This is a genomic window from Halodesulfurarchaeum formicicum (assembly GCF_001886955.1).
Lineage (GTDB): Archaea > Halobacteriota > Halobacteria > Halobacteriales > Halobacteriaceae > Halodesulfurarchaeum > Halodesulfurarchaeum formicicum.
The window spans coordinates 497,494-550,631 of the sequence record NZ_CP016804.1 but is presented as its reverse complement, the minus strand read 5'-3'; the positions used below and the strand labels follow the sequence as shown (position 1 = coordinate 550,631).

65 protein-coding genes, 1 tRNA gene and 1 pseudogene (2 of these 67 only partly in view) are annotated in these 53,138 nt (G+C 64.5%); 41 read left to right on the top strand and 26 right to left on the bottom strand.

Features of this window, described 5'->3' with window-relative positions; genetic code table 11:
* Both HSR6_RS02855 and HSR6_RS02850 read right to left on the bottom strand, forming a co-directional pair.
* On the bottom strand, window positions 1-884 hold the 5' portion of the coding sequence (locus HSR6_RS02855) for an NAD(P)H-hydrate dehydratase (protein WP_199399070.1). It extends 550 nt beyond the left edge of the window; 884 of the gene's 1,434 nt are visible here — the first part of the coding sequence; it begins with the start codon at window positions 882-884; its stop codon lies beyond the left edge, outside the window.
* Window positions 885-929: 45 nt separating this feature from the next.
* The gene (locus HSR6_RS02850) at window positions 930-1,793 is read right to left on the bottom strand and encodes a DNA-3-methyladenine glycosylase family protein (protein WP_071932744.1); all 864 of its coding nucleotides are present in this window, start codon (window positions 1,791-1,793) and stop codon (window positions 930-932) included.
* An 86-nt stretch (window positions 1,794-1,879) separates the two neighbouring features.
* Between HSR6_RS02850 and HSR6_RS02845 the strand changes: the two genes are divergently transcribed.
* Window positions 1,880-2,320 (top strand): DUF555 domain-containing protein, encoded by a 441-nt coding sequence (locus HSR6_RS02845; protein WP_070364527.1) that lies wholly within the window; start codon window positions 1,880-1,882, stop codon window positions 2,318-2,320.
* Window positions 2,321-2,395: 75 nt separating this feature from the next.
* Here the strand turns inward: HSR6_RS02845 and HSR6_RS02840 are convergent, their stop codons facing one another.
* Window positions 2,396-2,638: a UPF0058 family protein gene (locus HSR6_RS02840; protein ID WP_070364526.1), complete on the bottom strand. Its 243-nt coding sequence runs from the start codon at window positions 2,636-2,638 to the stop codon at window positions 2,396-2,398.
* Between the two features lie 128 nt (window positions 2,639-2,766).
* Between HSR6_RS02840 and HSR6_RS02835 the strand changes: the two genes are divergently transcribed.
* On the top strand, window positions 2,767-3,165 hold the full coding sequence (locus HSR6_RS02835) for a translation initiation factor IF-2 subunit beta (protein WP_070364525.1): 399 nt from the start codon (window positions 2,767-2,769) through the stop codon (window positions 3,163-3,165).
* Between the two features lie 6 nt (window positions 3,166-3,171).
* Here HSR6_RS02835 and HSR6_RS02830 read toward each other — a convergent pair whose 3' ends face one another.
* From HSR6_RS02830 to HSR6_RS02820, 3 genes are read right to left on the bottom strand one after another with little or no spacing between them, the layout of a single operon-like run.
* Entirely contained in the window at window positions 3,172-3,354 is a 183-nt protein-coding gene (locus HSR6_RS02830; protein ID WP_070364524.1) for a DUF7836 family putative zinc-binding protein, read from the bottom strand.
* A gap of 40 nt (window positions 3,355-3,394) precedes the next feature.
* Window positions 3,395-3,661: an elongation factor 1-beta gene (locus HSR6_RS02825; protein ID WP_070364523.1), complete on the bottom strand. Its 267-nt coding sequence runs from the start codon at window positions 3,659-3,661 to the stop codon at window positions 3,395-3,397.
* A 1-nt stretch (window position 3,662) separates the two neighbouring features.
* Window positions 3,663-3,836, bottom strand: coding sequence for an HVO_2753 family zinc finger protein (locus HSR6_RS02820; RefSeq protein WP_070364522.1), 174 nt, complete (start codon window positions 3,834-3,836; stop codon window positions 3,663-3,665).
* Window positions 3,837-3,935: 99 nt separating this feature from the next.
* Here HSR6_RS02820 and HSR6_RS02815 point away from each other — a divergent pair, with 99 nt between their 5' ends.
* From HSR6_RS02815 to HSR6_RS02795, 5 genes are read left to right on the top strand one after another with little or no spacing between them, the layout of a single operon-like run.
* Window positions 3,936-4,766 carry an NOP5/NOP56 family protein gene (locus HSR6_RS02815; RefSeq protein ID WP_071932743.1) on the top strand — a complete coding sequence of 277 codons (831 nt, stop codon included), beginning with the start codon at window positions 3,936-3,938 and terminating at the stop codon, window positions 4,764-4,766.
* Complete coding sequence (locus HSR6_RS02810; RefSeq protein WP_070364520.1) at window positions 4,763-5,407, top strand: fibrillarin-like rRNA/tRNA 2'-O-methyltransferase; 645 nt, start codon at window positions 4,763-4,765, stop codon at window positions 5,405-5,407. Before HSR6_RS02815 ends, HSR6_RS02810 begins: the two co-directional genes overlap by 4 nt.
* A gap of 45 nt (window positions 5,408-5,452) precedes the next feature.
* Window positions 5,453-6,535, top strand: a complete 1,083-nt coding sequence (locus HSR6_RS02805) for a glutamate--cysteine ligase (protein WP_071932742.1) — start codon at window positions 5,453-5,455, stop codon at window positions 6,533-6,535.
* Window positions 6,536-6,569: 34 nt separating this feature from the next.
* Window positions 6,570-7,151 carry a winged helix-turn-helix transcriptional regulator gene (locus tag HSR6_RS02800; protein ID WP_071932741.1) on the top strand — a complete coding sequence of 194 codons (582 nt, stop codon included), beginning with the start codon at window positions 6,570-6,572 and terminating at the stop codon, window positions 7,149-7,151.
* Window positions 7,152-7,195: 44 nt separating this feature from the next.
* Window positions 7,196-7,687 (top strand): phosphopantetheine adenylyltransferase, encoded by a 492-nt coding sequence (locus HSR6_RS02795; RefSeq protein WP_070364518.1) that lies wholly within the window; start codon window positions 7,196-7,198, stop codon window positions 7,685-7,687.
* On the opposite strand, the gene HSR6_RS02790 is transcribed toward HSR6_RS02795, so the two are convergent.
* The gene (locus HSR6_RS02790) at window positions 7,688-7,996 is read right to left on the bottom strand and encodes a transcription initiation factor IIB family protein (protein ID WP_071932740.1); all 309 of its coding nucleotides are present in this window, start codon (window positions 7,994-7,996) and stop codon (window positions 7,688-7,690) included.
* 88 nt (window positions 7,997-8,084) lie between these two features.
* Between HSR6_RS02790 and HSR6_RS02785 the strand changes: the two genes are divergently transcribed.
* From HSR6_RS02785 to HSR6_RS02735, 12 genes are all read left to right on the top strand, one after another.
* Window positions 8,085-8,167, top strand: a tRNA-Leu gene (locus HSR6_RS02785).
* A gap of 695 nt (window positions 8,168-8,862) precedes the next feature.
* A complete protein-coding gene (locus HSR6_RS10850; protein WP_148661794.1) occupies window positions 8,863-9,573 on the top strand; it encodes a hypothetical protein in 711 nt (236 codons plus the stop codon).
* Window positions 9,574-9,776: 203 nt separating this feature from the next.
* Window positions 9,777-12,344 carry a cation-translocating P-type ATPase gene (locus HSR6_RS02775; protein WP_071932738.1) on the top strand — a complete coding sequence of 856 codons (2,568 nt, stop codon included), beginning with the start codon at window positions 9,777-9,779 and terminating at the stop codon, window positions 12,342-12,344.
* The gene (locus HSR6_RS02770) at window positions 12,344-13,189 is read left to right on the top strand and encodes a sodium:calcium antiporter (RefSeq protein ID WP_071932737.1); all 846 of its coding nucleotides are present in this window, start codon (window positions 12,344-12,346) and stop codon (window positions 13,187-13,189) included. Before HSR6_RS02775 ends, HSR6_RS02770 begins: the two co-directional genes overlap by 1 nt.
* A 143-nt stretch (window positions 13,190-13,332) precedes the next feature.
* A complete protein-coding gene (locus HSR6_RS02765; RefSeq protein ID WP_071933617.1) occupies window positions 13,333-14,607 on the top strand; it encodes an RNA-guided endonuclease InsQ/TnpB family protein in 1,275 nt (424 codons plus the stop codon).
* 232 nt (window positions 14,608-14,839) lie between these two features.
* A complete protein-coding gene (locus HSR6_RS02760; RefSeq protein WP_071932736.1) occupies window positions 14,840-16,651 on the top strand; it encodes a methyl-accepting chemotaxis protein in 1,812 nt (603 codons plus the stop codon).
* Window positions 16,652-16,700: 49 nt separating this feature from the next.
* Window positions 16,701-17,213 (top strand): helix-turn-helix domain-containing protein, encoded by a 513-nt coding sequence (locus HSR6_RS02755; RefSeq protein WP_071932735.1) that lies wholly within the window; start codon window positions 16,701-16,703, stop codon window positions 17,211-17,213.
* 46 nt (window positions 17,214-17,259) lie between these two features.
* A complete protein-coding gene (locus HSR6_RS02750) occupies window positions 17,260-18,456 on the top strand; it encodes an alanyl-tRNA editing protein (protein ID WP_071932734.1) in 1,197 nt (398 codons plus the stop codon).
* Between the two features lie 68 nt (window positions 18,457-18,524).
* Entirely contained in the window at window positions 18,525-18,674 is a 150-nt protein-coding gene (locus tag HSR6_RS10965; RefSeq protein ID WP_157754355.1) for a hypothetical protein, read from the top strand.
* 37 nt (window positions 18,675-18,711) lie between these two features.
* Window positions 18,712-19,485 carry a 3-methyl-2-oxobutanoate hydroxymethyltransferase gene (panB, locus tag HSR6_RS02745; protein ID WP_071932733.1) on the top strand — a complete coding sequence of 258 codons (774 nt, stop codon included), beginning with the start codon at window positions 18,712-18,714 and terminating at the stop codon, window positions 19,483-19,485.
* 143 nt (window positions 19,486-19,628) lie between these two features.
* Window positions 19,629-19,883, top strand: coding sequence for a DUF7127 family protein (locus HSR6_RS02740; protein WP_071932732.1), 255 nt, complete (start codon window positions 19,629-19,631; stop codon window positions 19,881-19,883).
* Window positions 19,880-22,168 (top strand): CDC48 family AAA ATPase, encoded by a 2,289-nt coding sequence (locus tag HSR6_RS02735; RefSeq protein ID WP_071932731.1) that lies wholly within the window; start codon window positions 19,880-19,882, stop codon window positions 22,166-22,168. The genes HSR6_RS02740 and HSR6_RS02735 overlap by 4 nt, the downstream gene beginning before the upstream one ends.
* A gap of 1 nt (window position 22,169) precedes the next feature.
* Here the strand turns inward: HSR6_RS02735 and HSR6_RS02730 are convergent, their stop codons facing one another.
* Genes HSR6_RS02730 through HSR6_RS02720 form a run of 3 tightly spaced genes read right to left on the bottom strand, consistent with a single transcriptional unit; the run spans window position 22,170 to window position 24,653 of the window.
* Window positions 22,170-22,952: a hypothetical protein gene (locus HSR6_RS02730; RefSeq protein WP_071932730.1), complete on the bottom strand. Its 783-nt coding sequence runs from the start codon at window positions 22,950-22,952 to the stop codon at window positions 22,170-22,172.
* Between the two features lies 1 nt (window position 22,953).
* Window positions 22,954-24,129: a DNA primase small subunit PriS gene (gene priS, locus HSR6_RS02725; protein ID WP_071932729.1), complete on the bottom strand. Its 1,176-nt coding sequence runs from the start codon at window positions 24,127-24,129 to the stop codon at window positions 22,954-22,956.
* 47 nt (window positions 24,130-24,176) lie between these two features.
* Entirely contained in the window at window positions 24,177-24,653 is a 477-nt protein-coding gene (locus HSR6_RS02720) for a GNAT family N-acetyltransferase (protein ID WP_071932728.1), read from the bottom strand.
* A gap of 62 nt (window positions 24,654-24,715) precedes the next feature.
* Between HSR6_RS02720 and HSR6_RS02715 the strand changes: the two genes are divergently transcribed.
* The 8 genes and pseudogenes from HSR6_RS02715 to HSR6_RS02685 all read left to right on the top strand — a co-directional run bounded on the left by HSR6_RS02715 (window position 24,716) and on the right by HSR6_RS02685 (window position 31,558).
* Complete coding sequence (locus tag HSR6_RS02715; protein ID WP_071933616.1) at window positions 24,716-25,165, top strand: archease; 450 nt, start codon at window positions 24,716-24,718, stop codon at window positions 25,163-25,165.
* Between the two features lie 50 nt (window positions 25,166-25,215).
* Window positions 25,216-25,524, top strand: a pseudogene (locus HSR6_RS11345) (RtcB family protein); the annotation flags it as partial.
* Entirely contained in the window at window positions 25,504-28,101 is a 2,598-nt protein-coding gene (locus tag HSR6_RS02710; protein WP_335589190.1) for an RtcB family protein, read from the top strand. The pseudogene HSR6_RS11345 and the gene HSR6_RS02710, both read left to right, overlap by 21 nt.
* 42 nt (window positions 28,102-28,143) lie before the next feature.
* Window positions 28,144-28,995, top strand: a complete 852-nt coding sequence (locus HSR6_RS02705; protein ID WP_071932726.1) for a translation initiation factor eIF-2B — start codon at window positions 28,144-28,146, stop codon at window positions 28,993-28,995.
* A 52-nt stretch (window positions 28,996-29,047) separates the two neighbouring features.
* On the top strand, window positions 29,048-29,953 hold the full coding sequence (locus HSR6_RS02700; RefSeq protein WP_070364503.1) for a metal-dependent hydrolase: 906 nt from the start codon (window positions 29,048-29,050) through the stop codon (window positions 29,951-29,953).
* 39 nt (window positions 29,954-29,992) lie between these two features.
* Window positions 29,993-30,637 (top strand): hypothetical protein, encoded by a 645-nt coding sequence (locus tag HSR6_RS02695; RefSeq protein WP_071932725.1) that lies wholly within the window; start codon window positions 29,993-29,995, stop codon window positions 30,635-30,637.
* Entirely contained in the window at window positions 30,634-31,287 is a 654-nt protein-coding gene (locus HSR6_RS02690; protein WP_071932724.1) for a hypothetical protein, read from the top strand. Before HSR6_RS02695 ends, HSR6_RS02690 begins: the two co-directional genes overlap by 4 nt.
* Before the next feature lie 61 nt (window positions 31,288-31,348).
* Window positions 31,349-31,558: a dodecin gene (locus HSR6_RS02685; RefSeq protein ID WP_070364500.1), complete on the top strand. Its 210-nt coding sequence runs from the start codon at window positions 31,349-31,351 to the stop codon at window positions 31,556-31,558.
* Here HSR6_RS02685 and hisD read toward each other — a convergent pair whose 3' ends face one another.
* Together hisD and HSR6_RS02675 are read right to left on the bottom strand one after the other, a co-directional pair.
* The gene (hisD, locus tag HSR6_RS02680) at window positions 31,559-32,830 is read right to left on the bottom strand and encodes a histidinol dehydrogenase (RefSeq protein WP_199399078.1); all 1,272 of its coding nucleotides are present in this window, start codon (window positions 32,828-32,830) and stop codon (window positions 31,559-31,561) included.
* 61 nt (window positions 32,831-32,891) lie between these two features.
* Window positions 32,892-33,461 (bottom strand): DUF7110 family protein, encoded by a 570-nt coding sequence (locus tag HSR6_RS02675; protein WP_070364498.1) that lies wholly within the window; start codon window positions 33,459-33,461, stop codon window positions 32,892-32,894.
* Window positions 33,462-33,645: 184 nt separating this feature from the next.
* Between HSR6_RS02675 and HSR6_RS02670 the strand changes: the two genes are divergently transcribed.
* Window positions 33,646-35,079, top strand: a complete 1,434-nt coding sequence (locus HSR6_RS02670) for an HPP family protein (protein WP_070364497.1) — start codon at window positions 33,646-33,648, stop codon at window positions 35,077-35,079.
* Between the two features lie 38 nt (window positions 35,080-35,117).
* Window positions 35,118-35,309: a hypothetical protein gene (locus HSR6_RS02665; RefSeq protein WP_070364496.1), complete on the top strand. Its 192-nt coding sequence runs from the start codon at window positions 35,118-35,120 to the stop codon at window positions 35,307-35,309.
* A gap of 1 nt (window position 35,310) precedes the next feature.
* Here the strand turns inward: HSR6_RS02665 and HSR6_RS02660 are convergent, their stop codons facing one another.
* From HSR6_RS02660 to HSR6_RS10845, 3 genes are all read right to left on the bottom strand, one after another.
* Window positions 35,311-35,832, bottom strand: a complete 522-nt coding sequence (locus tag HSR6_RS02660; protein WP_071932722.1) for a Mov34/MPN/PAD-1 family protein — start codon at window positions 35,830-35,832, stop codon at window positions 35,311-35,313.
* Window positions 35,833-35,914: 82 nt separating this feature from the next.
* Entirely contained in the window at window positions 35,915-37,192 is a 1,278-nt protein-coding gene (locus tag HSR6_RS02655) for an RNA-guided endonuclease TnpB family protein (RefSeq protein ID WP_071932721.1), read from the bottom strand.
* Window positions 37,189-37,326 carry a plasmid partition protein ParG gene (locus tag HSR6_RS10845; RefSeq protein WP_148661793.1) on the bottom strand — a complete coding sequence of 46 codons (138 nt, stop codon included), beginning with the start codon at window positions 37,324-37,326 and terminating at the stop codon, window positions 37,189-37,191. Before HSR6_RS10845 ends, HSR6_RS02655 begins: the two co-directional genes overlap by 4 nt.
* Before the next feature lie 56 nt (window positions 37,327-37,382).
* Between HSR6_RS10845 and tnpA the strand changes: the two genes are divergently transcribed.
* The 3 genes from tnpA to HSR6_RS02640 all read left to right on the top strand — a co-directional run bounded on the left by tnpA (window position 37,383) and on the right by HSR6_RS02640 (window position 38,962).
* Entirely contained in the window at window positions 37,383-37,781 is a 399-nt protein-coding gene (gene tnpA / locus HSR6_RS02650; protein WP_071932720.1) for an IS200/IS605 family transposase, read from the top strand.
* A gap of 171 nt (window positions 37,782-37,952) precedes the next feature.
* Window positions 37,953-38,630, top strand: coding sequence for an AzlC family ABC transporter permease (locus HSR6_RS02645; protein WP_071933615.1), 678 nt, complete (start codon window positions 37,953-37,955; stop codon window positions 38,628-38,630).
* Window positions 38,627-38,962 (top strand): AzlD domain-containing protein, encoded by a 336-nt coding sequence (locus HSR6_RS02640; protein WP_071932719.1) that lies wholly within the window; start codon window positions 38,627-38,629, stop codon window positions 38,960-38,962. The genes HSR6_RS02645 and HSR6_RS02640 overlap by 4 nt, the downstream gene beginning before the upstream one ends.
* A 1-nt stretch (window position 38,963) precedes the next feature.
* Here the strand turns inward: HSR6_RS02640 and HSR6_RS02635 are convergent, their stop codons facing one another.
* The 3 genes from HSR6_RS02635 to HSR6_RS02625 form a co-directional block, all read right to left on the bottom strand.
* Window positions 38,964-39,173, bottom strand: a complete 210-nt coding sequence (locus HSR6_RS02635) for a TOBE domain-containing protein (RefSeq protein WP_070364493.1) — start codon at window positions 39,171-39,173, stop codon at window positions 38,964-38,966.
* Between the two features lie 87 nt (window positions 39,174-39,260).
* A complete protein-coding gene (locus HSR6_RS02630) occupies window positions 39,261-39,770 on the bottom strand; it encodes a hypothetical protein (RefSeq protein WP_071932718.1) in 510 nt (169 codons plus the stop codon).
* A gap of 127 nt (window positions 39,771-39,897) precedes the next feature.
* A complete protein-coding gene (locus HSR6_RS02625; protein ID WP_071932717.1) occupies window positions 39,898-40,515 on the bottom strand; it encodes a helix-turn-helix transcriptional regulator in 618 nt (205 codons plus the stop codon).
* A 295-nt stretch (window positions 40,516-40,810) separates the two neighbouring features.
* Between HSR6_RS02625 and HSR6_RS02620 the strand changes: the two genes are divergently transcribed.
* From HSR6_RS02620 to HSR6_RS02605, 4 genes are read left to right on the top strand one after another with little or no spacing between them, the layout of a single operon-like run.
* The gene (locus tag HSR6_RS02620; RefSeq protein WP_071932716.1) at window positions 40,811-41,194 is read left to right on the top strand and encodes an SHOCT domain-containing protein; all 384 of its coding nucleotides are present in this window, start codon (window positions 40,811-40,813) and stop codon (window positions 41,192-41,194) included.
* On the top strand, window positions 41,191-41,637 hold the full coding sequence (locus HSR6_RS02615; protein ID WP_071932715.1) for an SHOCT domain-containing protein: 447 nt from the start codon (window positions 41,191-41,193) through the stop codon (window positions 41,635-41,637). The genes HSR6_RS02620 and HSR6_RS02615 overlap by 4 nt, the downstream gene beginning before the upstream one ends.
* A gap of 52 nt (window positions 41,638-41,689) precedes the next feature.
* On the top strand, window positions 41,690-42,289 hold the full coding sequence (locus HSR6_RS02610) for a DUF5789 family protein (protein WP_071932714.1): 600 nt from the start codon (window positions 41,690-41,692) through the stop codon (window positions 42,287-42,289).
* Between the two features lie 42 nt (window positions 42,290-42,331).
* A complete protein-coding gene (locus HSR6_RS02605) occupies window positions 42,332-43,564 on the top strand; it encodes a glycosyltransferase (RefSeq protein WP_070364487.1) in 1,233 nt (410 codons plus the stop codon).
* Between the two features lie 15 nt (window positions 43,565-43,579).
* On the opposite strand, the gene HSR6_RS02600 is transcribed toward HSR6_RS02605, so the two are convergent.
* Window positions 43,580-44,242 carry a helix-turn-helix domain-containing protein gene (locus tag HSR6_RS02600; RefSeq protein ID WP_070364486.1) on the bottom strand — a complete coding sequence of 221 codons (663 nt, stop codon included), beginning with the start codon at window positions 44,240-44,242 and terminating at the stop codon, window positions 43,580-43,582.
* A gap of 155 nt (window positions 44,243-44,397) precedes the next feature.
* Here HSR6_RS02600 and HSR6_RS02595 point away from each other — a divergent pair, with 155 nt between their 5' ends.
* Window positions 44,398-44,586, top strand: a complete 189-nt coding sequence (locus HSR6_RS02595) for a hypothetical protein (protein ID WP_070364485.1) — start codon at window positions 44,398-44,400, stop codon at window positions 44,584-44,586.
* Between the two features lie 289 nt (window positions 44,587-44,875).
* On the opposite strand, the gene HSR6_RS02590 is transcribed toward HSR6_RS02595, so the two are convergent.
* Window positions 44,876-45,121 (bottom strand): UPF0175 family protein, encoded by a 246-nt coding sequence (locus HSR6_RS02590; protein WP_070364484.1) that lies wholly within the window; start codon window positions 45,119-45,121, stop codon window positions 44,876-44,878.
* A 323-nt stretch (window positions 45,122-45,444) separates the two neighbouring features.
* On the opposite strand from HSR6_RS02590, the gene HSR6_RS02585 reads away from it, so the two are divergent.
* Window positions 45,445-46,404, top strand: coding sequence for a D-2-hydroxyacid dehydrogenase (locus tag HSR6_RS02585; protein WP_071932713.1), 960 nt, complete (start codon window positions 45,445-45,447; stop codon window positions 46,402-46,404).
* On the opposite strand, the gene asd is transcribed toward HSR6_RS02585, so the two are convergent.
* Genes asd through cofD form a run of 4 tightly spaced genes read right to left on the bottom strand, consistent with a single transcriptional unit; the run spans window position 46,405 to window position 49,429 of the window.
* On the bottom strand, window positions 46,405-47,436 hold the full coding sequence (asd, locus tag HSR6_RS02580; protein ID WP_071932712.1) for an aspartate-semialdehyde dehydrogenase: 1,032 nt from the start codon (window positions 47,434-47,436) through the stop codon (window positions 46,405-46,407). It abuts the gene before it with no gap.
* Window positions 47,437-47,491: 55 nt separating this feature from the next.
* Window positions 47,492-47,671 carry a 30S ribosomal protein S17e gene (locus tag HSR6_RS02575; protein WP_070364481.1) on the bottom strand — a complete coding sequence of 60 codons (180 nt, stop codon included), beginning with the start codon at window positions 47,669-47,671 and terminating at the stop codon, window positions 47,492-47,494.
* Window positions 47,672-47,711: 40 nt separating this feature from the next.
* Entirely contained in the window at window positions 47,712-48,440 is a 729-nt protein-coding gene (locus tag HSR6_RS02570) for a tRNA-dihydrouridine synthase (protein WP_071932711.1), read from the bottom strand.
* On the bottom strand, window positions 48,440-49,429 hold the full coding sequence (cofD, locus tag HSR6_RS02565; protein ID WP_071932710.1) for a 2-phospho-L-lactate transferase: 990 nt from the start codon (window positions 49,427-49,429) through the stop codon (window positions 48,440-48,442). The genes HSR6_RS02570 and cofD overlap by 1 nt, the downstream gene beginning before the upstream one ends.
* Before the next feature lie 79 nt (window positions 49,430-49,508).
* On the opposite strand from cofD, the gene HSR6_RS02560 reads away from it, so the two are divergent.
* From HSR6_RS02560 to HSR6_RS02550, 3 genes are read left to right on the top strand one after another with little or no spacing between them, the layout of a single operon-like run.
* Entirely contained in the window at window positions 49,509-50,756 is a 1,248-nt protein-coding gene (locus HSR6_RS02560; protein ID WP_071932709.1) for an HD domain-containing protein, read from the top strand.
* The gene (locus HSR6_RS02555) at window positions 50,753-51,778 is read left to right on the top strand and encodes an amidohydrolase family protein (RefSeq protein ID WP_071932708.1); all 1,026 of its coding nucleotides are present in this window, start codon (window positions 50,753-50,755) and stop codon (window positions 51,776-51,778) included. Before HSR6_RS02560 ends, HSR6_RS02555 begins: the two co-directional genes overlap by 4 nt.
* A 26-nt stretch (window positions 51,779-51,804) precedes the next feature.
* Window positions 51,805-52,260, top strand: coding sequence for a universal stress protein (locus HSR6_RS02550; protein WP_070364476.1), 456 nt, complete (start codon window positions 51,805-51,807; stop codon window positions 52,258-52,260).
* Here HSR6_RS02550 and HSR6_RS02545 read toward each other — a convergent pair.
* Window positions 52,257-52,964, bottom strand: coding sequence for an SDR family oxidoreductase (locus HSR6_RS02545; RefSeq protein ID WP_071932707.1), 708 nt, complete (start codon window positions 52,962-52,964; stop codon window positions 52,257-52,259). The two genes, HSR6_RS02550 and HSR6_RS02545, sit on opposite strands and share 4 nt — an antisense overlap.
* Before the next feature lie 30 nt (window positions 52,965-52,994).
* Window positions 52,995-53,138: the 3' end of an NADPH:quinone reductase gene (locus HSR6_RS02540; protein WP_071932706.1), read on the bottom strand. 813 nt of this gene lie beyond the right edge of the window; the window shows 144 of its 957 coding nt (coding positions 814-957); its start codon lies beyond the right edge, outside the window; the stop codon is at window positions 52,995-52,997.

Sequence of the window (53,138 nt, the reverse complement as noted above, 5' to 3'; positions counted from 1 at the left end):
GCCTCCAGGATCGTCGAGACGTGCGTGGGCTCGATCCGAGCGCCTGGAAGCCCGCGAACGATCAGATCCTCGCTGAAGCCCTGGACCTGATCGGCAACCGGTTCAGGCGTGAGAACCGTCGCGAGGTCAGCCCCGGCCCGGAGCGCGGCCTGAGCGGCAAGTGCCGGTGCGCCCGTGTACGGGCCCCCGCCGACCACCAGCACTCGGCCGAAGTCGCCCTTGTGAGCGTCCGTGGGGCGGGTCAGTCGCTGCAGGTCTCCCGGCCCAGTGAATCGCTCGGCGGCGGGTGGAATCCCGATGTTCGCAACAGTCACGTTCTCGTGGTCTGCCAGCCCGGGTTTCGTGTCGTGGAACGTGATGATCTGGTCCGCGACGACCGAAACGCCTGGTCGCTCACCCGTATCCACGTCCATCCCGGAGGGGACGTCGACCGAGATGACCGTCGCCTCGGTGTCGTTGATGGCCTGGATCGCCGTGCGCTCCGGCTCTCGGGGGGTGCCGGAGACCCCGGTCCCGAGCACGCCATCGATGATCACCTCGGGCTCACCGATCGAGAGGGCACTCGCGTCTCGAATGACGTTCGTCGCCACCTCGGCGGACTGGAGGGCGTCGTACTTCTCCCGAGTGACCGCACTCCGGATGCGGTCCGGATGGCCCAGGAGGTGAACCGTCGGGTTCAGATCGGCGAGAAAGCGGGCCGCCGTGAGTGCGTCCCCGCCGTTGTTACCCCGACCGGCGAGAACCGCGATCTCGGGGGTGTCCAGATCCAAGTCCCGGACCGCTCGCGCCACCGCGTTGCCGGCCGACTCCATGAGGTTCGTCTCGCGAACGCCCAGGGCCACGGCGTTGCGGTCGACGATCGCCATCTCGGTGCTGTCGATCATGTCCCGTGGTACACGGTCGACCCCACTAAAGGAAGTGGTCGGCGGCTACGGGTCCCCGCTCGTCCGGAGGTGGGTGAACAGATAGGTCTGGGCGTACCCCGGATTCGGGCCCAGTCGATCACGGATCGCTCGCGAGGTCGACTCGTAGGAGTTCCCTGCCGCGTCCGGGAAGTGTTCCTCGATCGCGGTGTTGATCCAGGTGTCCAGGGGAACCGGCTCGTCGAAGTCCATCGCGAACAGCAGGACACAGTCCGCGACTTTCGGGCCCACGCCCACCAACTGGGTGAGCGCTGCTCTCGCTTCCTCGTACGGACTGGCAGCGATCTCATCGAGGGCGACTTCGTCGTCCCGGAGCATCTCGGCGGTCGCTTCGATGTAGGGGGCTCGATAGCCCAGTCCCAGATCACGTAACTCGGCTTCGCCCGCCCGCGCCAGCGCTGACGGCGTCGGGAACGCGTGAACGGTCGTGTCCCGCCAGGCGATCGGTTCGCCGAAGCCCTCTCTGAGGGCAGTGACGTTCTCGTGGATCCGGTCGACCCGCATCTGGGCCGAGAGGATGAAAGAGAAAATCGTGGGCACTACCGGCGCGTCGACCACTCGGAGCCCGGGATATCGGGTCGTGGCCGCTTCGAGCACCGGGTGATCGGGAAAGGCGGACTGGATCGCCGGGAGGTCGTCGTCCAGACCGAGGCGACGGCGGAGGATCCCGGCGGCATCGGTCGTCGATCGCCAGGTGAGACCGCCCGTTTCTTCTCGTACTTCGATCACCTCCGTCCCGGCCACGGTCCGAAACCAGGTACCGTCGGCGGACTCGACCCGTCGCCAGAGGAAGGTCTGCCCACTCTCCAGAATGATCTGCAGGTCGACCGGCCCACGGACGGCCGCCGCATCGATGTGCCCGGATTCCATCGACAGACCTGGGCGTTTGCCCCCGGAAAGGCTGTCGGTTCGGGGCCAATCTATTTTTACCACGGGCGTGCTATGCCAACATACCCATGGATTGTAGGGTCGTTGTCGAGGCCGCGGTTCCGGTGTACGACGTAGAAACGCCCGACGAGGCCGTCCGGATCGCGATCTCGAAGACGGGCGAGATGCTGAATCCCGACCTCAACTACGTGGAGATCGACATGGGGGAGCGGACCTGCCCCCACTGCGGGGAGGAGCTGGAGCCGGCCTTCGTCGCCGCCGACGAGAGCCTGGTCGCCCTCGAACTCGAAATGACGGTCTTCAACGTCGAGCGAACCGAACACGCCTCGCGGATCGCCCGGAAAGAGATCGGGCAGCGCCTGGAGAACATCCCCCTGGAAGTCCTGGAGGTCGAGGTCATCGAGGACGACGAGGACGAGGCGGCGGAGGAAGCGGAGTCGGCCGAGGAAACCGAATCGGACGCAGAAGAGGACGTACTACCGGAGTTCGACGAACTCATCGAGGGCTGAACCCGGCGATTTTCCTCCTCGTAGACCCGTCGCTGACTGGCGCTTGCTTCGCGGGTCGCGGGTCGGTGAGAACAGTTAGTCGGCCTTGGCCGTCACGGTCTCTTCTGCACTCTCGGCCTCGTCCATAGTGCCGGTGATGCCCTTCGCGAGTGCAAAAACAGCCGATTTGTGATCAGTTTTCGATTTGTGGATCGAAGTCGGTCGGACGCCCTTGGATTCGTATTCGGAAAGTTCCAGTTCTCGTGTGGATACTCGCTCGTAGTAATTCCCGACCTCGGCGAGGAGTCCATGCAGGTGGATGAGCTCCTGTTTTTTCATGTGCACCCTATCGTAACGAGTACAGGGTTATAGTATTACTCTGAGGAGAGTTACCAAGCCTTGTACCCCTGGATTCCCGGGACAGGCGGCCTGAAAGGCTTTTAGGGGGCCCGCCCGCTTGCAACGATATGGACTACGACGAGCAACTCGAACGAGCCCTCGAGGCAAAACCCGACATCGCGGCAAAGGAGAGTCGCTTCGAGGTTCCGGATCCGAAGCTCCGAACGGAGGGAAACGTCACGGTCTTCGAGAACTTCCAGGCCCTGCTGGACCGGCTCGATCGGGAGGACGAACACGTCCTCAAGTTCCTGCAAGACGAACTCGGCACGGCCGCACAGATCGATGAACGGGGCCGCGCACGGCTGACCGGGGAGTTCAACGAATCACGCGTACAGGCCGTGATCGACGAGTATGTCGATCAGTACGTCATCTGCCCGGAGTGTGGGCTTCCCGACACGCATCTGACCCACGAGCAGGGAGCGGAACTGCTGGAGTGTGACGCCTGTGGCGCCCGCTCCTCGGTCTAAAATCGGCTACGCGAGTTTCTTGAGGTTCTGTAGATCGCGTTCTGTCCGCATGAACTCGGCCGTCCGGCGGGTCGCATGACAGTTCGGACAGCTAAAGTTCGCTTCCGGAGCCGGGAGTTCACTCGGCGTCGCTTCCCAGGCCTTCTGGCACTCCGGACAGACCAACTGGACGTAGGCCTCGTGTGGCATGCACCCACACAGTGGAGGGCCGGGGAGAAAAGCTTGCTGCCTAGATCCGGCCGACTTCCTCGACGGCGACCGACTCGACGCCTTCGACGGTCCGGAAGGCCTCCTCGACGGCCTCGGTCCCGCCAGCGTCGTCGGGGACGATGACCGTGGGGTAGAGCGCGACGAGGCCGAAGGCGACCTCCTCCTGGTCCACGTCGTTGATCTTCGCGCCTTCCGGCAGCGAACTCTCCAGTCGCTCCGTGAGTACGTCCAGGTCCAGTTCCGGACTCTGGGGCATCACCTTGATGACGGCGGCGACTTTCCCCATGTTATGGCCCCCGGAAACCGCACTCGGGACACTCATAGAGGTTGCTCTGCTTGCGACAGGTGGCACACCGATAGATCTGGTGACCACACTCCGGACACTTGAAGGCCGCCGCGTTGGTCCCGGAGATGTTGATCCCACAGGAGACACATCGGCGGGCCCGGTCGGTCTCACTCATGATCGATACGTGTCTCTACCTGTCCCGTGCGGTTTAACCGTTGTCTTTCGACCGCCGCCCGACCGTCCCACTTAACCCGGCTGCCCGGGAAGCAGGCCCATGGAAGAGGCGTGGTTCGCGGAACTGGACGAGGACCCCGCGAGCGCCACCCGGGCCATTCGATCGGGACGCGCACAGAAACCCAGAGACTGGCCGGCGCTGGCAGTCGAATCGGGGTTCGCCCCCGACAAGTCGGGGTACTACGAATCGCTCCACGAGGCCACCGTCGCGGCCGCCCGCGAGGCAGTGAGTGAGCGGGAGCAGGCCGACGACCAGCAACTCGTCCACGCGGTCCGAGCGATGGACGACCTCACCGAAGTCAAAAACGAGCTCGCCGAACGGGCCGCGGAGTGGGCCGGCAGTCAGTTCAGCGAGTCGCGGGAAGGGCTTGACTACGTGCTCGAAGTCGCCGCGAGGGAGCCAGATGGGCCGGTCGAGGCGGAAGTCGTGGCGTTTGCCGAGTCAGTTCGGGATCTCGAACAGCGACGACAGGCCCTTCGGTCGTTCGTCGAGACACTGGCCCCCGCAGTGGCCCCGAACCTCTCGAATCTCGCCGAGCCGTTCCTCGCGGCCCGATTGATCGCCCTGGCCGGCGGCCTCGAAACACTCGCGAAGAAGCCAAGCGGCACCGTCCAGGTACTCGGGGCCGAGGACGCCCTGTTCGCCCACCTGGAGGGGCACGCCCCGTCACCCAAACACGGGATCATCTTCACGCACGAGTACGTGCGCGGGACCCGCCCCGAAAAGCGCGGCTCGGCGGCCCGCGCTCTGGCCGGAAAGCTGTCCATCGCCGCCCGCATCGATCACTATCGCGGTGAACTGCATCCGGAGCTCAAAGCGGACCTCGAGGAGCGAATCGCGACGATCCGCGCGGGAGGGGCTGAGCAATGAGTTTGCCAGACGGCGTCCAGCGCCGCGAATTCAACGGTGAGATGGCACTCGCGACCCGTGGCGAGCCGGTCTACGGCGAGCCGACGGCGGACGGGTGGCGACGCTGGGATCCCCACCGCTCGAAGCTCGGGGCGATGCTCGAGTTGGGGCTCGACACCGGGTTCGAGGCAGGGGATGGAGTCCTCTATCTCGGCGCGGCGAGTGGCACGACCGTGAGCCACGTCGCTGACGTGGCCGGGCCGACCTACGCCGTCGAGTTCGCACCCCGACCGGTCAGGGACCTCCTCACGGTCTGTGAGAGCCGGCCGAATCTCTTCCCGCTGCTTGCGGACGCGCGGCAGCCAGCGTCCTACGGCCACGTGGTGGAGGCGAACCTGGACGTGATCGTCCAGGACGTCGCGACGACCGGCCAGGCCACAGTCGCACTCGAGAACGCGCGCTTTCTCGCGCCGGACGGCCGCCTGCTGCTCTCGATCAAGGCCCGCAGCGAAGACGTCACCCGCGAGCCGAGTGCCGTATTCGAGGAGGCACTGGAGACGCTCGAATCGAGTTACGAAGTGCTTGGAACCCGCAAACTCGACCCGTTCCACGAGGACCATCTCGCGGTCGTCGCGACGCCACGAGCACCCCCGGCTGAATAACCGACTTCAGGAACTATTTACGTCGACCACCCTTCGATTCCCGCGATGGCGAACGGGTCCGGAACCGTCTTCGACGAGATGGGAACCCTCGGCGTCGAGGAGGAATACTTCGTCGTCGACAGCGACGGCGTTCCAGTCGCGGGGTCGGACGAGTTGGTCTACGAGAACGACGCGCCGCCACCGATCACGGGCGACGTCGATCACGAACTCTTCAAGTTCGTGCTGGAGACCCGCACCCGGAAACTCGATGGTCCCGAGGCCGCGCCAGGGGCGGTCCGGACCGTCCGTGAAACCCTCCAGGAGTACGCGGCCGAACATGGCTTCCAGATCGCGGCGGCGGGGGTCCATCCCGCGGCCGACTGGCAACTCCACGAGCACGCCGAAAAGCCGCGGTATCGGGCCCAACTCGATCGCATCCAGTATCCACAGCATCGCAACACGACCGCGGGGCTGCACGTTCACGTCGGCGTGGACGACCCCGAGAAGGCGGTCTGGATCACGAACGAGATCCGGCGCTATCTCCCGATTTTTCTGGCCCTCTCCGCGAACTCGCCGTTCTGGAACGGCTTTGACACCGGACTCTGCTCGGCCCGAGCCAAAATCTTCGAGAACCTGCCGAACACCGGGATGCCGACGGCCTTCGAGGACTTTGCGGCCTTCGAACGCTTCGAATCCCGGATGCTCGAGACGGACTCGATCCGGGACTCGGGGGAACTCTGGTACGATGTCCGGCCCCACACCGGCATCGGGACAGTCGAGATCCGGATCCCGGACGCCCAGGATCGCGTTGGCCACGTGGATGCCTTCGTAGAATACGCCCACGCACTCGTCCTGGATCTCGCAGCGCGATACGAGGACGGTGAGTCCTCACAGGCGTTGCGCTGGGAACTCCTCGACGAGAACAAGTGGCGAGCCCTGCGATACGGCCAGGAGACGGATCTCATCCAGCCGGACGGGTCGACGCTGTCCCTGGCGGAGATCGTCGACCGGGAGGCCGACCGCCTGGGAATCGACGGGATCAAACGCGTGTTCGAGGCCGAAAGTGGGGCGACCCGCCAGCGTCGGATCCTGGAGGAGTCAGGCCCCGAAGCGCTTCGCGAGGCGCTCCTCATCGAGCCGAGGGTTTAAACGGCCTCGTCACTTGTGTCCTCGTAGAGAGGACATGACAGACGAAGACACAGAAGACACCACGGAAGCGGAGGCCACGGACGTAGCGGGCGAGCCGGTCGAGGTGACGACCGGAGCGGACGCCGAGGAGACTGCAGACGAGGAAGCGACCGAAGCGGACGCGACCGGCCGGGGCGCACGGGAGCGCCTGGAGGAAAGCGCCGACCGGGCGGTCGACGAACTCGACACCAAGGTCATCGACATCCTCTCCTGGGTCCTCGACACCGAGACCCGGGGCCGGATCTACGTCTACCTGCGACAGCACCCCTGGAGCACCAGCGAGGAGGTCGCGGAGGGCACTGGCCTGTACCCGAGTACGGTGCGGGAAGCGCTGGCCGAACTCGCCGAGGAGGACATCGTGGAGCGACAGAAACGCGAGAGCGAGAGGGCCGGGAACAACCCCTACGAGTACAAGTCCATCGCGCCCAGCGACCTCGTGGGCTCGGTCGTCGGCCGCGTGCAGGAGGAGTTGAACACCATCTTCAACATGGATCAGGTGCTCGATTCGGCGGAAACTGAAACCACCGAGCCGGTGCAGATCGAGGTCCACGACGAGTCCGAGGAAGACGAGGACTGAGCCGAAACCCAACCTCTAAACGCGCGGGCACCCTCCGACGGAGTATGGACGTGGCGCTGGGGGGAACGTTCGATCCCATCCACGACGGGCACCGTCGCCTTTTTCGTCGCGGATTCGAACTCGGTGACCTGACTGTCGGCTTGACCAGCGACGACCTGGCCCCCGAGACGCGTCACGAACCCCGATACGTGCGACCTTTCGAGGAGCGGCAGGCGAAACTGCGTGGGGAACTGGCCGAGATGGCCGCCACCTACGATCGGGAGTTTGCAGTTCGAAAGCTCACCGAGCCCACGGGCATCGCCGTCGAGCCGCCGTTCGAGGCGCTGGTCGTCACGCCGGAGACCCAGGCCGGTGGCGAGCGCATCAATCGCATTCGACGGGAGCGCGGGCTCGACCCCCTGGAGATCGTCGTGGTCGAGCGGCTGCTGGCGGACGACGGGGAGATCATTTCGAGCACGCGAATCGTTCGCGGGGAGATCGACGAGCACGGCCACGTCACGGAGGGGCCGGAGAACGAGCGCTCGGCCGTCCGCTGATCACCAGGACGGCGGCTCGAAGCCCGCGTCCCGGAGCAACTCCCGCCACTGTTGCTGAATCGTGAGCCGAGCGACATCTCCGGCGTCAGCGACGGCGGTCTGGGACCGTTGATCGCCAGCGATGAGCGAGCCGGCATAGAGGCTCGCGGCGCGGAGCCCGGGTTTGGAGCGGTCCGGGGCCGGGAGTTGGGAGAGGTAGAGTTCACGGGCCGCCGATCGGGCCTGGGAGTCGAGTTCGAGTCGGTCTGCGACCTGCTCCAGGGCCGCGAGATTGGCTTCTTCGGCCCGTTCGGTCCCGGCCCGGTACATAGAGAAACGCAGTCGGGGCAGGGAGTTAACGGTGTTGCCAGGTGACTCGTGAGTCTTATTGTGAGCGGGGTCGAAAGTCGGTTGCAGAGCGCGGGTAGCCAAGTGGTCAACGGCGCAGCGCTTAGGACGCTGTGGGGTAGCCCTCCGCAGGTTCGAATCCTGTCCCGCGCAGTGCGAGGTCGAACGAAGTGAGACCTCGGGTGGCGAACGGGGAGGAACGACCCGTGAGCAGTGAGCGAGCGTAGCGAGCGAACGAGCAGGACAGGTTCGAGCCCTGGAAACCGAGCGAAGCGAGGTTTCCTTTGGTTCGAATCCTGTCCCGCGCATTTTCAGCGACTCTCACTTCGCAGCGACCAGCTTGCTGTGTCGCTGCGATGAGATCACGGTCGGAAATGCGGTCGCCGGATTCGAGCCCTGGAAGACGAGCGAGGTACGAGCGAGTCTTCCTTTGGTTCGAATCCTTTCCCGCGCAGTGAGCGAAGGGCAGCGGAGCCGCCCGCAGTGAACGAGCAGGCACGGATTCGAAGCAGGGAGGAGCTTTGCTCCGACCGTGGTTCGAATCCTGTCCCAGGCCCACTTTTTCCGAGAGGCTGCTACGCAGCCTCTCGCAAAAACGTGGGGAAAAAGACCGCTAGCGGGTGTGTAGATTCGTGTTTTGGTCTGGATTCAAGCCCTGGAAACCGAACGTTCCGAAGTCGAACGCAGTGAGACGACGAGGAGACAGGACTAACTGCTGCCGTGACAAGATTAGAGGCAAATGAATCGCTTCGCGGAAGGGGACCATGTTGATATTCCAGTCGATGCGGAATGCGAATTATACGGACTGACTGACCAAGAAATCGAGATGGTCGAAGAAGCTGTTGGCGATGACTGATTCACAACTCAAGGAATTCGACCCGGTGGCAGAGCGTGTTCGCCAGCAACTTCGCACGTTCCCGCTCAAGTTCAGAGAGTTAGGAGAAGGTGGCAAACTGAGTCAAATTCTTACAGCGGGTGAAACACAAACGCTTCAAGGTCCCTATGTCGGTCAGCAGCCGGAAGTTTTCACGGAGCAATATCTGATCGAACCGGTGCTAGCTGGGCTGGGTTACAGAAATCCAGCGTCAGTTGAATATGATGGGACCGGGCCACACTTCGTACGAAGACCAACGACGTTCCGCAGCGTGGAGAGCAAACGCCCCGATTATCTTCTGAAGCAGGTCGACCCCGCACTGGTCTGTATTCTCGAATCCAAAGCAGCAAATAGAGAACAGAAGGCCACACGGGCGGCAACGAACGATATCCGCGAATATATCGAAGTGAACGCGTTCTGTAAGTATCTGCGACAGATGGAACACGAGTACATGGTCGCGATTGGGACAGATGGACTTCGCTGGACGTTATGGCGCTCTAACTTGCATACAGACACAGAAGAAGAGGTCTGTCGAGTCGATCTGACAGCCGAACTGCGGGCAATCGCGAAACGGCTTGACGTAATCGAAGGCCAAACGGACCGGACGGCCGACGATATTCGAAAAGGAATTGAAGAGTTCGTTAACCACTTTGCAGCCGATCGCCTTCCAAGTGTGGTCAAGTAGCGGCCCACATTACGAATTATGGACATAGAGAAGGGGTGCCGATTTCGGATTTTTCTGGTTCAAAAATGACGGAAACTGCATACCCGCAAGAGATTGTAGTGAAGATTTCAAATGCCCGTTAATCCCATCTACTCACCCACACCCAAAAACCGACGGTGCTGTTATCGTGACGGGAGTCCAACAGGCCAGGCGAACGCGAGCCTATGGCCTGGCACGACCGGCCCGTCGCGGCGGTGTTCGAGACCCTGGACAGCGACGCCAGCGGCCTGACTGACACGGAAGCCAGGGAGCGACTCGAAGCCGTCGGGCCGAACGAGATCGAGAGCGAGGGGGGCCGAACCCCGCTTGCGGTCTTCGTCTCGCAGTTCACGAGCGGGCTGATTCTCGTCCTGATCGGGGCCGCGATCCTCTCGGCGGCGATCGGCCACCTCGTCGATACCGTCCTCATCGCCGTGATCCTGCTGGCAAACGGCCTCTTCGGGTTCGTCCAGGAGTACCGCGCCGAACGAAGCCTCCAGGCGTTGGCCGAGATGGCGACCCCCGAGGCAACGGTGATCCGGAACGGCAAGCGAGTGGATATCAGCCAACGGGCGGTCGTCCCGGGGGACGTGATCGTCCTGGAGGGCGGGGACGCGATCCCGGCCGACGCTCGCGTGCTTGAGACCGCGAGCCTGGAAGTCGACGAGGCCCCGCTGACCGGCGAGAGTGTCCCCGTCGAGAAACAGGCCGGGAAACTGGCGGCAACAACCCCGGTCGCGGAGCGGGCGAACATGGTCTTCCGCGGGACGGTGGTTACTCGCGGACGGGGTCGAGCCCTCGTGGTCGAAACCGGGATGGAGACCGAGGTGGGGGCCATCGCGGACGAACTGGCCACCGCCCGGGAGCGCCAGACGCCGCTCCAGCGGGACCTCGACCGACTGGGGAAGCGGATCGGCCTGGGCGTACTCGCACTCTCCGCGCTCGTCGTCCCACTTTTGGTCTGGCGGGGAACGGCGCTCGTGGACGCCGCCCTGGCTGCGGTCTCCCTGGCCGTCGCCGCCATCCCGGAGGGACTGCCAGCCGTGGTCACGTTGACCCTCGCACTCGGCGTCCGGCGGATGGCCGATGCGAACGCACTGGTGCGAACCCTGCCGGCTGTGGAGTCCCTCGGTTCGGTCGACGTGGTCTGTACGGACAAGACAGGGACCCTCACTGAGGGGCGGATGCACGTCGATCGGTTCTGGGTCCACGACGAGAGCCACGAGCAGTTCGATGGAAGCGAGCAGGTGGAGACGCTGCTCACCATCGGCGCGCTCTGTAACGACGCCGATGAGGACCGGGGCGAACCCACGGAAAACGCCCTCTACGAGGCGGCCATCGAAGCGGGGATCGACGTGGCAACACTGCGCGAGCGGCGGCCGCGAACGGACGAGATCCCGTTCTCGGCGGATCGCAAGCGCATGACGACGATCCACGAGGATCGGGTCCGGATGAAGGGAGCCCCCACCGTCGTTCTGGAGCGCTCGAACCGGATCTTGACCGCCGACGGCGAGAAACCCCTGGACCAGGAGACACGGGACCGAATCGAAGCACAAGTCGCGGCCTTCGCCGACGACGCACTGCGGGTCCTGGGGTTCGCGTACAAAGAAGCCGGAGCCGGTGACCCCGAGTCGGACCTGGTGTTCGTCGGACTACAGGGGCTGATCGATCCGCCCCGCCCGGAGGTCGAAGCCGCCATCGCAGAGACTCGGCGTGCCGGCATCGCAGTCAAGATGATCACGGGGGACAACCGCCGCACGGCGAGGGCGATCGGGCGGGCGGTCGGGATCGAGTCTCCCGTCCTCACCGGCCCGGAGATCGACGCCATGGACGAGCAGGCTCTCGCCGGGCAAGTTGGGAACGTGGACATCTTCGCACGCACGACCCCAACCCACAAGGTCCGGATCCTGCAGGCCCTGCAGAACAGCGGCCGAACCGTCGCGATGACGGGCGATGGGGTGAACGATGCGCCCGCGCTGAAGAACGCCGACGTGGGCATCGCGATGGGCATCAGAGGCACCGACGTCGCCAAGCAAGCCAGTGACATCACGCTCCTGGATGACAACTACGCGACAATCGAGGGAGCCATCCAGCGTGGGCGGGCGATCTTCGACAACATCTGGAAGTTCGTGGGCTATCTCCTCTCGGCGAACCTCGCGGAGGTGCTCCTGGTCCTGATCGCCTCGCTCTGGGGCTATCTCGTCCTCCCGGCGGTGCAGTTGCTCTGGATCAACCTGCTCACCGACGGCCTCCCGGCGCTCGCGATCGGGGCGGATCCCGAAGCCTCGGACGTGATGAAACGCGGCCCGCGCACGGAGAGCGGCGTCATCGATCGACCGATGCTGACACTCATAGGGGGCTTCGGCGGGACGGCGACGGTCGTGCTGCTCGGTGTGCTGGTGCTCGCCCTCGATGGCGCTCCAGCGGTGACGCCGTACGCGATGACGATGGTGTTCACCGGCTTCGTCGGCTTCGAAATCGCGAAGCTGTACCTGGTGCGGTTCACGCGAGGAACGAGCCCGCTCTCGAACCCCTGGCTCTCGGCTGCGGTCCTCGGCTCCATCCTGCTCCAGCTAGCCGTCCTGTACACTCCGCTGAACCGGTACTTCGGCACGGTTCCATTGCGCCTGAGCGACTGGGGCCTGTTACTCGGTGCGCTCGGCGTGGCGATGCCGGCCTTCCTCACCGTGGCATGGATGGTGCGACGCTCCGTCACGGCACAGTGGGAGCGAGATCGCACCGGTGAATCGTAATGCTCGTCGAACTCGCGCTGTTCGTCTTCGGGCTGGCACTCCTGGTCTTCGGTGCCGACCGGGCCGTGACTGCCGCGGCCGGACTGGCTCTCTTCTACGGCGTCTCGCCCTTCTTCGTGGGCGTGACAGTCATCTCGATCGGGACCTCGGTCCCGGAGATGGTCACCTCGATTACCGGGGCGTCCTTCGGGGCGGGCGATCTGGTCGTGGGCAACATCGTCGGCTCCGAGACCGCCCAGATCACCATCGCGATCGCGATCGTCGCGTTCATCGCCCCGATCATAGCCAACCGGCGGAACGTGCTCACATACGGGAGTGCGATGCTCCTCGCGATGACGGTGATGCTACTGGCCCTCGAAGACGGGTCGATCGGTCGCTCGGAGGGGGTCCTGATGATGCTCGCCTACGTGCAGTTCGTCTACATCCTGTACACGAACGAGGGCGGGGCGGAGATCGGCGAAGAGATCGAGGGGCGACTCAGCCCTCGTGAAGCCCTGCCGTGGATCATCGGGGGACTGATGCTGGTCGTCGTCGGGAGCCAGATCATGGTGACAAACGGCATGGCAGTCGCCCGAATCGTGGGGGTCCCGGAGTACACGATCGGCCTGTTGACCGGTCTCGGCACGACGCTACCGGAGATCGCCATCGCCGGACTCGCCGCCACCAGGGGCCAGCAGGGGATCTCGGTGGGCTCACTGCTGGGGAGCAACGTCACGGACCCGGTCTTCTCGCTGGGGATCGGCGCCCTGTTCTTCGAGATCAGTGTGAGCAACCCCGAGCAAGTGCTGCTCTCGGCGAGTTACATGGTCCTGGTCTCGGTGGCCGTACTCGCGCTTATGGGATGAACAGGCGCAAAACCTCGCGCTTTAGCGCGGGGATACGCGCCGTCACTGAATGACGCAAACCACCGACAGTAGCAGTTCTGGATATTCCACACCAACCGACACTATTAACAAAACAGCACGCATAACCAGTTATGGAGCCAGAAATGGGTCGAACCATCCGAACATTCGAGGCCACAATCACGAACCAACAACAGGTTCGTGACGACCTTGACCAACTCGGATGGGCCGCCTCAAAACTCTGGAACGTCGGTCGCTACTACGCACAAGAACAGTGGGATGAAACGAGCGAAATTCCTGATGACGGGGAGCTCAAAGCCGAACTCAAAACCCACGAACGCTACACGGACTTACATTCACAATCCAGTCAGCGCGTTCTCGAAGAACTCGCTGAAGCGTTCAACGGCTGGTTCAAAAAGCGTCGGAACGGCGACGACCGTGCCCGACCGCCCGGCTACCGCAAACACGGAGACTCCCACCCGCGTTCAACTGTGTCGTTCAAAGCGGCTGGCTTCAGGCACGACGCACAGTTCACCCGTGTCCGCCTCTCGAAAGGCCGTAACCTCAAAGAGCACCGTTCGGACTTCATCCTGTGCGAGTATCAGACTCGCCCGGATGTTGACTTGACCGAGTGGGACATTCAACAGGTTCGCGCCGTCTACAAACGCGACGAGTGGCGACTCCAATTCGTCTGTCGCACCACCATCGACCCGGAACCGCCGGGCGAGGAAGTGGCCGGTGTTGACCTTGGGATATGCAACTTCGCCACCGTCTCGTTCGGTGGTGAATCCGTGTTGTATCCCGGTGGCGCACTCAAAGAAGACGAATACTACTTCATGAAGCAGAAAGCCAAGTGCGACGATTCCTCATCCCGTGAAGCGACTCGTCTCGACCGTAAGCGGAGGGGTCGTCGGACGCACTTCCTGCACGCACTCTCGAAAGCCATTGTAGAAGAGTGTGCCGAACGAGGTGTCGGAACGCTTGTCGTTGGCGACCTTGGCGGCATCCGCGAGGACGACGAGAACGGCGACCCTCGGAATTGGGGCGACCACGGCAATCTCGACTTGCACGGGTGGGCGTTTGACCGCTTCACGACGCTCCTCGACTACAAGGCCGAAGTCGAAGGTATTGACGTGGAGTTGGTGTCGGAACACGATACGTCGAAGTCATGTTCGGCATGCGGCCACACTGACGACAATCAGCGTGTTGAACGGGGACTGTACGTGTGTGAGAACTGCGACACGGTTTCGAACGCGGATGTGAACGGTGCAGAGAACATTCGGCAAAAGGTACTCCCGAGTCTCGCCACAGATGGCGGTGATAGGGATAACGGCTGGTTGGCACAGCCAGCGGTTCACCTGTTCGACCGTAGTGAGGGTGTTTTTGCCCCACGAGAACAGGTCGAGAACCGCGAACCGTAATATCCCAACGCGGTCGGGAATCCTCGCGCTTCAGCGCGGGGAGGATGTCAAGTACTGGCGGCGAGGCATTTCCCGCCCACTCGCAGTGGTCTGTCTACTGCTCTATCTTCCCTCCCTGATTATCTGAGCCACCGTGTGGAGTGAAACCATGGCGGCCAAAGTTATCGTAGGTGAAAATTAGGCCATAGATCTTTATATCGCCCATCGGAGTTTGAAACGAACAGTTGCCACCATGCCCAGCCAGTACTCAAGTGGCCTGATGGGCCACTACGAACGGTTCCTCTGGGGCGTCATGGACGCCCTGGGCGTGACCGCCACCGTGGAGCGGAAGATGTTGATGGCGACGCTGCTCCAGTTCGGGGCCATCGTCACCATCTTCGTCCTCGGGGTCGCGCTGATCGGCGTCCAGGAGTTCCAGACCGTCTTCACGACGGCCGAGATCGCAGTCTTCGCGGCCGTGTTCGTCCTCGCCGTCGGAGCACTCTTGAACACCTGGCTCATTCTCAAACGTGATTTCGTCACGCCGATCGAGGAGGTGAAGACCGCGGCGTCGGCGATCTCCGAAGGCGAACTGGACGAAGGAGTCCCAACGACCGACCAACGGGACGAGATCGGCGAACTCGTCCGCTGTTTCGACCGGATGCACGGCTATCTCGGGACGGTCAGCGCCCAGGCCGAGGCACTCAGCCGCGAGGAGTTCGACGCCGAGGTTCTCGAGGCCGATGTCCCGGGAAGTTTCGGTGAGTCACTCGAGCAGATGGAGGACAACCTCCGGACCCGAATCGAGGACCTCGAAGCGAAACGCGAGGCCATCGAGCGCCGGAACGAGGAACTGACCGAGACCGCCACGGCCTACCAGCAGACGATGGGCTATGTAGCCGACGGCGATCTCACCCGACGCCTCGACGCGGATACGGACCACGAGGCCCTGGCGGGGATCGCCGACTCGTTCAACCGCATGGTCGAGGAGTGGGAGGAGATGCTCGGTGAACTCCGGCAGTTCGCCGACCAGGTCGCCGACGAGAGCCAGGCCCTGGAGACCAACGCGGCCGAAGTCAGAAACGCGAGTGAGGACATCAGCGAGTCCGTCCAGGAGATCTCGGCGGGTGTCGATCAGGAGAGTCGACGGCTCGACGAGGCCTCGAACGAGTCCGAGAACCTCTCGGCGACGATCCAGGAGATTACCGCGTCTTCGGACAACGTCGCGACGCTCACCGAACAGACGGCGGAAGTCGGCGAGACCGGCCAGGAAGCAGCCCAGGACGCCGAAGCCGAGATGGCCGCGCTCCGGGAGCGAAGCGAGTCGGTCACCGACGCAGTCAGAACGCTCAATGGGACCCTAGAGGAGATCGGCGAGATTACCGACGTGATCCTGGACATCGCCGACCAGACGAACATTCTGGCCCTGAACGCGGGCATCGAGGCGGCCCGAGCCGACGCCGGGGGCGACGGCTTCGCCGTCGTGGCCGAGGAAGTCAAGTCCCTGGCCCAGGACACCAAAGAGTCCGCCGAGGAGATCGAGGGCCTCATCGGCGAGGTCCAGGCCCAGTCCGAAGAGACCGTCGCGGAGATCGACGAGATGGCCGATCGGGTCGAGAGTGGGACCGAGACCGTCGAGACCGCGACGGCCGCCTTCGGGGAGATGGCAGAGAACGTCTCGGAGATCAACACCTCGATCAAGGAAGTCAACGACGCGACCGCCGAACAGGCCGAATCGATGCAGGACGTGGTGGCGATGATCCAGGAGATCGCGGCCATCAGCGACCAGACGGCGACCGAATCCCAGTCCGTGGCCGCGGCGGCCGAAGAACAGGCCGCGACCCTGTCGAGTGTCGCCGAAAACGCCACAGACCTGGCGGACAACGCCGAGGGGCTGGAGTCCCGGCTCTCTCAGTTCGAGGTCCGGAGAACCAGGTCGAGTGCTGGCGGGTCGAACGCGGAGTTCGAGGGTGATACGGGCCCGTCCGCGAGCGGGGAGACGGGTGCCGGCGCGGACTCGATGGAGTGGCAATCGGTGGCGACGGACGGCAGCGGCGACGACTAGGGCCGAGTCAAACGGATTATTCAAATGCCCGGACCCAATACGGGGGAGTATGGCGAAGTATTCCACCGGCGGCACCGACGGCGGTGGCGACGGCGGGACCTGTGAGCTCTGCGGGACCGCCACCGACGACCTGCATACGGTGACCGTCGAGGGCGCGACACTGTCTGTCTGTTCGGACTGTGCCTCACTCGGCGAAACAACGGGCGGTCCGGCAGCGGACACTCCAGACGAGTCAGGGTCGGAGACAGAGCGGCGCAAGCGGGCCGCCCAGCACACCGCCAAGGCCTTCGACGCGGCCACGGGCGATTCGACCCACTGGGAAGAGGAGGGCACGAACTACGAGGGCGATCGGCTCCCGTATCTCGTTGCCGACTACGGCGAGCGGGTCCTCAGGGCCCGCCAGGAGGCCGGCTATCAGCGCGAGGAACTCGCCGAGTCCATGGACATCGACGAGAACGACCTGCTCGCCGTCGAACAGGGCCGGGCGACCTCGGCGTCGGTCGGTGGCTCGCTGATCCGGGCCCTCGAAGCGGAACTCGACGTCGAGTTGGTCGAGGAGTAGCCCGCGACCGACCCGCTTTTTACGAGTCGACGAATTCGGCCCAGTAATGGCAGCCTCACGCGGGCCAACGGAGCCCGAAGTCAGAGCGTTCGAATCGACCGTGGAGTCGATCGACGGCACGGACGTCGTCCTCGAGGAGACCTGGTTCTACCCCGAAGGTGGCGGACAGCCCGCCGATCGGGGCGCCATCGAAGGCGTGCCGGTCGTCGACGTCCAGTCCGTCGACGGGCAGGTCGTCCACACCCTCGAACGGGCCCCGGACTTCGAGGTCGGGGACACGATCGGTGCGGTTATCGACGACGAGTTCCGGACCTACGCGATGCGGGCCCACACCGCCAGTCACGTCCTCTACGGCGCGGGCCGGCAGGTCTTCGCCGACATCGGGTACGGCGGCTTTGGAATCACCGACGAGAAGGTCCGGGTCGACTTCGAGACGTCGACGGAGATCGACGATGACACCCTCGTCGAACTGGAGCGACTGACCAACCGCGCGATCTGGGACTCCCGGGAAGTCACCTGGGAGGAACTCCCGCGCGAGGAGGCCCTGAAACTGGACGACATCGCCTTCAACACCGCGACTGAGGAGGGCGTGATGGCCGACGCGGACACCGTCCGAGTTGTGACCGTCGAAGACTGGGACGTTGGTGCCTGCGGGGGAACCCACGTCTCGAACACGCGAGAGATCGGCCCGGTTTCGGTGCTGGATCGCTCGAATCCGGGCGAGGGACTCACCCGGGTAGAGTTCGCCGTCGGCCCGAGCGCCGTCGAAGAGCGGGCCGCGGAGCACCAGGCCGCGCTGCAAGCCGCAAACGAGATCGGGACGAACATCACCTCGCTGCCCCAGGCCGTCACGCGACTCCAGTCCGAGGTCGAGTCCCTGGAGGCGGAGGTCGAGGACCTCACCGACACGGTCCTCACCGCGGAGTTGCGCGACCTCGACGGGGTCGGCGACTGGCAGGTGGGCGTGATCGACGGCCACGAGGCGAATGCCGTCGGGGACCGTGTTCAGGAACTCGCCGGCGAGGTGGCCCCCGTATTGGCCGCGACGGGCGGGAACGGCCGGCCCTTCGTCGTGGTCGGGACCGACGGAACGGCAGACGCCGCCGAAATCGTCGACGCCGTGACCGAGGAGTTCGGTGGCGGAGGCGGCGGCGGCCCGACCTTCGCGCAGGGCGGTGGCCTCGACGCCGACCCAGCGGACGTGAAGGCGTTCCTCGTCGAACGAGCCGAAACGGGCAAGTAGCCGATTCCCGTAGACTGGCGTATGCACGAACAGGATCGGACAATCGAGCGCGCTCCGAGGTGGGACTGATGCCCTGGGGCGTTCACAGCGAGTACAACGACGACGGCGGGCCGGAGGTCGAAATCGACGAGGAGCAGGAGGACGTCGAGCGGAGCGAGGAGGGCGAGGAGCGAACCGAGGCCTTCGACGTCGGCGAGGCGCTCTCCAAACTCGACTGAGACGTATTTTCAAGGTGGTGGCGTGTGAGATACTCCCATGAGCGGCATCGCGACGATCAGGACGGACACGAGGGACGCGCCGATCACGATGCTCACGGCCGCGGACGCCCCGACGGCCAAGATCATCGAGGAGAGCGGCATCGACGTCATTCTGGTCGGTGACAGCCTCGGCAACACCCTCCTGGGCTATGACTCGACGATCCCGGTGACACAGGACGAGATGGAGAGTCATACCGCCGCCGTCGTCCGGGGAACTGAAACGGTGCCCGTCGTCGCCGACGTTCCTTTCCTCTCGTATGGGGCTGATCGGGCCGAGAGCGTCCGGAACTGCGGCCGGTTCATCAAGGAAGCGGGCGCCGATGCCGTCAAACTGGAGAGTGGTCCCCACACCGTCTCGCTCACGGACCGGCTGACGGACATGGGCATCCCGGTGATGGCCCACGTCGGAACCCGACCACAACATGCGAGACAGGCGGGTGGGCTCGGCCAGACAGGGGGAAGCGAGTCCGAAGCGGACGCCATCGTCTCGCTCGCCGAAGCCCACGAGGCGGCGGGCGCGTTCGCCGTGGTCGTCGAACACGTTCCGGACGATGTCGGGCGGGCCGTCACCGAAGCGCTCTCGGTCCCCACGATCGGTATCGGGGCCGGCCCGGCCACTGACGGCCAGGTGCTGGTGCTCGCCGACGTGCTGGGACTCTCCGAGTCGGTGCCACCCTTCGCCGAGCAGTTCGGGGAGGTCAGGCGCGAGATGCGGGCCGCGATCGAGGGCTACCAGGACGCAGTGACACGCGGAGACTTTCCCCGCGAGTGACTTCTGTCGGGCAGACTGAATCAGCACCAATCCAGCGCACGTTCCGGACCGCAATACGACCGCCGTTTCATCGCCCCGACGCTTTCGGCGGGTTAATGAGCGATGCCTTTTTATAGAAGAACAAATTACATCGAGTTAGCAACATGGAGAGAAATGCGCAGGTTCGGTCGGACGTACCGGTGCGGCGATACCAGACCGAGAGCGGGGCACGGATCGTCGCCGACCTCGGGGCGTCGGTGGCCGACGCGAGCGTCGAGGTCCTCGGGGACGTGGCGCTCGTGGTCGTCGAACGGGCCGATGGGGAGGATCGGCAGTTCGAGATCGACCTGCCGACGGGTAGCCTCGCGGATACGTTTATCAGGAACGGCATCCTCACTATCGAGGTGAACGAGGCATGAGCGACACGCTCAAACTGGTTGTCAAGCCCCTCAAGCAGAAGGACGCGGGGCGGGGACTGGCAGCCATCGACCGACGAGCGATGGAGGAATTGGACCTGGAGAACGGCGATTACATCCTCATCGAGGGGCCGAACCAGGGGCGGGCCGTCGCTCGGGTCTGGCCCGGCTATCCCGAGGACGAGGGCAAGAACATCGTCCGGATCGACGGGCGCCTCCGGCAGGAGGCAAACGTCGGCATCGACGACCGCGTGGAGATCGAGAAGGCCGACATCAAGCCGGCCACATCCGTGACGATCGCCCTGCCACAGAACCTCCGGATTCGGGGCAACGTCGAGCCGATGCTCCGGGAGAAACTCTCCGGCCGGCCCGTCACCACCGGACAGACGGTGCCGGTCTCGCTTGGCTTCGGTGGGATCGCCTCCGTCTCGGGCCAGCAGATCCCCCTCAAGATCGCGGACACCGACCCCGAAGGGACTGTCGTCGTCACCGACTCGACGGAGATCCACGTGAGCGAGCGCCCCGCAGAGGAGATCACCACCGAGACCGAGACGGTCGATACCCAGACCCCCAGTATCACCTACGAGGACATCGGCGGCCTGGACGACGAACTCGAACAGGTCCGGGAGATGATCGAGTTGCCGATGCGCCACCCCGAGCTCTTCCAGCAGCTCGGCATCGAACCGCCCAAAGGGGTGCTCCTCCACGGGCCGCCCGGCACGGGCAAGACCCTGATCGCGAAGGCCGTCGCCAGCGAGATCGACGCGCACTTCCAGACGATCTCCGGCCCGGAGATCATGTCCAAATACTACGGGGAGTCAGAAGAACAGCTCCGGGAGGTCTTCGAGGAGGCCGAGGAGAAGGCCCCCGCAGTCATCTTCATCGACGAACTGGACTCCATCGCGCCGAAACGCGACGAGACAGCCGGCGACGTCGAGCGACGGGTCGTTGCGCAACTGCTCTCCCTGATGGACGGGCTCGAAGAGCGTGGCGACGTGGTCGTGATCGCCGCCTCGAACCGTGTCGACGCGATCGATCCCGCGCTCCGGCGTGGCGGTCGGTTCGACCGTGAGATCGAGATCGGCGTCCCGGACCGGGACGGTCGGACCGAGATCCTCCAGGTCCACACCCGCGGAATGCCACTGGCCGACAGCGTGGACATCGACGAGTACGCGGAGAACACCCACGGCTACGTGGGCGCGGACATCGAGCAACTGGCCAAAGAGGCCGCGATGAACGCCCTGCGGCGGATCCGTCCCCAGATCGACCTGGAGGCCGACGAGATCGACGCCGAGATCCTGGAGGAACTCACGGTAACGGACCGTGACTTCTCGGAGGCGATGAAGGGCATCACGCCCTCCGGGCTTCGGGAGGTCTTCATCGAGGTCCCCGACGTGACCTGGGAACAGGTCGGTGGTCTCGAAGAGACCAAAGAGCGGCTGCGCGAGACCGTTCAGTGGCCCCTCGACTTCCCCGAGGTCTTCGAGCAGATGGACCTCGATACCCCCCGCGGGATTCTCCTGTATGGGCCGCCCGGAACGGGGAAGACCCTCCTCGCGAAAGCCGTCGCCAGCGAGGCCAAGAACAACTTCATCTCGGTGAAAGGCCCCGAACTCCTGAACAAGTACGTGGGCGAATCCGAGAAGGGGATCCGGGAGATCTTCCAGAAGGCCAGACAGAACGCCCCGACGGTGATCTTCTTCGACGAGATCGACGCCATCGCGGGCCAGCGCGGCCGGCAGATGGGCGATTCGGGCGTGGGCGAACGCGTGGTCTCCCAGCTGCTGAGCGAACTCGACGGCATCGAATCCCTCGAGGACGTGGTCGTGATCGCGACGACGAACCGTCCGGACCTGATCGACGACGCCCTGCTCCGTCCGGGCCGGCTGGACCGGCACATCCACGTGCCGATTCCGGACGAGGCAGCCCGACGGGCCATCTTCGAGGTGCACACGGAGAACAAGCCCCTGGCCGACAGCGTCGATCTGGACGAGTTGGCCCGTCGCACCGAGAACTACGTCGGTGCGGACATCGAGGCGGTCTGCCGCGAGGCGACCATGCAGGCCACCCGGGAGTTCCTCAACAGCGTCGATCCTGCTGAGGCCACCCAGGGCGCGGCCAACGTCCGTGTGACCGCCGAGCACTTCGAGCACGCACTCGAAGAGGTCTCGCCCTCGATCGACGACGAGATCAAGCGCCGCTACGAGGAGCTCGAAGAACGGTTCACGAAGGCCCGGGCCGAATCAGAAGCGGGCGTCGACGACCAGTTCGGCCGGAGCTTCCAGTAACTCACTCCACTCGTTCTGCAGCGTCCCGCTCTACGAGCGGATCGGCGTTTTCGCGTGGCAGGTCGACCACGTCCGAGGGATGCAGTTCGTAATCCTCGGCGTCGACACCGAAGATCTCACCCACCTCACTCGTGACCCGAACTGTCCGGCGCTCCACGCCATCTCCGTCGCTCGTCGTCTCCGCCTCGCCCCCAGCCGCGTCTTCAGCCCCCTCGTCCTCGGGCCCGTCCGATTCTGAGTTCGAATCCGGCCCCATGACTGCGGCGGGACTCGTCTCGATATCCCCCGACGGGGGGTCCGGCGGGACCCGCTCGGAATCCGAGCCAGTCTCCGTGTCGGGTTCGGTTTCCGACGTGTCGGTGTCGGTCGAGTCCGTCGGCGTTGCCGCCGGCGAGCGATCACCGGCGACCGTTTCGAGGACGGTTTGCTGGTTTTCCTGGATGCGATCGACCAGGTCCTCGTAGAGGTCCCGCTCTTCTGCGGTTAACCCGTCGGCGCCACCCCCGTTGCCCGTTGCCGTCAGCGTGGCCTCGTCGACCAGCTTGCCGATTCGGCGCTGATAGATCGCCTCGACGACGTGCTCGGCGGTCTCGATTTCACGGGTCAGCTCGCTCACGCGATCCGAGCGGAAGGGATCGACAGCCTCCGCGGCGGCATCCGCCCGCTTCTCGCGCAGGGATTCGAGATAGGCAGCGACGTCGGCATAAAAGGATTCGCGGAGCTCCTGGAGGCTGTCCGTCGCTCGCTCCTGCCGTTGGACGCGGTGTAGCTCCGATAGATCCATGTTATTCTGTGGGCTTCTCGGCCTGGCCGCGGGTCATGAGGAAGATGCCCGCGTACTCGGGTACTGTCTCGTTGCCCGGGCTCACACTAAGGCTTTCCCCGTCGAAGGTGACCGTCGTCGCCTCGGTGACCTCCACTGTTATCTCGTGCCCGCGGAAGGGTTCTGGCACGGCGTCGCTAAGTGGGTCGAAATCGGGGACGGCCGCCCGCTCGATGGGAACGACCTTGAGCCCAGTCCCACCGTGGAGGGATCCGGGGAGTCGAATCAGTCGATGTGTGTCGGTCGTGACCGGTTCGTCGATCGGCGAGGATTCCGCCCGGACAGTCTCTTCGACCATCGCCCGGGCGACCGGCAGGAACGCCGGATGCACGTCGACGTTGCCCGCCTCCACGGCCGCCGTGTTCTCCTGGAGGACCGAGAGGACCGCCGTGGCGTTCTTCTCGCCGATCCCGTCGAACTCGGTTAGCCGATCGATCGCGTCTGGTTCCTCGAGTGCCAGCAGTTGGTCTGTGAGTTCCTGGATGTGCTCGACCACACGTCGACCCCACCCACCCGCCGTGGGGATCGACCGCCTGTTCGCCGGGGTCTTTCGCCCCCGGCCACTGACCGGCTCCTCGGTCAGCAGTGATTCCAGGGAGAGCCCGCTGCCCCGGACGTACTCCACGACCTCCCGGCGCTGCTCGCGATCCAGGTTCCGAACCGACTGGTCCCGAACGTGGACGTGATAGCCGCGCCCGCCGGAGAACGTGATCGTCAGGTCCTCGAAGCCGAAATCGGTCTCCAGGAGATCTAAGAGCCGCAGCAGTGCCCCTTTACAGGCCGCAAGCATCTCCGCGTAGGTGTCCGTGCCGGGATCGACACTCGGCAGGTGATCGGCGTCCAAATCGAAGACCAGATCCGAGCCCTGCCAGCCCTTCTCGTCCATCGTTCGCGCGCTCGGGTCCGCGTAGTGGCCGGCCGAGAAGTAGACGTGTCGGGGACGCTCGCGGACCAGAAAGGAGTCCAGCGAGCCCAGGTCGTGCACCGAACGGTGTCGGATCATGGTCGTCCCGGGCCCGGACTCGAAGGGGATGTAGCCCCACTCGCGGGCGGTCACGTCCGGTGGGTCAGCCGGGGGCTCCCGGCGGTAGAAGTCCCGGAACCGACCCCGGAGATAGGACCGCGTGCGCTCCTCCATGGGTCCTCCCGTACTCGACGGCACGGTAAAGAGGTTTCTTCACCGGCTCACCGACCGAACAGTTCGGTCAGCCGTTCGAGGAGTCGATCGCTGTCCCCAAGTCGGAGGTAATACGCGTCGACCCCGTCCTCGTAGTAGTCCTGAATCCGCCGCACCCGCTCGAAGCCCAGATGCTCGTAGAACTCCAGGGCGTTGCGATTCGACACGCGGGCGTGACAGGACACGCCCGTCGCGTCCTCGGCGATGGCCGCGATGAGCCGTTCGCCCAGCCCCCGGCCGCGGTAGTCCGGGTCGATACCCAGAAAGAGGATGTACCCGTCCCCACGAGCGGCGGCGAAACCGGCCAGAGTCTCACCGTCGAAGAAGGCGTGGACGGTCGCCTTCCGGTAGGCATCCGCGAAGAAGCCCCATCGCTGTTTGAGGAGCCCCTCCTCCTCGCGGATGGCCTCCTTGAGCTCCCAGGCCGCCTGGAGGTAGTCATCCTCCCCTGGCGGGACGACCCGCCGGTCCAGCGTCACGCTCACTAGTTGCTGGTATCCCGTCCCGAAACATAATACCTCCGCCCACCGGCAGGTATCGTATGGGGATGAACAGTCACACAGGGGACGGTCAGCCGGCGTCGGGCGAGTTCGAACTCAGGTCTCACACCGCCGACGTGGCCGTGGAAGCGACCGGGGACAGCATCTCCGCGGTTTTCGGGGCCACCGCAGAGGGACTGGCAGCGGCCCACGTCGATACGCTGCCCGAAGACGGCGGCTCGACACACGAGTTTTCGGTCACCGCCGAGAGCACGAGTGCACTGCTCTTTGACTACCTCGACCGGCTGATCTACCTGCGGGACGTCGAGAGCGTGTTGCCGGTCGACAACGAGGCCAGGGTGACGGAGGAAAACGGCGAGTGGCAGGTCGAGGCGCGATTCCGGGGGGTCCCACTTCAGTCGATCGCTGCCAGGGAGGTGAAAGCGGCCACGTACTCCGAGATGGACCTCAGTCAACAGGACGGCCGGTGGCACGCCTACGTCGTCCTGGACGTTTGAAATCGATCCGACCGGCCAAAGCTTTGTACGCCCGGGCCTAGCTGTCATCTATGAAGACATTCGAGACCGACGGGCTCACCCTGGAGCAGGTCGCCCCCTTCACCTGGGAAATCGAGCAGACCGGCGGGATGAACGTCCCGGCCCGGGTGTTGGCGAGCGAATCCCTGCTGGAAGAGATCGCCGATGACAAATCCCTCGAACAGCTCCAGAACGTGGCCCATCTACCGGGTATCGAGTCCCCCGCGCTGGCCATGCCCGACGCCCACCAGGGTTATGGATTTCCGGTGGGGGGCGTCGCTGCCATAAGTGCTGAAGATGGGGTAATCAGTCCTGGCGGTGTGGGCTATGACATCAACTGCCTAGCCGGAGACAGCGAGGTGGTCCTCTCGTTCGGCCGCCGTCGACAAATCGAGGACCTGGCACCGGATTTTGCCACCGAAAACGCACGGGTCATCGGCGATCGACCCATCGATTCCTCGATTCAGCTGTTCACCACGGACGAAAAACCCGTCGTCGAAGTAGCGACCGAGACTGGCGATCGGATCGAGGCCAGCCCCGATCACCCCTTCCGAACTCCGGACGGGATGGTCACTGTCGAGGAGCTGCAGGAAGGTGACACCGTTTCGGTACATCCGTTCGAGGGATTGCCGGACGAAACCCCACCCGCAAAGACCGTGCTGACCGCCGAGGACTTCGCGGACGAGGATCCACAACTCGTCCGAGCTCTCGAGAAACGGGATCTGTTACCGCTCAAAACTGACGACGACGCCTTCAATCACCTCCTGAAGCTGCTCGGGTTCCACACCGGGGACGGTTCATTCAGCGGCTCACAGACCTGGTTCTACGGGGACCCGGCTGACCTCGAATCGATCCAGGACGACATCGAGGCACTCGGGTTCACCCCCTCGAAGATCTACGAGCGCGAGCGGACCCACACGATCGACGGCGAATCCTTCGAGCGAACCGAGTACAGCGTCCGGGCAACGGCGAGTTCCGTTGCCGCGCTGCTCAAACGGCTCGGCGCTCCGGAGGGACGAAAGGTCGAGTCGACCTTCGGGGTTCCAGCCTTCCTCGATCAGCTTGCAGGCTGGCAGCAGGCACTCTACCTCTCGGCATTCTTCGGGGCCGAGATGAGTCGTCCCGATACCGCCTCGGCCACGAACTTCTACGCGCCGACCGTCTCTCACAATCGACTGGAGCGTGTCGAGTCGGCAGGGAAGGACTTCCTCACAGCCCTCAAGTCCCTGCTCGGCGATCTGGGGATCGAGACGAACGAGATCGAGACCGTCGAGCGCACCGAACGAGCGGGTGGAACGAGTGTCCGGTTCCGATTCGGCGTTTCGAGTACGCCGGACAACTTGATCCGGTTTTTCACGCGGGTGGGGTACCGGTACAACGAAGCAAAACAAAAGCGAGCGCTCCAGGCGGCCCAGTACCTGAAGGCAAAGGAACGACACATCCAATTACGCGCGTCGATCGCAAACGAGGCGGCCACACTGGCCGACGGCGGCGAACCGATCGGATCGATCGAGGACCGTTTCGACGCGGTGAACAGACGATTCCTGGAGCGGAGTATCTACGACCAGCGGGAGGGCCGACCGCGGCCGGCCGCCGATTTCCCCGACTTCGAGACGTTTGCCGACCGCCATCCGGTCGCCGAGGACATGACCATCCCGGTCGAAATTGCGTCGATCACATCCGCCGGAACCAAGCCAGTCTACGACATCGGCGTCGAGCACGACGCTCACAACTTCGTCGCGAACGGGTTCGTGGTCTCAAACTGCGGCGTCAGAATGATCCGGACGAACCTGACCCGCGAGGACCTCGCCGGGAAGGAAGAACAACTCGTCGACGCCCTCTTCGAGGCGGTCCCGTCGGGCCTCGGCGCGGGGGGAGTGATCCAGGGGACGACGAGCACGATCGAGTCGATTCTCGACCGGGGCATGCAGTGGGCCCTCGAAGAGGGGTATGCCGTCGAGTCGGATCTGGAACACTGCGAGGACAACGGCTTCCGCGAGGAAGCCGACCCGAGCATGGTCTCCGAAGAAGCCAAAAATCGGGGGCGCAAGCAGATCGGCAGCCTCGGGAGCGGGAACCACTTCCTCGAAGTCCAGGAGGTGACCGACGTCTACGAGGAGGAGGTCGCAGATGCGTTCGGACTCGAACCGAACCAGCTAGTCGTGCTCATCCACTGTGGGTCACGCGGACTGGGCCATCAGGTGTGTACGGACTACCTCCGGAAGATCGAAAAGCGCCACGGCGACCTGCTCGAATCCCTTCCGGACCGCGAGTTGGCCGCCGCACCGGCCGGGAGCGAACTCGCCGCGGAGTACTACGGGGCGATGAACGCGGCGATCAACTTCGCGTGGGTGAATCGCCAGCTCATCACCTACCAGACCAGACAGACCTTCGCCGAGGTCTTCGACCGGGACTGGCAGGACATGGAGATGGACCTGCTCTACGACGTGGCCCACAACATCGCCAAGAAGGAGACCCACGAGATCGACGGCGAGGAAAAAGAGCTGTACGTCCACCGGAAGGGGGCCACGCGGGCCTTCCCCGCGGGCCACCCCGACGTTCCCGAGCAGTACCGCGACGTGGGCCAGCCCGTCATTATTCCGGGCTCGATGGGCGCCGGCAGCTACGTGCTCCGGGGCGGCGAGCACTCCATGGAGCGATCGTTCGGTTCGACGGCCCACGGTGCCGGCCGACTGATGAGCCGAACCCAGGCCAAACAGGAGTTCTGGGGCGAGGACGTCCAGGAAGAACTCGAGAGCCGAGATCACATCTACGTCCGCGCTCAGAGCGGGGCCACGATCGCCGAGGAGGCTCCGGGTGTCTACAAGGACATCGACGAGGTGATTCGAGTCTCCAAAGAACTGGGTATCGGCGACCCGGTCGCCCGGACCTTCCCGGTGTTGAACATCAAGGGGTGAGCCTGTCGGGAGCTTTTTGCCGAGTCGGAGCCGAGAGTTCGTATGATCGATGAGACCGCCGAGGAGATCCGTTCGATGCGGACCCACAGCTCCTCGGTCGTCGCGGCGAATGCCGCCCACGCCCTCGAAGAACTGCTCGACCGCGAGTACCCGAGCGTCGAGGAGTACCTCCGCGAACTGGAACACAACAGTTCCGCGCTGCGCCGAGCCAACCCCTCACACGCCTCGCTGGTGACGACCCAGCGGGAGATCATCGAGACGGTCCGGGAGGCCGATCCGGACACCGTGCCCGCAGCCAAGGCCCGCACCGAAGGGGCCATCGAGGCCGTCGTCTCCACGATCGAGACGGCCAAACACCGGGCCGCCGAGGCCACGGCCGACCGGATCGAGGACGGGGCGACCATCCTCACCCACGACTACTCCTCGACCGTGCTGGAGGCACTCGAAGCCGCGGCCCGGGACGGGAAACACCTCCAGGTGTTTGTCACCGAGGCCAGGCCCCGGCACCTCGGGCGCAAGACCGCCCGCGTGCTGGGCGAGATCGACCGGATCGAGACGACACTGATCGTCGACAGCGCCGCGGGCTATTACCTCTCGGAGATCGACGAGGTCATCATCGGGATGGACTGCATCGTCGAGGACGAACTCTACAACCGCGTCGGGACCTACCCCATCGCCGCCACGGCGGCCGACCGAAACGTCCCCGTTACCGTCACCGGTTCGAGCGCGAAGGTCGTCGAGGAGGGCTTTCGCTTCGAGAACGACTTCCGACCGCCAAGCGAGGTCATCCGCGAGCCACCGGAGGGCTTCGACGTGGCGAATCCGGCCTACGACGCGACGCCGATCCGGCTAATCGACACCCTGGTCACCGAAACTGGCGTCTCCAGCCTGTGAGTGTCTCACACCGAGAAACGACTTTAAGCGGTCGGCGACCATAGCGGATACCATGTTCGTCGGCCACGCCGCGCTCGCCCTCGCCCTGGTCGGCCTCGGGGCCTACGGATTCGGCTTCTCCCGCGAGCGAGCGCTGGCACTTGGGACCGTCGCGGCTGTCGCGGCGACCCTCCCGGACGTCGATGTGCTCTACGCGCTTCCCACACTTTTGGGGGGCGTGAGTCTGGGCGGTGTGCCTGTGGAAGCCTTCTGGGACGGGGCCGCAGCCCACCGATCGATCACCCACTCGCTGGTCGTGGCCGCACCAATCGCGGCGACGGTGGGGCTCGTCGCCGCCCGTGGTCGGCACCGACTTGCTGGTCTCGGGCTCGCGCTGGGTCTCACCGGGGCGCTTTTGACACTCCCAGCGGGCCAACCAACGATCGTCGTCCCCTTCGTCCTCGGAGCGGTCCTGCTGGGGATCGCAGCTGGCAGGCTATCGGTTCCCTGGCCCGCCGTGACTCTGGCGGCGGGCATCGCCCTGTTCAGCCACCCGTTCGGTGACCTCGTAACTGGGGATCCGCCCTGGCTCCTCTATCCCGCCGGGTTCGAGGTCCTGACCGGCCGGGTCACGCTCGCCCCCGATCCCACTGTGCACCTGCTTGCGGCCTTCTTCCTGGAACTCGGGGCGATCTGGCTCGGACTCGCCGCCGTGACGTGGCTGCGGGGGGATTCGATCGTCGAGCGAGTGCGGCCCCGTGCCGCCCTCGGGGCAGTCTTCGCGCTGTTCGCGTTCGTGATCCCAGCCCCCACACTCGCGGAGTCCTACCAGTTCGTCTTCGGGGTCACGGCCGTCGGCCTGATCGGACTCGTTCCCCGAAACCGTCGGGCCCCGCTGTCCTGGGCGATCACCGGCCTCACGGCGATCACGCTAGCTGGCGTGGCTTACACCGGCGCGTACCTCCTCATCGGTCTCTGAGACGAAGCTTTCCTAACCGTCCCACGCGAAGGATACCCAATGGCACGAACCGGTGAGCTCGCTGCGGTGATGAGCGAGACGCGCCTCAACGCCGCGCTGGGCTGGCTCCTGCTCCTGGCGATCGCGCTCGTGGGAACCAAGAGTGCGATCGACGCGGACTGGGTCTGGGTGGCAATCGCCGTGATCGTCCTCGGGCTCGCGATCTTTCCGCCACTCACGTTCCGAAACCCGCTGGTTATGTTGCCCTGGGAGGTGCTGGGGCTCGTGATCCTCCCGCTTTTCGTCCGTGGATTCTTCGGCGGCCTCCTCGGGACCATCGCGGCCTACCTGGGGGTCGCGGCAGTGGCCCTGGTAGTTGCGGTGGACCTGGACGTGTTCACGCCGGTCCGCATGACTACCTGGTTCGCCGTGATCTTCGTGGGCGTCACCACGATGGCGACCGCGGGCATCTGGGCCGTACTCAGGTGGCTCTCCGATATCTTCCTGGGGACGACGATGGTGTACCCGACACCGCCACCGGTCACCCCGGCCGTCGAGCAGATCGCGCTGGAGGCGCTGATGTGGGACTTCGTGGGCGCAACGCTGGCCGGCCTGTTTGCCGGGTTCATCTTCGCGTGGTACTTCAGACGACTCGCCGCCGGCCGGAGCCGCCTCCCCCCGGAAATCGCGGAGGCGATCGAATGAAAATCCGCGAGCGCCTGGGCATCGACCGAAAACGGCAGGCCCAGATCAGTCGACTCATGCAGCTCTCTCTCGTGGGCTTTCTCTTCGTCGGACTCTACGAGATCGACGTGGGTATCATCGTAAACTCGACGCTGGGGCTGGTGATAACGACCCTTCCCGCGATCATCAGCCGTGACTACCAACTCCCGATGGACCCAGCATTGACCCTCTGGATCACCGCAGCGGTGTTCTTACACACGCTCGGTGCGGTCGGCTTGCCGGGTATGGAGCAGAACGTCTATCAGTCGGTGTGGTGGTGGGACCACCTCACACACATGGTCTCGGCCTCGCTCGTGGCCGGGGCGGGCTACGCAACCGTTCGGGCCCTCCAGGGACACGTCGAGAACGTCGAGTTCCCGCGACGATTCGAGTTCGCGCTCATCGTCGTCCTGGTGATCGCCTTCGGCGTGCTCTGGGAGGTCGCGGAGTTCGTGATCGCCGAACTCTCCCTGTGGCTCGGCGCGGAACCCGTGCTCACCCAGTACGGGGTCGGCGACACTATGCTTGATTTGATCTTTGACGTGGTGGGAGCGGTGCTCGTCGGCATCCTCGGGAGCACACGTGTCGACGCCATGACCGCGATGCTGGCGGGACATCTCTCGCGAAGCTGACAGTCCCGAACCCCCTCACCGGCGCGTAGTTTTATCGGTGATCAAACCATACACTCACTCGATGGTCTTCAAGAAGATCACCCTGACCGGGACGAGCGAGGAGAGTTTCGAAGCCGCCGCCGACAACGCCGTCGACCGGGCGGAGATGACACTCGACAACGTCATGTGGGCCGAAGTAACCGAGATGGGCGTCGAGGTCGCCTCCGTCGAGGGCCGACAGTACCAGGTCGAACTGGAGGTCGCCTTCGAACTCGAAGAGCCCGAGGCCTGATCAGTCCTCGAGCCGGACCGAGACACTCGCCTCGTGGGCGTCGAGTCCCTCGGTCGTCGCGAGGGTCCGAATCGTGTCGGCGAGTCCCGAGAGTGAATCCTCGTCCAGTCGCTGGACGGTCGTCGCCCGAAGGAAGGTATCGACGGAGAGCCCACCGACGATTTTCGCCTGGCCACCGGTCGGCAGGACGTGGTTCGTCCCAGTCGCGTAGTCCCCAGCAGCCACCGGCGTCTGATGGCCCAGGAACACCGAGCCAGCGCTATCGATGGCATCGAGTACCGCCTCGTCGTCGGCCGTCTGGATCGAGAGGTGCTCGGCCGCATAGGCCTCGGCGAAGGTCGCGGCCGCCGACAGCGAATCGGCGACGAGGATCGCGGATTGAGCGCCATCCAGGGCCGCCTCGATGGTTTCTGCCCGATTACGCTCCGGGATCTGGGCGTCGATCGCGGCCCGGATGGAATCAGCGACCGCCGCGTCGTCCGTGATGGCGACCACCGAGGAGTCGGGATCGTGCTCGGCCTGGGCGAGCATGTCCGCCGCCACGGCGGCCGGATCGGCGGTGTCGTCGGCGATCGCGAGCAGTTCACTGGGGCCCGCCAGGAAGTCGATCGCCGCGTCGCCCTGGACTTCGGCCTTCGCCGCGGTCACGAACCGATTGCCGGGCCCGGCGATCTTCTGAACTGGTTCCACCGACTCGGTTCCGTAAGCCAGCGCCGCGATGGCCTGTGCCCCACCGATCTGGTAGACCGCATCGGCCTCAGCGACGTCGGCCGCGTAGAGGGTCGCCGGGTGGATCTCCTCGGCCGGCGGCGTCGCGACCACGACCTCCTCGACCCCGGCGACCTTCGCGGGAATCACACCCATGAGCACGCTCGACGGGTACGCGGCGGTCCCACCCGGGGCGTAGATCCCGACTCGATCGAGGGGCCGGAACCGACGACCCAGTTCCCGGCCGTCAAAATCCGCACGCCAGTCCTCCGGCACCTCCGCGGCGTGGAACTCGCGGATGTTCGCGGCGGCGGTTTCGATCGCTGCTTTGATGTCGGAATCCAGTGCCGAACCCGCCTCGTCGATTCGCGCTGTGACCTCGATCGACTCGACCTCGACGCCGTCGAAGCGACTGCTCAATTCCTTGAGTGCGGCGTCGCCGTCGGCTCTGACCTGTTCGATGATCTCCCGGACGGTCTCCCGTTCGGCCTCGACCCCGGAATCCCGATCGACGAGCGCGGCCCGACGATCGGCATCCAGATCCGAAAGCTGCATCGGCGACAGTTGCATACCTGTCTTCTCGAAGGGCGGCAGGAAAACGGTTGGCATCGGCCCCGAGTTGGGCCTACTCGGAAATGTAGGGGTTCTCTCGCCAGTCGACGCCGCCGTCCTCGCCGTCCCCGCCCGGTTCGACCGGTTCCTCGACGACCTCGACAGTGGCGGCGGTCGGCTCGCCGTCGACGATCTTCAGCGGTTCGAGGGTGCCATCGATCGCGGTGATCGCGGTGAGCGTGCCCTCGGTGTCGAGCAACGCGATGTCACGCAGAACGGTGAACATCTCGTACTGCAGCGCCGTGTTCTGGAGGACCGCCTCGCGGTCCCCGCTGAAAGAGGCCATCGTGACGAGTTCGCTCGGGATCTCCTCGTCCTCGTCGAGGGCGTTCCAGCGGCGGCCCCGTGGGGGCTCCTCCTCGTAGACGCGTTTCTCCTCGATGCTCGCTTTGAGCTGGGCCGTCGGCGTGTACTTGCCCACGCCGTCCCCCGCGGCCACGGCCTTGATGAGCAAGATGTTGTTTCGTCTCGTCCGCTCGAGGGATTCGATTTCCGGGGGAAGGTCTGGATCCTCGAGATAGGCCTCGAGATCCTCGAGCGGGAGTTCGAACGACGCGGAAAGTCGGAATACCTGACCAGTCATGTGTACCCGTTACCCCGAGGTCGGCGCTGGGCCTCAGAGCAATCACTGCTACCTACGGGCCCATTGCTTAAATGGGTCCGGTTCCGGTATCGCCGGGATAAGGAGATACCTAACAATTCAGTTAGTCGCTGATTATCGCCGACGATCGGTGCGTTCAACTGCCCGCCCCCCACACTCCGGGCGTATGGCACGCGGGGAGCGATGGGGAGAGCCGGAGTTGCGGGAAGCAAAGCGAGCGATCGGCCGTCGGTTGCTCGAGGCGGCCCGCCAGCGAGTGACCAGCACCGACATCCTCCTGCACCTGATGGTCCTGTTCGTCGTCCCGCTCCTCCTGGCCGGGCTTACGTTCCTCTCGAATTCCATCTCCTTGCTTCCGTTCGTCATCTACCCACCGCTGGCCTCGGGCACCTACACCCTCTTTGCCAACCCGGAGAGCATCTATGCCGAACCCCGACGCTTTGTCGGTGGGATGACCCTGGGTGCGTTCTCCGGCTGGGTCGCGCTCAAGATCGCCACGGCGCTCTGGTATACGGTGCCGCCGGGAGAGATGGAGGTCCACGCCGGCGCGACAGCCCTCGCCGTGGCGCTCACCACGCTCACAACGTGGGCGCTGAAGCTCGAAGTGCCGGTGGCCTTCTCCGCGGCGCTTCTGGCACTGGTGGCCGGCACCAATTTGACCTACGTCATCGCGATCGGCCTGTCCAGTTCCCTTGTCGCCGGGGTCTACCTGGTCTGGCACGACCGGATCTACGAGCAGCGGGGCCAGTTTCTCTACCGCACGGTCACGAGCGACGATCGAGTACTCATCCCAGTTCGTGACCGTCTCGCGGACGCGGAGACTGGGCAGTTCGGAGCGCTCCTCGCCGCGGCACACGAGGCTGGAACGGTCGTCCTCTACCGCGCCTCTCCAAGACAGGAGCTTCCAGCCCCACAATTCGAACTTGAACCGACCATGGTGCCAGTACCCGGTGCCGAGGGCGAAGACCCACGGACACCCACCCCGGATATCGCCGCGGTCAACCAGGTTCGCACCGCCATCGAGGACACCGTCGATGTCCCCTGTGAGGTGGCCATCGAGCCGGGAGAACCGGACGACCCGGAGGGCATCCGCGCCGCGGCCGCGGCCCTGAACTGTGATCTGATCGTCACCAGCCACGAGGGCGCGCTGGCCGATCCGACCGATTACCTCGTGGGGATCTTCAGCGGCGACATCGACGCGATCGCCTTTCACGCCGCCGAGGAGGCGACGAGCTGGAGTCGGATCCTCGTCCTCGTCAGAGGTCCCGGGAAGACCTCCCGCGCGATGATCGACTTTGCCACCCGGATCGCCACTGCCCCCGAACGGGTGAGTGTCGCCCACACCATCGAGGAACGCGAACGACGCCGGGAGGCCGAAACCATGCTCGCTGAACTGGTCGACTCCTTCGATTCGAGCATCGAGACCCGGGTCGCCCGGGGGCCAGTCGGACGATTTCTGGAGCACAACGCCAGGTACTACGACGTGGTCTTCGTGGGATCGAGTACGGACCGGTCGGTCGCCTCCCGGATCCTCTCGCCGCCGACCTTCCAGCACCTCACCGAAGTCGAGGCCGACATCGCGCTGGTTCATCGTGGGTGATCGGCACGCAGATGGGGCTCCCGGCACAATCTCGGGCCATGACAGCAGAGCGGACGATGATCGGCGTGCACGAAATCGATGCCGACGGGACCATCGAACTCGACGAGGCGGTCTTCGAGGCCTGTCAACTCGAACGGGACAGCCGTGTCCTGGTGGTCGCTTCACCCGAGGGCGGCATCACCGTTCGGCCAGTGACGACGGAGTTTTCGCCCAGGAAAAGCGGTCAGTAGCTCAGTGGCGATCATCCCGATCCGCCTCGTCCAGCCGGCCTTCAGCGGCCAGTTCGGCGTCGATCTCCGCCTGGGTGAAATCGAAGAAGTGCTCCTCGGGGAGTTCGATGTCGAGGACCTCAAGGGTGGTCTGCCGGCCGTCGTTGTCGAAGACCTTCCAGTCCCCCCAGCCGTAGGGCGCGCCGACGATGATGTGGACCTGGCCCTGCCCGAACGTGGCCAGGTCGGCGTCGCTCGGCTGGAGGACGCCGTTTGGGTGTGAATGGACCGATCCGACCGATCGCATGTCGTTTGGCTTCATGTGAGAGCGGACCGAGGCGCTCACCGGACTGGACTCCGTACCGGGAATCACAAGCACGTCCGTGATGACCTGGCCGGTCCGGTCGAGGCCCAGTTTGCTGGCGTCTTCAGCCCGGAGAAAGCCCATGTACTCGTTGGGATGGGTCGCCTCACAGGCCTCGAGGGTGAACTCCATCGTCTCTCTCGCGATGCCGAGGAGCTCACTCGACCGGAACAGGCGCATAGAGAGTTCTAATCGAGGGACGCCTAAAGACCTCCGGGTCGAGTGAACCGCCTCGGGGTCAAGCCCCGAGGCTTCCCGTGGATTAGTCGGACACGCCTCGGATACCATTGGGATGGTGCCCTCTCGCGGTATCCGAGGTCACGGTCGGGGCGTCCACGGCCCCCGATGCCTGCCGTCGCACCTTCCGCACTTGGGGAAGGCTGTTGAGAGCAGGCACATTCCAGTCTTGATGCTTCTCGATACCTTTCACAGCGATGTTGACGCTCGCACTTCGGTCGGCGTGGTCCTGATGCTGGCACGACCGGCACTTGAACCGCTTTCTGTGGCGGTTCGCCCGTTCTGTGTGTCCGCACATCGGACACTGCTGACTCGTGTATTCAGGGTCAATCCACGCCGTTGGCACGCCCTCGAAAGCGGCTTTGTACGACGTGTAGTATTGGAGCGCACGGAACGGCAGGTGGTGCAGGCGTCGGTTCATCCGAGTGCCGTAGTCGATACTGTCGCGCATCTCTTTGAGGTCTTCAAAGACGATGCACGGCTTCTCGAACTGGTGGCTCCATTCCACGATGTGACGGCTCACCTTGTGGAGTCGGTCACGGACGAACCGTTCTTCCCGACCTTCGAGCGTATCGTGCATACTCGGTTTCTCGGCGTTCTGCACCCGCTTTCGCATCGTGAAGTAGCGGTGACGCTCGAACTTGATTTCGGGGAAGTCAATGACAAGCGTATCCTCAACGCCTTCTGCTGACAGTGCCGACAGTGCCATGTTGTCTTCGTTCACGTCCACGCCAATGACTGTCCGAGAGTCCTGTTTCTCTCGGACGGTACGCTCGGTGTTCGTGACATTGACGTGCAACTCAGGTGTTCCGTCGTGGAACAGGGCTTCGGCTGTCCCGATGGACCACTCGTCACCAGCGAGTGCCGTCCGCAGAATGTCGAGATGGGTGTCGTCGCCCACCAGCACGCCATTGACGTGCTTGTACGGTTTGGCACTGATACGGAACTCGATAGTACCGTCGTCTCGGAGCGTGAGGTTGTAGCCTTCTTCGTAGTTGGCTCGAAGCGGGTACGCGCCGTCTTTGGTGTGGCTCGGCAGGCCGAAGTCGTCGTACTCGTGGTAGTTTTCCATCGCGCCGAGTGCTTTCGCAACGACGCGCTGTGTGGTATTTTTCACGAGGTCGGCGTCGTCGGCCACACGGTCGGGGATTTCATCCCAGTCAACGCCCTGCTTGGCAAGACGGATAGTTTCGTTGTACGCCCACCGGGATTCGAGCGTGGCGTCTTCCAGCAGACTCTCGTTGTCACTATGGATGTTCAGTTGGAAATCCAGCGTCTTCACGAGAGTCTGTACGTCGGTCATTCTTCGGATTCGTTGAGCCAGTCTTGGACGAGTCCACGCACGACTTCGGACTTAGTTTTCTCAGCGTCGATGCATTGCTTCGAGAACTCCTTGTATAGCTTGTCCTCGAAGTCCACGGTGAGTCGTTTAGTCATCTCACACGTATTGCTTATTCACTGAAATGCTTAAATCTTGTCCACGCACTGTCTGTATGGGCGAGAAACGGTCAAACCACACGGTATACAACGTCAACTACCACTTTGTGTGGTGTCCGAAGTATCGACACCCAATACTGGGTGTGATAGAAGATTCACTGGAATCGAGTTTTCGAGCGGTGTGCGACGAGTACAACTACGAGATTCTGTCGTTGCACATCTCACCCGACCACGTACACCTGTTTCTGTCGGCACATCCCAAACACGCCCCGAGCGAGATTGTACGGGCAGTCAAGAGCATTACAGCAGGAGAGATGTGGCAACAGCACAAACCTCTATTACAGGAATACCTGTGGGGCGGTGGGTTCTGGGAGGAATCGTACTACGTCGGGACGGCTGGTGATGTTTCGACCAGCACGATTGAACAGTACATCGAGCGAACGGAACACGTTTAGCCGAGCTTACGGCCTTCACCCTCAGGGTCAAGTGGTTCGAGAATCTCCGATTCTCGTCATCACGGAAATCGAAGATTTCCGTACGACCCCGAGGCACTCGGCCTGTTCCGCCTGTAGATCACGTCCTTTAACGTGCCGGCCGGCCACTACCCGAGCAACACAGTCGATTCGATGCACACTGCAGATCTCCGCCGTGGCGTCAGGGACGTCGCCCCGCTGTTGCTTGGTATCGCACCCTTCGGCCTGGTTGTCGGAGTCGCGGCCGCGAACGCCGGCCTGGATCTCGAACTGGCCATCGGGATGTCCGTCCTGGTCTTCGCGGGAGCCGCCCAGCTCGCCGCACTCGAACTGCTGCGGACGGATGCGCCCCTCGTGGTCGTCATCTCGACGGCGGCAATTATCAACCTCCGAATGCTCATGTACTCCGCCTCGATCGCCCCACACTTCCGGGACCTCGGGGCCCGCCTGAAGGGTGGGCTGGCCTACGTCCTCACCGACCAGGCCTACGCCCTCTCGATCGCCCGTTTCGAGAACGGGCCGGACGTCGACCGGGTGTCCTACTACGTCGGCGTCGCGATGCCGATCTGGCTCGTCTGGCAGGTGATGACCGTCGCGGGGGCCCTCCTCGGGGCCGGGGTCCCCGACTCCTGGGGGCTCGATTTCACCGTCCCGCTGGTCTTTCTCGCACTGCTTGTTCCCGCCGTGGAGGATTCGGCGACAATGGCCGCAGCATTCGTCGGTGGGAGCGTCGCGGTGATTGGCGCGGGCTTGCCGCTCAACCTGGGGCTCCCGGTCGGGGCCACGATCGGCGTGCTGGCCGGAGCGACGTTCGAAACGGTGAAACAATGACCACGGGCTATCCCGACCCCATCGTCTGGCTTGCCATCCTCGCCATCGGCGTGCTGACCTTCGCGATCAGGGTCTCCTTCATCGCGCTGTTCGGTCGGCTGGACGAGATCCCAGCCCGGGCGAAGCTCTTCCTTCGATACGTCCCCGCGGCCGTCCTCGCTGGCCTGGTCTTCCCCGCATTTCTCACCTTCGACGGGGCTGGCGGGCCCGCGATGGACAAGCTTCTGGCGGGCGGAATCGCGGCGGCGATCGCCTGGCGGACCGAGAACGTCCTCGCGACGCTGCTCGCGGGAATGGGCTCGCTTTGGGTACTCCGATTCGTGGTCCTCTGAGTCAGTCCTTGTTGACCATCACTTCGCTGGCCTTGATGACTGCCGAGACCGCATCACCCGGGGCCAAATCCAGCCGTTCACAGGAGTTCAGGGTGATCGTCGAGGTAACCTCTTGACCGTCGCCGAGTTCGATGACGACTTCGGCCATGACCTCCCCCGTCGTGACTTCTTTGACAGTTCCGTCGAGTCGGTTGCGGGCACTAAGTGCCATACCATCCCATAGGGGACGGGTACCAAAGTCAGTTGGTATGGCGGAATAGGACAACGAAAACGGAACGAAGTCCGGACCAGGCCGGAGTTACCAGCCGCCCCAGCCGGAGCCACCCATGCCGTACCCACCGGAACCGTGGCCGCCCATGCCGTGACCACCCATTCCGGGACCGCCCATGCCGTAGCCGCCATGATGGGGTGCCTGCGGACCGTATCCACCGGGCCCGTAGTTATCGGCCGGCCCGAACCAGCTCGGGCCACTCCCGAACGGACCGTACTGGCTCCGTTCTGATGCGGTTCCGCCCCACGGAACCATGTGCTCGGCCATCCCCTGGGCCACGGCTTCGACCGTCGTGCCGGTCTGCTCCTCGAAGGCGGCAACGCCATCAGGGCCCATGCGCTCTTCCATCCAGTACGCGATGGACTGGGCGCGAGCGTCGGTGGTGTTCTCGGCGTCCGCGTACGGCGAGGCGTCACCGTACGGGTTCGATGTCTGCGTGTCGGTTCCAGAGTGGGCAAGCGCGGTCGGGGCAAATGCCCCCACGGCGAGTGCCGTAATAATCGCCCCAGTGATCAGGACGAGTGTGGTTCGTCGCATTGCAAATGAACCTATAGATCGGGGAGGGGTTGTCTCCGTGGCCGTGAACGAAGTCAGGAAAACAGCGCAAACCGTTTCTCGACGAAGCTAAGCGTTTTTGAGAACAGAGACCGTTCGTCGAGCCCGGTCACTCGGTCACGCCGGGCAATTGCTCGGCCGGGTAGACACGATAGGTCCGCCCCTGTTTTTCGCGGTACACGAGCCCCCGCTTTTCCAAATCGGAGACCGTCTGGCTCACCTTGCTCTTCGAGAAGTCCGAACGGTCCCTGACTTCGATCTGGGTGAGGCCGGGCGATTCCAGAACGGGTTCGAGAATCCGCCGCTCGTCTTCGGGCAGCAGATCGAGCAGTGCGCGCTGTGATTCGAGCCCAGCCACCGATTCGACACTCGACGTGGCGTCCGCGGACACGTCCGCGGACTCCTCCCCCGCCTCGTGGGCAGCGGATTCGATGTCGGACGTGCCCATTTGCGGGGCCGCCTGGGTGTCGGGCTCGGTCCACTCGTCTCGCAGGACGAGATAGCCGCCGCCCAGCACTCCCGCCACCACCAGCGTGCCGACGGCGATGACCAGGGGGTCTGTACCCTGTGTCGTACCCATCCCGTCCATCATCGACCCCATCATGCCGTCCATCTGACTCTCGAAAGCCTGCTGGGCCTGGTACCGATCCCAGGTCCACAACCCGCCCAGCAGCAGAACCGCACCCACGACGATCGCCGCCAGGCGGTCCGCGCGTCGCTTGTTCATCTCATCGAGACGAAGGCTTTCGAGGATATGAAAACCCTCCCCTCCCGGCTGAATTCGGACGGGGATCGCTTTGGGGCAAACTCGTCACGGATAAACGGTCTTTCTGACGAAAAACGATTAACAGGCAGTATAAAAGTTCTAAGCGATTTTGTGGACTACATTTTCGGGCAGGAAGATAACCCCAGAGGAGATCTACGGGGTGATAGACGATGACCGACCAACCGACCGAACCGATACGTGTTCCAGTCCGACCGAATCCGACCCATACTACCGCCGATCTCGGGGGTGATCGATAATGAACAGCCTGGGCAAGCGGGTCGGGTTGGGCGTGTTGGCTCTCGCAGGACTCATCCTCCTCGTTCCAACGTTCCGCTCAGGGGCCACCGGCGGCTATGGAACGATGGGCGGTGGGTACGGCGGCATGATGGGTGGCGGATACGGCGGTTTCGGTGGCGGAATGGGGCTGCTGGGACCGTTCGCACAGCTGCTCTTCCTCGCACTTCTCGTCGCTGGGGCGTACGTTCTCTTCCAGGCGGTCGCCGGAGACGGCGATCACCGACTCGGCCGTTCCGGGGACGGTGCAATCGAGGAACTGCGGACCGCATACGCACGCGGAGACATCTCGGAGGAGGAGTTCGAGCGACGACGGGCGACGCTTCGTCTCGACGACGAGCGATGAGACGGCTCTGGCCACTACTCGCGAGCGGGATCTTCGTTGCCGTGCTGGCACAGACGGGCCTGGGACTGGGTCAGTGGCCGATACTGGCCCTCCTCGCGAGTGCCGTAGTCGTGGCGGTTGTAGCGAGCGGGTCGCTCTCATTCGGCGAGGACAGCACCAGTCAGCCCTCCGAAAAGGCAACGAGTCTCGAAGCGCTCAAACAACGGTACGTCGCCGGCGAGATAGACGACGTCGAGTTCGAACGAAAGCTGGAGACGCTGTTCGAGAACGAGACGGTCTCGGACGTGGAGCGCTCGCTCCGGAGAGAAACCGATGCGACAGACGACCGGGAATCGAGCCCGGAGACGGTCGAGACAGAACCACGGGCCGAGGATACACACCCGGAACGGCGGAAATCCCGACCGTCCGGCCGCTGCGGTTCCCGACGACGGTCGTGTCGGTAGTAGGCTCCCGACAGCCCACAAACCTATGACCGAGCCGCTCCGAGTTTCGGGTATGCCGGATGACAAACGAGGCCGGGAGAAGCAGGCCAGGAACGCGGACCGACGGCAGCGAAAGCGAGCGATCGCGTCGGAGCTCGAACGGATGGACGAGCCGGAACCCGAGATCGACGAGGGGGAACTTGCCCTCTTCGAGACGGCCCTCGAAGAACTCGAGTTCCCCGTCACGGCGACGGAGGTGGTCTCCGAGATGGGGCATCAGGAACTCGAAGGACTCGAGCAGGCCTACAGCGTCGCCGAACTCCTGCCCGCGACCGAGGCGATCTCGTTCAACCGCCCGGCGGAGGTTCGCATGCGAATTCAGCGGCCGTCGATCGCTACGGCGCTAAAGCGGATCGTCGAGGAGACAGACACCATCCAGGGCGCCTCCTTGACGGGGTCACAGCTGGAAACCTACGAGAAGACCTTCCTCGAACTGAAGGCGATCGACGCGGTCGACGATGACGAAGGGATTCCCGTCCTCCGGGACTGGATCCTCGAAAGCCTCCGGGAGAACGGGGAACTTCCCGGCTCGCGGGGCGTGCGTCGCCGAGCCGCGGACTACTGCCGCGAGAACGGCTACGAGGTCCGCAACGACGAGTGGCTCGGCATCTGATAATCCACACTTCTTAAGTTCGGGCCGACCCGGAACCCACTCGTGGTGGCGATAGAGACGCTGCAAGTCGTTCTCGCAGTCCTCCTCTGGGCCGCCCTGGCGGTGTATGGGTTCTCGTCACTCTGGTGGGTGATCGAGACGTTTGGCCTCTCCAGGGGCTGGCGACCGGACTCGACGGACGCCTGGGGCCTCGAAGAGATCCAGGTGCGAATCCTGACCATCGGAGCCGAATCGGTGGTACAGACCACCGTCGACGCAATTCCAAACGGTATCGCCAACATCCGAGTGATCGCGGAGCGGGAGATCGAAATCGACGGCGCAACCGTCCATGTCGTGCCCGAGGACTTCGAGTGTGCGGCGACGAACAAGGGCCGTGCGGTGGAGTGGGCCCGACGCCACGTCGAGTGTGACACCGAGTACGTCCTCTACCTCGATGAGGATACGATCGTCACGGACCTCACCGGCCTCCCGGACGCGGATTTCGTCCAGTTCACCGAGAAGCCGATCTACACGGGGTCGCGGTTTTCCTACCTCGCGGAGATCTTCCGGACGGGCTATCAGTTCGAACAGCTCGGATTCCACCGCCTGAACTACCCGCTCTATGCCTGGGGCGGTGGCTTTGCCATCCGCCGGGAGATCGAAGAAGAACTTGGCTGGAACGTCGCGACGATCACGGAGGACACGAACCTCATCTGGCGGGCCGCCGAGGCCTACGATCTGGAGTACCAGCTTGTCGACGCCCGGTTTCGCAACCAGGCCCCGCCGTCGATCAGGGCCATGTTCAAACAGCGGCGGCGCTGGATGTCCGGCACCATCGGGGACGACCACCTGTTGCCTGCTCACTACCGGCCGCTCTATCTGACCCGGGTGATCGCCTGGGCGTTCTCCCCGTTCGTGCCGCTGCTCGTCCTCGCATCGTTCTTGCTGCCCGGGACTGCCCCGGGGATCGAATTCTACGGCCTGATTTCGACCGGCCTGTTGGGAATCCTCTTTGTCTACATGCTCTTTGGTGCACTCGCGTATCGCAAACACCCGCTTCTCTGGCCGGTGTTGCTCCTGCTGACGCCCGTGGCCGTCGTGCTCCACGCTGTCGGTGCGATGTGGGGCGTGGTGAGTCCGGTCGAAGAGTTCGAAGTCACGGAGAAGGTCACCGCGGCGACGATCGAGCGAGTCAACGCCGGCCTCGATGCGGGTCAGTTACGCGAGCACGAGGGGAACGAGCGGCTGGTTCGTGATTCGGATCAGGCCTTCGAGACGCGCATCTTCGAAGACTGAGCCAGGGTCGTCCGGCTACGGCCGCCCGATTGGGGGCTCGGCGGTCTGGATCGTGTTCGTCACCAGATTCCCGATGGCCCGCCGAAGTCGCTCGGTCATGGCCTGATCCGAGACGCCGAACTCGGCGGCGAGGGCCTTCGTGGTGATCTGTCGCGGGATCTCGTAATAGCCGGCCTCGACGGCCCGGTCGAGGGCCGTCCGCTGGGGTCCCGTCAGCCCGTACCAGGGCCCTGCGTCGGGTCGAGTGGGATTGAACAGCCGCGTGATCTCGATCGGGAGGCCCGTCTCCTGACAGGCGGCCCGAAAGTCCGTCAGGTTCTCGTGGGACTCGAACTGGATCTCGAAGTCCCAGACGGACCCCCGCCGTTCCGAATCCAGGACCTCCCCGTCGAACTGGTTGACCGTATCGAGAAACCGGTCACCGGAGCGGGCCCAGTTCAGGGCGTAGAGTGCCATCGCCGCGTGCTCGGAGACGACCCAGATGTCGGCGACTGGTCCCTGGTCCCGGAGGGACGCCTCGAACTGGTCCCGTCCGGCAGCGACTTTGATGAGGGGCACCCGGCGCTCCCCGAACGGGACGATCCCCTCCAGTTCGACCCGTACCCCAGGACCCACGTCGAGGAGCTGCCCCAGCTCGAATGCCGTCGCCGGCAGTTCGAGCTCCACGATTGCACTCATTACGCTACATTCACACTAACGACGGTTAAAGGCACGGAGACGGCCGAATACTGGCTTTCACCCTGGTATACCAGGGCCATCGGTACTACTATGGCTGTCGGGCCACCAGGTAGGCTCACAATTAGAGCGTTGGCTCATCAGGGTTCCACCTATTTATGTCAGACCTCCCTCACTCCGACGACGACACCATCGCCTCGGCTACCGACTTCGAGCGGACGCTCCAGGCCGTGCTCCGATCGGCGTATGAAAACGACGTCCCGCCGGCAGGGTCCTGGGTGCTCCGTAACGGGGAGCAACTCCCCGACTGGGAAGTGCAAGTCACCGAACTGGAGAAGTCCCGTTGAGTTCGTCCGGCATACCGTGAGATTTGTGACCGTTTCGAATTGCCACAAAGCATAACCGGGTGCATGGCATACCATGCAGTAGAGTCTCTTTGGAGACTCTGGGAAGTGCGGGACGACGTCGGTTCTCTCCCCCTGATTCCCGGGCTTCCCCTGATACTACTTCCGTCGAGTCCAAACAGTGCAAATATCGGGGGCACAATCCGCTTGTGCCGGCAATTTCAGGTACCGTGGTTTGGAGTTGGTGAGCGCGAGATTCAGGAGTGGCGAGGTATCAGAAACAACCAGCCCGCTATCCGGCATAGTCGAGATCTTCTTCGAGTTCTCGTTCGCCGTAGTGACGGACGATTTCACGTTCGCCGAGGAGTTCCTGAAACTCCCGTTTCGACATCTCTGCCAACGTACGGGCTTTTCCGAACGAAAGGATATCGCGGGCGTACAGCGAGACCGCTAACTCCCGCTTCATCGCGGGTGAGCGCTCCCTCTCCGGGAGCTGTAACGCCTCGTAAACGTCGTCATCGATTTCTATGGTCGCCATACCTAAAATACGTGTACGCAATTCTTGAGTGTTTGGCCAGAAATTCCCAAGCGGACGGCGTGCGAAGCAAGCGCTCGATACGGTCGAATGTCGCCCGGAACACTAACTCCCGACGTCATCCCTGGCGGCGTGCCGCGTCGGCCGGGTAACCCTCGTGCCGGGCGTGTCTGTCGCGTGCCGGGGTTCTCCACCGGTCATCGCGCCCTGGGAGGCTTGCTCGGGCGGGGACTACGGCACGCAGGTCAGTATGCGCGGGGACCGCGGAAAAACCTGTCCGCCGACCGGGGCCGAAACTTTTCATAGGGCTCCCCCTACCGGAGGGTGTGACAGTCGACATCGTCGTGCTCAGACAGCAGTTGCAGGGACTGGACGGCGAGTCCTACGCCGCGGCCCTCGAAGAACGGCTCCCCGAAGCCGAAATCAGCGTCGCCAGAACACCGAGCGAGGAGCGAGCGTTGCTCCGGACCGCCCAGATCGCGGCCGGGACGAACATCGACCCGGAAGCCGTCGAACGGGCCGAGAACCTCGAACTCTTCGCCGGGACCTACGCCGGGACCGAACACCTCCCACTCGACGTCCTCGAGGACCACGGCATCGCCGTGACCAACGGCTCGGGCGTCCACGGGCCGAACATCGCCGAGTACGTCCTCGGGAGCATCCTGTCGTTCGCTCGGGGGTTCCCGACCGCCTGGCGACAGAAGGAACGCCGGGAGTGGCAGGCCTTCCAGACCCACGAACTCCAGGGGAGTACCGTGACCGTCATCGGTCTCGGTGCGATCGGGCAAGCCGTCCTCCAGCGACTCGAACCCTTCGGCGTGCACACGATCGGCCTGCGATACACCCCGGAGAAGGGCGGCCCGGCCGACGAGATCGCCGGCCTCGAAGGCGAGGCCCTCCACGACGCGCTCGCACGCAGTGACTACGTCGTCGTCGCGAGCCCACTCACCGAAACTACTCGCGGATTGATCGACGAGACGGCCCTCGAAACGATGTCGCCTGATAGTGTGCTCGTCAACATCGCACGCGGCCCGATCGTCGAGACCGAAGCGCTAGTGAGCGAACTCCAACGAAACGGGATTCGTGGGGCGGCCCTCGATGTCACCGACCCCGAGCCGCTGCCGGCAGACCACGAACTCTGGGGACTCGACAACGTCTTTCTGACGCCCCATCACGCCGGCTTCACGCCGAACTACTGGGAGCGGCGGGCAGACATCCTGGCGGAAAACGTCGAAATCGCTGCAGAAACAGGCTCCTTCGACGGGTTGGTCAATCAGGTCCGGTAGCTACAGCCAGCCGTCCTCGGCCAGCAGTTCGCCGTTCAGCACGCTCGCGCCGGCCGCACCCCGGATCGTGTTGTGTGCGAGGACGTTGAATTTGATCCCCGTCTCGGTCTCCTGAATGCCGCCGACCGCGATGCCCATGCCGTCCCCGACCATGCGATCCAGCCGCGGCTGTGGCCGCTCCGGATCCTCGAAGACGGTGATGAGCGGGTCCGGGGCCGTCGGCAGGTCGATCGTCTCGGCGTCCTCGAAGGCAGCCGCGACGGCCTCGGTATCGGGGTCCTCCGCAAACTCCACGAAGACGTTCTCCAGGTGGCCGTCGATCGTGGGGATCCGGTTGCAGGAAGCGGTGACCGCAGCATCGTGGTACTGAACCTCGCCGTCACCCAACTCGCCCAGCAATTTCCGGGACTCCGCTTCCATCTTCTCCTCCTCCCCACCGATGTGCGGGATCGCATTGTCGATGATGTCCATCGAGGAGACCCCGGAGTAGCCGGCCCCCGAGACCGCCTGGAGGGTCGCGACGTGGACCCGTTCGATCCCGAACTGCTCCAGGGCTGCGAGGGCGGGAACCATCGTGATCGTCGAGCAGTTCGGGTTCTTGATGAGCGCGCCGTCCCAGCCCCGATTCGCCCGCTGGGCCTCGATCAGGTCCAGGTGTTCGGGATTGACCTCCGGAATGACCAGAGGCACGTCCGTCGCCCGGCGCTCGTTCGAGGAGTTCGAGGAGACCACATAGCCCGCCTCCACGAAGTCGTGTTCGACCTCGCTTGCCACATCGGAGGGGAGCGAGGAGAAGAGCAAGTCGACGTCGTCAGGAATCGCATCTGGCTCCGTTCGCCGGACCGTCTGGTCCGCAACGCGCTCGGGGATGGGCGAGTCGACCCGCCACTTGGCGGCCGCTCGGTAGGACTCACCGGCACTGGCCTCACTGGCAGTCAAAACGCGTAGTTCGAACTCCGGATGATCGGTGAGAAGCTGAATGAATCGCTGTCCGACGGCCCCGGTCGCACCGAGGATGCCAACCTGAATCATACCCGGCGTTTGGCAGCCCGGCCCTAAGCCCTTCTGATTGGGAGCGATTTGCCGCTCAGTTGAGTTTGCGCGTGACGTAGCCGGCGATCCGATTGCGGACCCCCTTGGACTCGATGTTGGTCAGGGCGGTCACGCTCTCCTTGTTGTGCTCGAAGTCGTCAGCCTGGAAGGCCTGGGGATATCGTTCGAGCAGGATCGTTCCGGTCTTTTTGACGTAGTCGGGCTTGATTGCCATATCGTGGCTTACCGGCCGGCCTGGTTAAAACCATTCGTTCCTAGCTCTCCTGGACGCCCCGAAGGACCCGATCCAGTACCCGTGGATCGTCGCTGGGCCGGGCCACGCTGACGGCATCTGCACCCCGTTGCAGGTAGTTTCGAGCCGTCTCCCGGTCACGAACCCCGTTGTTCGCGATGAGGAAGGCGTCGACCCGGTCGGCGATCGCACCCACCACCGGCTCCGAGTCCATCGCGTCGACGTGAAGGATATCGGCCCCGGCCGCGACGAGTGACTCGCCGAGCGCGGGGAGATCGACTCCGTCCACTTCCGCCCGAACTTTCACGCTCACCGTCGCCCCGGTCGCACTCGCGACCGCGACCTGTTCTCGTAGTCGTTCGGGCTCGTGGAGCAACGCCTGCCCGCCACCCCGATCGGTCATCTCGGGCTGCCGGCAGTGGGCGTTGATTTCGAGAACCGCGTCGTGCTCCTCACAGATGGCGGCGGCCCGGCGTAGCGCAGTTGGCTCGACGGCCCGGACGTTGAATCCCGGCTCGATATTCAGATCCGCCAATTGGCCGAGCTGAGCGTCCATGAACCCAAAGGGATCGGCCGGGAGGAACTCTTTGCGGTCACGCTCGGCGACCAGTTCGCGAGCGGCCGCCCGTGTCGGGTCGTCGAGGGCCAGCCCACCGAGAAACGCCAGCCCGGCCCACGGCGAGGCCGCGGTCGCCCACTGGGCGTCCGACTCGCCACTCAAACTCGCGAGCGCGAGGCGGGGCTCGAACATCAGACGACCTCCAGAGCCGCTTTGGTCGCCCTGGCGACCCGCGTCGCGTCCGCTTTCGTCTCGATTTTCGTGTCGGTGCGGATCGTGGGCCGGTCCAGGTTCGTCCCGTCCGCGGTATCGAGCACGAAGGCATCGACGAAGGGCAGCGCCGCAGCGACACCCGCTGTCGAGGCCTCGTAGCCCTCGGCGCGCATGAGTTTCGCGGCCGGGCCCGAGAAGACCTGGTCCTCGATGAACGGCGAGACGGCGACGACGGTCGTCTCGGAGAGCGCCGCGGGAACCCCCGCAAGAGCGAGCATCGGACCGAGACTCGTAATGGGGTTGGCCGGCCCGATGACGACTGGCTCCGCGAGGGCGTCGAGCACGGCCTGGGTGGGTTCGGCCGCTTTAGCGCCGCGAAACTCGACGTCCGAGACGGTCGGCTCGCCGCCGCGAGCGACCCAGAACTCCTGGAAGTGCATCTCGCCGGCCGGAGTATGAACGATGGTCGCGACCGGATCGTCGCTCATCGGAAGCACCGACACCGAGAGCCCAAAGGCCGTTGCAAGCTGTCGGGTGGCTGCCGTAAGCGAGTGACCTTCATCAAGCAGCGAAGTCCGGAGGAGGTGGACGGCCCGGTCCCGATCGCCGATGTGGAGAAACTCCGGGGCCGCAGAGAAGCGACGAAAGCGGGCCAGGTCCCGGCCGGCCGTCTGTGCTGTGTCGGGAAGGTATCGAGGGTCGTCCCCCCGGTCGAGCGCTTCCGTGAGTGCAGCGAGTTCCGTGTTGGTGGTCGCCGTATCGTTTGCCTGGCCCCACCAGCGCTCGCGGTCGAGTCGATCGCTCCGGCCATAGAGGACCGAATCGATGTCGGGACAGACCAGCAACCCGCCGAGTTCCACGTCGTCACCGGTGTTGGCGATAACGGTGACCGTCTCCGGATCGAAAACCGGATCGGTCCCCCAGAGGAGCTTTGGGGTTCCGGTTCCGCCAGCGAGAACGGTCGGCATGCGCGGGTGAAGGCGGTCGGGGCGGTAAACCCTTGTGACCCATCCAGACGTTTTTGTGCGAACCCGACGAATCCGTCACATGATCACGATCAAGGACAGCGTCCACGACCACATCGAGGTCGAGGGCGTGGCGGCGGCCCTGTTGGACACGCCGCCGGTCCAGCGGCTCAGACGGGTGAGCCAACTGGGGACGGCCTCGCTCGTCTACCCCTCCGCGAATCACACCCGCTTCGAACACAGCCTCGGGGTCTATGCCCTGGCCACTCGGGTCCTCGATCACCTGGACATCCGGGGCGAGGACGCCAAGACGGTCAGAGCCGCCGCGCTCTTGCACGACATCGGCCATGCCCCCTATAGTCACACGCTCGAAGACCTCCTCTATCACCGGACCGGGCGGCAGCACGACGACGTCGAGGACCTGCTTACGGGAGACGTGGCCGACATCCTCCTGGCTCACGACATCGAACCCGACCGGGTCGTGGGGCTGATCGCCGGGGACGGGCGACTCGGCCAGCTAATCGCCGGGGAACTCGACGTGGATCGAATGGACTACCTGGTCCGGGACGCCCACCACACCGGCGTGCCCTACGGCACGATCGACATCGAGCGGCTCCTCCGGGCCCTTCGCTTCGTCGACGGGAATTTAGTCCTCGCGGAGGGCAACGTCCAGACCGCAGAGAGTCTGCTGGTGGCCCGGGCGCTGATGAACCCCACCGTGTACAACCACCACGTCACCAGAATCACCAAGCGAATGCTCCAGCGGGCGACCGAGCGCCTCCTCGAGTCGGGAGCGGTTTCGGCCGAGACCGTCGCCCGAATGGACGACCCGGCCCTGCAGGTCGCGCTTCGGGAGGCCGAGGGTGCAGCCCCCCTCGCCAGGCGACTGGCCGACCGCCGACTCTACAAGCGGGCCATCTGGGCCGAATACGGGGACGTCGGCCAGGACCGGGCCGGCGAACTCATCGAGGCCACCCCCGAAACTATCAGGGACACCGAAGCGACCATCGCCGAGCGCGCGGGGGTCGAGGTCGACCAGGTGCTCGTCGACGTCCAGGACCCACCATCGATGCAGGAGTCCACCACCCGGGTTATCGTGAACGGCGAGATCCGACGCCTGCCGGCCCAGTCGACGGTCGTCCGGGCACTCGAACAGGCCCAGCGAGAGCAGTGGCGACTGGGCGTTTACGCCCCGGAAGCCCGTACCGAGGCCGTCGGCCGGGCCGCAGAAGCCGTTCTCGGACTAAAGATCACGGGCTCGCGCATTACCGAGACCGACTCGCCGGGGCGCTATGCATCCTTGACCGACTTCGGGGGTGATTCGGCGTGAGACTCGAGGGGCAGATCGTCGTCGGTTCGGACTTCCACGTACTCGAGGGGCGGGTCGTCGTGGAGGCCGGAACGATCACGGCCATCGAGGAGACCCCCGTCGAGAGCGATGACATCATCCTCCCCGCGTTCGTGAACGCCCACACGCACGTCGGGGACTCGATCGCGAAAGAGGCCGGCCGCGGGCGCAGCCTGGAAGCGCTGGTCGCCCCACCGGACGGGCTGAAACATCAACTGTTGGCCGAGGCGAGTGTCGAAGAACAGGTACAGGCCATGCGCCGGACCCTCTCTTTCATGCAGCAAAGCGGCACCGGGACGTTCGTCGACTTTCGGGAGGAGGGCATCGAGGGCGTGAAGGCCCTGGACCGGGCCGCCGAGGGCCTGGATATCGAGGCCCTCTCCTTCGGTCGCGGTGACCCAGAGGTCCTCTCGGTCGCAACCGGTTACGGTGCCAGCGGGACAAACGACGGCGACTTCCAGGCGGCCCGTGAAGCGGCCCGCGAGGCGGGCAAGCCCTTCGGAATCCACGCCGGCGAGCGGGACACCTCCGACATCGAGGCGGCCCTGGACCTGGAGCCGGACCACCTCGTCCACATGGTCCACGCCGAGGACGAGCACCTCGAACGGGTCGCTGACCTGGAGATCCCGATCGTCGTCTCCCCACGATCGAACCTGGTGACCGGCGTGGGACTCCCGCCGGTCTCGAAGCTTCGTGAGTACACCACTGTCGCGCTGGGCACGGACAACGTCATGCTCAACGGGCCGTCGATGTTCCGCGAGATGGAGTTTCTCGCGAAGTGCTGTGACCTCGCGGCGACGGAAGTCCTGGAGATGGCGACCCTGGCGGGGACGGCGATCGCCGACCGGCCCGGCGGCATCCTCGCCCCGGGCCGCCCGGCCAAGTTACTCGTGCTCGACGGGGACACGGACAACCTCGCCGGCTATCAGGACCCCATCAGAGCAATCGTCCGTCGGGCAGGGGTCGCGGATCTGAAACGGGTGCACCTCCCGGCGAACAGTTAAGAGGCGAGCGCCAACAATCAGCACGCATGGGCCTCTATGATCGGATCGTCGTCCCCACGGACGGCTCGGCGGCGAGTCGCCCCGCGATCGAACACGCCGTCGAACTCGCGGCGGTCCACGACGCGGAGATTCACGCCCTCTACGTGATCAACCTGGCGAGCCTCTCGGGTGTCCCGACGGAGGGCTCCATGGAGGGAATCTCCGAGGCGCTCGAACAGGAGGGCGAGACGGCCCTCGAAATGGTCACGGAGGCCGCCGCTATCCGGGACGTTCCCGTCGAGCAGGTTCGCCTGGAGGGACGGCCCAGCCAGCAGATCGTGGCGTACGCCACCGATCACGACGGCGACCTGATCGTCATGGGCACCCACGGCCGGGGTGGCCTCGACCGCCTGCTTCTGGGCAGTGTGGCCGAGCGGGTGGTCCGCTCCGCGACGGTTCCGGTGCTGACCGTCCAGGATGCGGGAGCGGAGTTCTCCGATTAGGCCTCGCCGAAGACGGGGACGGCCGCGCCGCTCGTGGCGACTGTCGCGTCACTGCAGAGTGCGAGCATCGTCCGGGCGATATCCTCGGGCGCGACCCAGGCGTCGAAGTCGCCGTTTGGAATCATCTCCCGGTTCGCCGGCGTGTCGATGACACTCGGCATGATGGCGTTGGCCCGAACGACCCCGGACTGCTCCTCGGCGATGGTCTCGGTGAGCAACCGCACGCCGGCTTTCGAGGCCCGGTACGGCCCGTCGCCCTCGCCCCCGGAGAGTGAGGCTTTCGCGCTCACGTTGACGATCGCCCCCTCGGTCGCCTGCAGGTGCGGGAGCGCGTGTTTCGAGGCGAGAAACATGGTCTTGAGGTTCACGTCGAAGACCATCTCGAAGGTCGAGAGGTCGGTCGCCTCGATGGGATCGCCGCCGGCCCAGGTGCCGGCGACGTTCAGCAGATAATCGAGGCGGCCGTGGTCCTCGATGACCTCGGCGATTAACGACTCGACGGCCGGTTCGTCCGTGAGGTCGGCCTCGTAGAAGTCGATTTGCTCGGTCCCGAGATCGCTCTCGGTCTCGCTCGGCGGGCGGCGGTCCGTTCCGGCCACGGTCGCCCCGGCCGCCAGGAAGGCCTCGGCGACGGCACTGCCGAGACTCCCGGAGACACCCGTAACCAGTGGGACCTGATCGGTGAAGTCGAAGGTAACGTCCATACGGTATGGTAGACTGTCACGAGGAAATAGCTACGGTTCGACGACGAGCTTGCCGAGGAACTGATCGGAAAGCACGGCTCGCTGGGCCGTCGCTGCGTCCGAGAGGTCGTAGGTTCGGGCGATCCGTGGTCGGATCTCGCCGGCCTGCATGAGAGTACCGAGCCGATCGAGCAC

Bases quoted from the DNA above. Each gene is read 5' to 3' on its own strand.
- HSR6_RS02850 (WP_071932744.1), bottom strand. From the start codon at position 1,793: ATGGAATCCGGGCACATCGATGCGGCGGCCGTCCGTGGGCCGGTCGAC.
- HSR6_RS02845 (WP_070364527.1), top strand. From the start codon at position 1,880: ATGGATTGTAGGGTCGTTGTCGAGGCCGCGGTTCCGGTGTACGACGTA.
- HSR6_RS02840 (WP_070364526.1), bottom strand. From the start codon at position 2,638: ATGAAAAAACAGGAGCTCATCCACCTGCATGGACTCCTCGCCGAGGTC.
- HSR6_RS02835 (WP_070364525.1), top strand. From the start codon at position 2,767: ATGGACTACGACGAGCAACTCGAACGAGCCCTCGAGGCAAAACCCGAC.
- HSR6_RS02830 (WP_070364524.1), bottom strand. From the start codon at position 3,354: ATGCCACACGAGGCCTACGTCCAGTTGGTCTGTCCGGAGTGCCAGAAG.
- HSR6_RS02825 (WP_070364523.1), bottom strand. From the start codon at position 3,661: ATGGGGAAAGTCGCCGCCGTCATCAAGGTGATGCCCCAGAGTCCGGAA.
- HSR6_RS02820 (WP_070364522.1), bottom strand. From the start codon at position 3,836: ATGAGTGAGACCGACCGGGCCCGCCGATGTGTCTCCTGTGGGATCAAC.
- HSR6_RS02815 (WP_071932743.1), top strand. From the start codon at position 3,936: ATGGAAGAGGCGTGGTTCGCGGAACTGGACGAGGACCCCGCGAGCGCC.
- HSR6_RS02810 (WP_070364520.1), top strand. From the start codon at position 4,763: ATGAGTTTGCCAGACGGCGTCCAGCGCCGCGAATTCAACGGTGAGATG.
- HSR6_RS02805 (WP_071932742.1), top strand. From the start codon at position 5,453: ATGGCGAACGGGTCCGGAACCGTCTTCGACGAGATGGGAACCCTCGGC.
- HSR6_RS02800 (WP_071932741.1), top strand. From the start codon at position 6,570: ATGACAGACGAAGACACAGAAGACACCACGGAAGCGGAGGCCACGGAC.
- HSR6_RS02795 (WP_070364518.1), top strand. From the start codon at position 7,196: ATGGACGTGGCGCTGGGGGGAACGTTCGATCCCATCCACGACGGGCAC.
- HSR6_RS02790 (WP_071932740.1), bottom strand. From the start codon at position 7,996: ATGTACCGGGCCGGGACCGAACGGGCCGAAGAAGCCAATCTCGCGGCC.
- HSR6_RS10850 (WP_148661794.1), top strand. From the start codon at position 8,863: ATGACTGATTCACAACTCAAGGAATTCGACCCGGTGGCAGAGCGTGTT.
- HSR6_RS02775 (WP_071932738.1), top strand. From the start codon at position 9,777: ATGGCCTGGCACGACCGGCCCGTCGCGGCGGTGTTCGAGACCCTGGAC.
- HSR6_RS02770 (WP_071932737.1), top strand. From the start codon at position 12,344: ATGCTCGTCGAACTCGCGCTGTTCGTCTTCGGGCTGGCACTCCTGGTC.
- HSR6_RS02765 (WP_071933617.1), top strand. From the start codon at position 13,333: ATGGGTCGAACCATCCGAACATTCGAGGCCACAATCACGAACCAACAA.
- HSR6_RS02760 (WP_071932736.1), top strand. From the start codon at position 14,840: ATGCCCAGCCAGTACTCAAGTGGCCTGATGGGCCACTACGAACGGTTC.
- HSR6_RS02755 (WP_071932735.1), top strand. From the start codon at position 16,701: ATGGCGAAGTATTCCACCGGCGGCACCGACGGCGGTGGCGACGGCGGG.
- HSR6_RS02750 (WP_071932734.1), top strand. From the start codon at position 17,260: ATGGCAGCCTCACGCGGGCCAACGGAGCCCGAAGTCAGAGCGTTCGAA.
- HSR6_RS10965 (WP_157754355.1), top strand. From the start codon at position 18,525: ATGCCCTGGGGCGTTCACAGCGAGTACAACGACGACGGCGGGCCGGAG.
- panB (WP_071932733.1), top strand. From the start codon at position 18,712: ATGAGCGGCATCGCGACGATCAGGACGGACACGAGGGACGCGCCGATC.
- HSR6_RS02740 (WP_071932732.1), top strand. From the start codon at position 19,629: ATGGAGAGAAATGCGCAGGTTCGGTCGGACGTACCGGTGCGGCGATAC.
- HSR6_RS02735 (WP_071932731.1), top strand. From the start codon at position 19,880: ATGAGCGACACGCTCAAACTGGTTGTCAAGCCCCTCAAGCAGAAGGAC.
- HSR6_RS02730 (WP_071932730.1), bottom strand. From the start codon at position 22,952: ATGGATCTATCGGAGCTACACCGCGTCCAACGGCAGGAGCGAGCGACG.
- priS (WP_071932729.1), bottom strand. From the start codon at position 24,129: ATGGAGGAGCGCACGCGGTCCTATCTCCGGGGTCGGTTCCGGGACTTC.
- HSR6_RS02715 (WP_071933616.1), top strand. From the start codon at position 24,716: ATGAACAGTCACACAGGGGACGGTCAGCCGGCGTCGGGCGAGTTCGAA.
- HSR6_RS02705 (WP_071932726.1), top strand. From the start codon at position 28,144: ATGATCGATGAGACCGCCGAGGAGATCCGTTCGATGCGGACCCACAGC.
- HSR6_RS02700 (WP_070364503.1), top strand. From the start codon at position 29,048: ATGTTCGTCGGCCACGCCGCGCTCGCCCTCGCCCTGGTCGGCCTCGGG.
- HSR6_RS02695 (WP_071932725.1), top strand. From the start codon at position 29,993: ATGGCACGAACCGGTGAGCTCGCTGCGGTGATGAGCGAGACGCGCCTC.
- HSR6_RS02690 (WP_071932724.1), top strand. From the start codon at position 30,634: ATGAAAATCCGCGAGCGCCTGGGCATCGACCGAAAACGGCAGGCCCAG.
- HSR6_RS02685 (WP_070364500.1), top strand. From the start codon at position 31,349: ATGGTCTTCAAGAAGATCACCCTGACCGGGACGAGCGAGGAGAGTTTC.
- HSR6_RS02675 (WP_070364498.1), bottom strand. From the start codon at position 33,461: ATGACTGGTCAGGTATTCCGACTTTCCGCGTCGTTCGAACTCCCGCTC.
- HSR6_RS02670 (WP_070364497.1), top strand. From the start codon at position 33,646: ATGGCACGCGGGGAGCGATGGGGAGAGCCGGAGTTGCGGGAAGCAAAG.
- HSR6_RS02665 (WP_070364496.1), top strand. From the start codon at position 35,118: ATGACAGCAGAGCGGACGATGATCGGCGTGCACGAAATCGATGCCGAC.
- HSR6_RS02660 (WP_071932722.1), bottom strand. From the start codon at position 35,832: ATGCGCCTGTTCCGGTCGAGTGAGCTCCTCGGCATCGCGAGAGAGACG.
- HSR6_RS02655 (WP_071932721.1), bottom strand. From the start codon at position 37,192: ATGACCGACGTACAGACTCTCGTGAAGACGCTGGATTTCCAACTGAAC.
- HSR6_RS10845 (WP_148661793.1), bottom strand. From the start codon at position 37,326: ATGACTAAACGACTCACCGTGGACTTCGAGGACAAGCTATACAAGGAG.
- tnpA (WP_071932720.1), top strand. From the start codon at position 37,383: ATGGGCGAGAAACGGTCAAACCACACGGTATACAACGTCAACTACCAC.
- HSR6_RS02645 (WP_071933615.1), top strand. From the start codon at position 37,953: ATGCACACTGCAGATCTCCGCCGTGGCGTCAGGGACGTCGCCCCGCTG.
- HSR6_RS02640 (WP_071932719.1), top strand. From the start codon at position 38,627: ATGACCACGGGCTATCCCGACCCCATCGTCTGGCTTGCCATCCTCGCC.
- HSR6_RS02635 (WP_070364493.1), bottom strand. From the start codon at position 39,173: ATGGCACTTAGTGCCCGCAACCGACTCGACGGAACTGTCAAAGAAGTC.
- HSR6_RS02630 (WP_071932718.1), bottom strand. From the start codon at position 39,770: ATGCGACGAACCACACTCGTCCTGATCACTGGGGCGATTATTACGGCA.
- HSR6_RS02625 (WP_071932717.1), bottom strand. From the start codon at position 40,515: ATGAACAAGCGACGCGCGGACCGCCTGGCGGCGATCGTCGTGGGTGCG.
- HSR6_RS02620 (WP_071932716.1), top strand. From the start codon at position 40,811: ATGAACAGCCTGGGCAAGCGGGTCGGGTTGGGCGTGTTGGCTCTCGCA.
- HSR6_RS02615 (WP_071932715.1), top strand. From the start codon at position 41,191: ATGAGACGGCTCTGGCCACTACTCGCGAGCGGGATCTTCGTTGCCGTG.
- HSR6_RS02610 (WP_071932714.1), top strand. From the start codon at position 41,690: ATGCCGGATGACAAACGAGGCCGGGAGAAGCAGGCCAGGAACGCGGAC.
- HSR6_RS02600 (WP_070364486.1), bottom strand. From the start codon at position 44,242: ATGAGTGCAATCGTGGAGCTCGAACTGCCGGCGACGGCATTCGAGCTG.
- HSR6_RS02595 (WP_070364485.1), top strand. From the start codon at position 44,398: ATGTCAGACCTCCCTCACTCCGACGACGACACCATCGCCTCGGCTACC.
- HSR6_RS02590 (WP_070364484.1), bottom strand. From the start codon at position 45,121: ATGGCGACCATAGAAATCGATGACGACGTTTACGAGGCGTTACAGCTC.
- asd (WP_071932712.1), bottom strand. From the start codon at position 47,436: ATGATTCAGGTTGGCATCCTCGGTGCGACCGGGGCCGTCGGACAGCGA.
- HSR6_RS02575 (WP_070364481.1), bottom strand. From the start codon at position 47,671: ATGGCAATCAAGCCCGACTACGTCAAAAAGACCGGAACGATCCTGCTC.
- HSR6_RS02570 (WP_071932711.1), bottom strand. From the start codon at position 48,440: ATGTTCGAGCCCCGCCTCGCGCTCGCGAGTTTGAGTGGCGAGTCGGAC.
- cofD (WP_071932710.1), bottom strand. From the start codon at position 49,429: ATGCCGACCGTTCTCGCTGGCGGAACCGGAACCCCAAAGCTCCTCTGG.
- HSR6_RS02560 (WP_071932709.1), top strand. From the start codon at position 49,509: ATGATCACGATCAAGGACAGCGTCCACGACCACATCGAGGTCGAGGGC.
- HSR6_RS02550 (WP_070364476.1), top strand. From the start codon at position 51,805: ATGGGCCTCTATGATCGGATCGTCGTCCCCACGGACGGCTCGGCGGCG.
- HSR6_RS02545 (WP_071932707.1), bottom strand. From the start codon at position 52,964: ATGGACGTTACCTTCGACTTCACCGATCAGGTCCCACTGGTTACGGGT.